The following is a 57,671-nucleotide window of genomic DNA, read 5'->3' as shown; positions in this document are numbered from 1 at the left end:
GATTGGTAAACGCATCCGCATGAATAGAAATGAACAGATCGGCACGCTGCTTGCGCGCTTTCGCCACCCGTACGCGCAGCGGAATGAACACATCTTCATTACGCGTCATATAGGCTTTCATATTGGATTCATTGTCGATCAGCTTGCGCAAGCGGCGAGCGATTTGCAGCACGATGTCTTTCTCGCGCGTTTTATTCTTGCCAATCGCACCGGGATCTTCACCACCGTGGCCGGGGTCGAGCATAATAATCAGCGGACGATCCCGCCCGGCTTTCCCGGCTTTCGGCGCTTCTGCCGGCAGCGTACGTTCCAGATCGCCTTTGTTGTAATCCTCTAACAGCGCTAGCAGCGGATCTTCTTCGTTGTCGTAACGACCTGCCGCAGGATACAAATCCAGCACCAGTCGATGCTTGAATTCAGCCACTGGCACCAGCGTAAAGACTTTGGTCGTCGCCTGCTGCTTGAGCTCCAGCACCAAGCGCACCGTGGTTTTATCAAACTGGCCGATGCGCGCTTCTTTAATCAGCGGATCGTTATCTGACTTAAACTGGCTCGCTACCTCCTTCAATACGCGGTTCAGATGAACATTTTCGATATCCACCACGATGCGTTCAGGATTACTCAGGCTAAACTGTTTATATTTCAGCGGGTGATTGGATTCCAGCGTGACGCGGGTATAGGCGGAGGACGGCCAGACGCGCACGGCAACGACCTGCGTTGTCGCTGCTATTCCTACACCACTTACGCTTAGCAACCAGGTTGCTGCCGCGCTTTGTAATAGACGCCGTCGAGTCAGATGATGATTCGAATGAGACATGCCGCTCCGATCTGATTGCTGTGCGCTATCCTGCATTGTTGTGTTGCGAATGCACTGGATAGGCCATTAAAAAATGAATAAAGGTAAAAATTGTCAAAAACTTTAACGAATCTGTTCCATGCTGTCATGCAAAAATCCTATTCATGCCCGTCATACTTCAAGCCGCATGTGCGTTGGCTTCCCTTGCTCACCCCAGTCACTTACTTATGTAAGCTCCTGGGGACTCGCGCAGTTGCCGCCTTCCTGCAACTCGAATTATTTAGGGCATGGTAGCAAGATGAAACAGAATCCTGACTTTTCTGGTTAATACTTCCTCTTGCCTTTTACGTCATAAAGAATAAAAATACAGAAATTACGAATAAAAATGCAAAGAGGGCTCGCAGTGAAGGAACGGAGTACAGAACTGGTTCAGGGCTTCCGCCATTCAGTTCCCTATATCAATGCCCACCGTGGCAAAACGTTTGTCATCATGTTAGGTGGCGAAGCCATTGAACATGCCAACTTCTCTAGCATCGTAAATGATATCGGGCTGCTACACAGTCTGGGGATCAAGCTGGTGGTCGTTTATGGCGCTCGTCCCCAGATCGATGCCAACCTGACAACGCATCACTACGAGCCTCTCTACCATAAAAACACTCGTATCACCGACAGCACCACGCTGGAACTGGTCAAGCAGGCGGCAGGCATGCTGCAGTTGGACATCACCGCCCGGCTGTCGATGAGCCTGAACAACACGCCGCTGCAAGGCGCCCACATTAATGTCGTCAGCGGTAACTTTATTATCGCGCAGCCGCTTGGCGTGGACGACGGTGTGGACTACTGCCACAGCGGCCGTATTCGCCGCATTGATGAAGAAGCCGTTCACCGCCAGCTGAATAGCGGTGCCATTGTGCTGCTCGGCCCGGTTGCGGTTTCAGTCACCGGTGAAAGTTTCAATTTAACCTCGGAAGAGGTCGCGACCCAGCTCGCTATTAAGCTGAAAGCAGAAAAAATGATTGGTTTCTGCTCCTCACAGGGCGTGACCAATGAAGAAGGCAACATCATTTCCGAGCTGTTCCCTGACGATGCGCAGCAGCGTATTGATGCGCTGGAACAGGCTGGCGATTACCATTCGGGTACGGTCCGATTCCTGCGTGGCGCGGTCAAGGCCTGCCGTAGCGGCGTACGCCGTAGCCACCTGATCAGCTATCAGGACGACGGCGCGCTGCTGCAAGAGCTGTTCTCACGTGACGGTATCGGTACGCAGATCGTGATGGAGAGCGCCGAGCAGGTTCGCCGTGCGACCATCAATGATATTGGCGGTATTCTGGAGTTGATTCGCCCGCTGGAAGCAACAAGGCATTCTGGTAAGACGCTCGCGTGAGCAGTTGGAAATGGAGATCGACAAATTCACCGTCGTGGTACGTGATAACCTGACTATCGCCTGCGCCGCGCTTTATCCATTCCCGGAAGAAAGCATCGGCGAAATGGCCTGCGTCGCGGTTCACCCGGATTACCGCAGCTCATCACGCGGCGATATGCTGTTACTGCGCGTTGCCGCTCAGGCGCGTCAGCAGGGTCTGCAAAAGCTGTTCGTGCTGACGACACACAGCATCCACTGGTTCCAGGAGCGCGGCTTTTTACCTGCCGAAGTGGAAATGCTGCCGAAGAAAAAGCAGGCGCTGTATAACTACCAGCGTCGCTCGAAGATTCTGGTGCTGGATCTCTGAGTTATTCCACTCGATAACGTTTCTCGTGGCCGATCGTAAAATCGGCCACGCTGTTTTCATTCGCTCACGATGTTTTCATCCGCTTATGGCTGCTTGCCAAACTCACAGCTTAACGTTGTCCACTTCCTTGCCTGTTCACTCAGCGTAAATCCTAACCCCAGACGATCGGATACCCACATCCGCCCATCGCGCAGCTCTAGCTGCTCGTTGAAGAGCGGATTCAGCCACTCGAAGTGTTCCAGCCAGGGTTCAATCGGATAGGCTGCCGCCAGATGCAAGTGCACTTCCATCGCAAAATGCGGAGCCAGCTTACGACCGTGCTTCGCGGCCAAGTCCATGATTTTCAGGAAAGGTGAAATCCCACCCACGCGCGGTGCATCCGGCTGGACAAAGTCACTGGCATTACCGAGGATCAGCTGCTCATGCTCGCGGAAGCTGGTGAGCATCTCGCCAGTCGCAATCGGCGTATCCAGCGCCGCCGTCAGCGCCGCATGACCTTCCACATCGTAGGCATCCAGCGGTTCTTCAATCCAGATCAGGTTAAAAGCTTCCATCTTTCTGCCCATCCGAATCGCCGTTTCACGATCCCACTGCTGATTGGCATCCACCATCAGCGGGAAATCCTCTCCCAGCGCTTCACGCACCGCCGTGAGACGACGAATATCCTCTGCCGTATTCGGCTGGCCGACTTTCAGTTTGATCCCGCCAATGCCGCTTTCACGGGAGATCACGACATTTTTTAATACCTGATCCAATGGCGTATGCAGGAAGCCGCCGGAGGTGTTGTAACACTGTACAGAATCACGGTGTGAACCCAGCAGCTTCGACAGAGGCAGACCTGCACGTTTGGCTTTCATATCCCACAGCGCGATGTCGAGCGGAGAAATCGCCTGCACCGCCATCCCACTTCGGCCAACCGATGCGCCAGCCCACAGCAGCTTGGTGTAGATCTTATCGATATCGTTCGGATCTTCGCCCAGCAGATTATCGGCAATCTCTTTCGCGTGGGCATAAATGCCCTGTCCGCCCGCTCGCTTGGAGTAGCTGAACCCTACCCCTTCAAACCCATCACGACTGCGGATTTCCGCAAAAATAATGGCGACTTCGGTCAGCGGTTTCTGCCTTCCGGTCAGTACTTTCGCATCGCTAACCGGCGTTGCCAGCGGCAAAAACGCCAGAGAGAGTTTTACCCATTCGATTCGATCGCCCGACTCGGCAGCCGTTCTGACGTTCGTGACTTTTGCATAGCTAACTGCGGCTGAATTTGCACTGATGGTCATGTCTCACCTCGTAAAATGATTGCGCTAACATTCATAAACAGAAGGAAGATAGCGACAAATGAAGAAAAAACATGCCATGCAGATCACATAACAATCATTTGCACGATAAAACCGTTCATCGAGAGACAAAATTAATGATTGCGCAATCACCACAAAAAGTAAGAGGATACAGCGGAAATGCAGCCTAGCCTGCTCTGGAGCCAGCCTGAAAAAGCGATACAATTCGGCAGGTTGTCAGAAACACAGGCAACTGGTAAACCGATGTGCCATCAACGATAATCCAGCGACATGTGAATGTGCGCGCAGCCTCAGAAGGGAACCCGTGATTGAAACGCGATAAGAACGCCAACAGCATGCCGCCACGCGCTCCCACGCTTGAAGATGTGGCGCGCGCCGCAGGCATTTCGCCCATGACCGTCAGCCGCGCGTTGAACAATCCGAAGATTGTTCGTGCAGAAACCGTGAACAAGGTGATGGAAGCGGTCCGCGCCACGGGTTATATCCCTAACATGTTAGCGGGTGGGCTCGCCTCCCGGCGCAGCAAGCTGATTGCCGTCGTCGTGCCGCAAATCAATAACAACATGTTCGTTGATACCGTTCAGGCGATCAGCGATGAGCTGGCCGCACGCGGTTACCACATGCTGCTATGCGTCGCTGGCTATACTAATGAATCCGAGGCGGAGATTGTCGCTACCCTGCTTTCTCGTCGCCCGGACGGTATCGTCCTCACCGGAATTCACCACACGCCCGAACTCAAACGTCTTCTGCTCAACGCCACGATCCCCGTGGTCGAAATCTGGGATCTCACCCCGACGCCGCTCGATATGCTGGTCGGTTTTTCCCATGAAAACATCGGGAATGCCATCGGGCACTATTTGCTGAGTAAAGGACATTCGCGCTTTGGCCTTGTCTGGACCGAAGACGCGCGTGCCGGATTGCGTAAGAAAGGCATTTACGACGTCATACAAAAACAACCGGGAAGCTACGTACGTGAAGCCATCGCCCCGTGGCCTGCTACGCTGGCGTTAGGGCGGCAGGGGCTGAGTGAACTTCTGGCTGATGGCGAGGCGTTTGATGCAATTATTTGCAGTTCCGATACGCTGGCGCAGGGCGTGATGATCGAAGCCGCCGCCAGAGGATTAAGCGTACCAAAGCAACTGGCAGTCATGGGATTTGGCGATCTCGATTTCGCTGCACACAGTACACCGACGATTACAACGGTCAGGGTCGATCGCTGGAAGATCGGCACCGATGCAGCAGCAATGCTGGCAGAAAAGATTGAGGGGAAAAGCGTCCCTTCCCCTATCCTTGATATCGGTTTTTCACTGATTGAACGCGAGTCTGCCTGACGTTCTATTCATCACATTTGTATTACCCTTACCGACTCGGCCCACCGTGGGCCTTGCCAGTCTGCAACGTAAATGATTTAAGGTATGTCGCCATTCATCAGTGCGCTAATTCTCTCTTCCAGGCCGCTATAGCGCTGCGTTGGCGTTTTCACCGCTCGGCAGAGAATGCGGACATCGGTATAGAGTGACAAACGCTGGCGCGCACGCGTGATGGCGGTATATACCAGCTCCCGCGTCAGCACCGGTAAATAGTGGTTCGGCAACACCAGCGCCGTATGATCGAACTCCGATCCCTGTGATTTATGTACCGTCATCGCATAGGCCGTTTCATGCGGCGGCAGGCGGCTTGGCGTAACGTCTTTGGTTTCGCCATTCGGCAACGGGAAAAATACGCGCAGTTCCCCGTTGTCTCCCATCATGGCGATACCGATATCCCCATTGAACAGACCCAATGCGGCATCGTTACGTTCAATCATGACCGGTCGGCCAGGATACCAGCGGTTGAGCGGATTACGGCTGCGCTGAATCAGCCCAGCCTGATGCAAAGCCTGCTCGATGCGCTGATTCAGCCCTGCTACGCCAAATGGCCCTTCGCGCAATGCACACAGCTGGCGATAGCGTTGGAAGGCAAACAGCACAGCATCCGGCGTGGATCCCGCCGCAACAAGCTGTAGATAATCACGATACCCTTCGACACACTGTGCCAGCATGGCCTGATACTCTTCAGCCTCGGTTAACGGGCTACAGGTGATGTCAGTAAACTCGCCATTTAACACCGCACGCACACGCGCATCATCACCGCCGTTCACCGCCAGCGCCAGTTGGCCAATCCCGGAATGCGGATCGAAACGGTAGCTCCGGCGTAACAGACAAATACTGTCACTGACCGTCGATTGCCCTTCAGGGCCGCTTTCATCCAGCTTACAGCCAGTCAGCCGCCGTAGTTGCTGCGCCCGCGCACGGCTATAGCCAGCCTCGGCAAAACGGCAGATATCACCCAACACCGCACCCGCCTCGACGGACGCCAGCTGATCGCGGTCACCCAGAAAGATAATTCTGGCGTGTGGCGGAAGCGCGGCGATCACATTTGCCATCATCGGCAGATCGACCATCGACGCCTCATCCACAATCAGCACATCCAAATGCAGCGGGTTGTCCTGATGGTGACGCAAGCGCTGGCTGTCTGTCACCGCGCCCAAAAGCCGGTGCAGCGTTGTCGCTTCCTGAGGAAACGCATCCCGCAGCTGAGGATCCACCGCAAGACGGTGCAGGGCTTGCCCCAACGACTCCGTGAGCCGCGCAGCCGCTTTCCCGGTCGGTGCAGCCAGTTGAATACGTAACGTTCCTCCCGTATTCAGCTCAATCAGCGCCGCCAGCAATTTGGCCACCGTCGTGGTTTTCCCCGTCCCCGGCCCGCCGGAAATAACCGCAATGCGGCGCGTCAAGGCGACAGCCGCGGCCACCTTCTGCCAGTTAATCTCTTCGCCAGCGTCCGGAAACAGCCGATCCAGAACCGCTCGGATCGCGGGTTCATCAACGGAGATCGTATCGCGCTCGCTGGCAATAAACCGCGCCACGCGGCCTTCACTCTGCCAGCTACGCTGTAAATACAGCTTTTCTCCTTGCAGCACCAGTGGCGTCGGCTGGCTGCCATCGCTGACGGCATCGGACGCCAGTAAGCGCTGCCGCCATGCGGCAACCGTATTGAGCCCTGCCTCCGTGAGCAGCTGTTGCGCCAGTTCAGGCTCGCGGCCATCAAACAGCGTCTGCGCCTGCAAATTCTCCAGCGGTAAACACACGTGCCCTGCCCCCGAATGTGCACTCAGGCAGGCGGCGGCCAACAGCAAATCGGGCTTTGTCTCATCTGCCAGCATTCTGGCGAACTGAACATCCAGCGGGCGCAGCAACCGCCGCGCCAGTGCCGTTTCAAGTAACGCAATCATGAGGGAATTCCTGTATCAGCATCGTCAGGCGTCTTTCCCTTAAATAGCGCATCAAGCCCGAAAACAAATTCAGCAGAGGGACGACAAGCAAAGATGCCATTGCCGGGGTGAGACGCTTCAACGCCGCGTAAAAACAGATAAAACACCCCGCCAAAGTGGCGTTCATAGTCATAATCCGCAATGCGATGACGCAGATAGCGATGTAAAGCCAGCGTGTAGAGCTGGTATTGCAAGTCATAGCGATGTTCGGCCATCGACTGCATCATGGCAGTTTGGGTGTACGCACTGGCATCAGGGCCGAGCCAATTGGACTTATAGTCCAGCAGGTAATAGCGCCCTTCCCAGCGGAACACCAGATCGATAAACCCTTTCAGCATGCCTTTCACCTGCTGAAAAGAGAGCGCAGGGCAGCGTGCAGAGAGCGGATCGTGATGCTTTGCCAGCCGATCGAGCTGCGCCGCCTGTATTGGCGCGTCAATCGGGATATAGAACTGTAATTCAGCCTGCTTATCGGCGTTATCCAGCGCCGATAGCGCGATCCCTTGCTCATTAAGCGGCGTATGCAAAAGCGTATCCATCCACGCCTTTAACACGGGTTGCCAGTGTGCTTCAAATCCCTGTAGCTGTAACTGCTCGGCTAGCCAGTCATCCTCAACGGGCTGAGTGAAATCCAGCGTTTCAAACAGGCTATGCAAAAACGTTCCCGGACTCGCGCCGCGTGGGAACGTATGCGGCGTCAGCTGGGTTTCATCCGCTTCCTGACGCTCGCCTATCGCTTCAATATCCAGACGCGGCACCAGATCCTGCGCACTGGCAGAACCATGCTGCTGAAGCCCCGAATAGCTGGTTACTCGCCAGCCGTCGCGAAGCTGCCGTTCGATGTGGCGAGCCCGCAGCTCTGCCAGTTCCGGTCTATCCGGCTGCCAGCGCTGTTCTTCCGTCGCCTGTAGCGGTGTCAATGCGACACCCTCTCCCACCATGCCTTCCAGCTCGCTGACTAACGTGGCAGCCTCGGCTTCTTTACCGCGCTGGAGTAAATAGCCCAGCGCGCTCTGGTGCATATCGCTGCTGCCGTCTTTCTTACGCGACCGCTGAACGGGGGCGACACCCACGCTACAATGGTAGATAGAACGGGTTAGCGCGACATACAGCAAACGTAAATCTTCCGCCAGCCGCTCTTCTTCCGCCAGCGTCTGGCTTTCTTCATTATTTTGCAGATCCAACACGGCCTGATAGCTTTCGCGATCGTGATAAATCCCCTGATCCTGCACGCGGAAGTTACTGATGAAAGGTAGCCACACCAGCGGGTATTCAAGCCCTTTCGATTTGTGGATCGTCACGATCTGCACCAAATGACGATCGCTTTCCAGACGTAGCTGCTGGTTCTCTGCCTGCGGATTAGGTTGGACAATCTGCTGGGATAGCCAGCGCACCAGCGCATGTTCGCTATCAAGGGTTGCCGAGGCATCCTGCAATAACTCACCGATATGCAGAATATCGGTAATACGGCGTTCGCCCTCCGCACTCGCCAGCAGGTTCTCCGCCAGTTGATGTTGACTCATCAATGCACGCAGCATCGGCAGTACGCCGCGCTGACGCCACAAAGCACGGTAGCCCGCAAATTCATCCACCAGCGCATCCCACGCAGCTTCGCTTTGCCCTAATGCATCAACCTGTTCAGCATCCAGCCCCATCAGGGCCGTCGCCATCGCGCTGCGTAACGTGCGCTCCTGTTCCGGTGCCAGCACCGCCTGCAACAGCCACAACATATCGCTGGCTTCCGGCGTGCTGAATACGCTGTCGCGATTGGACAGGTACACCGAAGGAATGGACAAGCGGCTCAGCGCGTCACGAATCAGCGAGGCTTCACGCCGGCTACGCACCAGCACGCTCATGTCAGATGCCCTGACCAAACGGCGGGAATCGTCGGTGACCAGCCAGGCTTCATTGCGTTGGCTCGCAGCCAGCCAGTCACGAATCTGCGCCGCACACTGACGCGCCATCTGCTGCTGATAATCCCCTACGCCAATCGGTTCTGAACCCGTTAGCCAGAATTGCAGCGCAGGCTGAGGCTGCCCTGCAACCTCAAACACCAAACCGCGCTTGGACTCAGCAGGCTTAACCGGCAGGAAAGGAATGTTTTGAAAAATAAAAGGAGAATCAAGGCGTTCAAACAGACGATTAACGCCACGCACCATCTGGTGCGACGAGCGCCAGTTCGTGCCCAGCGTATAATGCGCAGCTACTTCTCCGCGCGCGTGCATATAGGTAAAAATATCCGCGCCGCGAAACGCATAAATAGCCTGTTTAGGATCACCGATCAACAGCAGCCCACACTGCGGCTGCCCGACGTACAGCGTTCTGAAAATACGGTACTGTTGAGGATCGGTATCCTGAAATTCATCGATCATCGCCACCGGATAGCGTTCGCGAATGGCGCTGGCAAGCTGTTCCCCGCCAGGCTGTTGCAACGCAACATCCAAACGGCTCAACAGATCGTCAAACCCCAGTTCTGCTCGCTGCCGTTTTTCCTCACTCACCGACTCCCGGATCGCCGACAGCGCGCGAACAATGACTAAATCACGCAGCGACAGTGGCGCTTCAAGCAGCCGTTCGGTCTCTTCAAAGAGAGCATGGACAGGCGGCTCACCTTTCTTCGTTTTCTCAATCAGCGTTTGCTGGGCAAATCTCACCAGATCTTTCGGCAGTTGATAATCCAGCGTCGGCTGCTCTGCCCACAGCGTGACTTTCTGTAGCCAGTTGGGAAGATGCTTACTGCTGTAGCTGCGTTTATCGACGCCAGAAGCACTAATCAGTGCCTCAAGTTCCGCTGCTGACGCCAGCCAGCGCTGTTTGTACGCGTCGATCGTCGCCACAATCTTCTCATGTCGACTCAGCAGCGTTTCATCTTCTTCTGGCGGCAAGCGAAACGCTGGCGCTTCACCGTGCAGATAAGGCGCCAGATCGGCCAACAGGTTTTCCGGCCCTTTCCACTCCAGACCGACAATACGTGCGACCTCGACTGGCAGCGGATAGCAATAACGACGCCAGAAATCAGCGCAGGCCTGACGGCGCAGCGGCTGTTCATCTTCTATCAGAACCTGTTCGAAAAGCACGCCGGATTCAAACGCATTGGTACTGAGCATACGCTGGCAGAAGCCGTGGATCGTGTAGATCGCCGCCTCGTCCATTTGTCGTTCAGCCGCCAGCAATACGTCGGCCGCATCGCGGTGGTCCGAAATCTCCGCTAGCAGCTGCGCTAGCGAAGTATCTTTAGGCTTTTCTGCCTCTTCACCCTGCGCGCTTCTACGCAGGCAGGCGATGCGTAAAGCGTGAATTCGGGCACGAATACGCTCCCGCAATTCTTCGGTCGCGGCCTCTGTAAAGGTCACAACCAGAATTTCTTCGACCAATAGCGGACGTGGATACGCGGCTTGCTTGCCCAGCCCCAATAGCAGGCGCAGGTAAAGCGCAGCCAGCGTATAGGTTTTCCCCGTTCCGGCCGACGCCTCAATCAGCCGCTCCCCGAGGAGCGGCAACGTCATGACGTCTAATGATTGCGGCGCGGCATTTTTCATTCTGCTGAAACCTTACCGACAGTTTCTGATGCTACTGGCGCAGGGATCATCACAGGCGCTTTCTCACGCGGTAACGTTTTCTGCAATGAAGACGCATCCGCGTAGGTATGCCAGCCTTTCGGTGCAGCATAGTCGGCTTTACCATGATGACTGCCGGAAACCTGCGACAAAATCGCCAGCCCTTCAGGCTTCAGCGCCTGCTGGAAGAAGTCTGCCAGCTGCGTCACCGTCAGCGGTTTGATTTGTTCGAGCAGTTTCTCGCGTGAATCAAAAGCGAAGTTTTCCCGATCCAAATCACGACGCAGTCGGCTGGCCTCTTCGCCTAAGGTTTGCGGACGCTGGCTCAGCTCATTCATCACGCCCTGCTTATACTGCTCAAACTCTTCTTTACTCATTTCACGCAGTCGTTTTTGCGCTTTCAGGTAAAAATCTTCATAGCGCTGATACAGATAAGCAGGCTGTTTGCTGTTGCTTTGCAGCAGGAAGGCAATGCCCATCTGTCGACCGACCGTCGTTGGGAAGGCAAACACCGCGTAACCCAGCTGCTCTTCCGTTCTCAGTTGGCTATAGAACCAAGGCTGAACGATCTGCCCCAGCACAGAGCTATACGCCATGCTTTCCGTTTCAGAATACCCCGTCGGTACATACACCGCTGCTAACGCAGAATCCGTGCTGCTGCCTGGGCGTTGCAGATTAGCAAGCTGCGGCTTACTGACTTTGACATCATCGCTGCGCGACAGATTTTCGCCACCAGCCTTCAGATGCGCTTTCAGCGTGTTCGCCAGCTCGGTGACTTTCTCTGGTGCCAGATTGCCGACGACCAGCATTTCCGGCGTGGCTTTTTGCAGCAGGTCTTTGCGGTAGTTAACCACATCCTGTAAACGGATATCCTTCAGCAGGTTACGACGTTCTGCGCGCTCAAAGTAAGGCAGTTGCGATATCGCCTGAACGGGCTGTAACGCCTGTTCAAAGGCTTTTGATTTCTCTACCGCATCCAACTGCTGTATGTACCAGGATTTCGCCTGCTCCAGCTGTGCTTCCGTTGAGGTAAAGGAGGCGTAGCCATCCGCCAACGTCAGCAGCAATCGTGGCAAGTGCTGGGTATAGCCATTGGCGCTAATCACCAGACCATCATTGCTGCGGGTGGAGAAACTGATGCCGCCGATCGAAGCCTGATAGCTGAGTTCATCCAGCGCCAGACCTGCCAGATAATCATTTAACGCAAACAGCACCTGATTACGGGCGGTACTGCGCGCTTCCTGATTACGCAGGAACAGCGTGATTTCCGCTTTCGGCTCATCAGCGAAGTAGTGGCTTGGCATATACAGCACGCGCAGCCCCGGCTGATTCAGCAGGAGTGTCGGTTTAGTCATCGCCTTATCGGCTTTGATCAGGGAGAAATCATCCGGGATATAGGGGTTGATCGTCGGCAACGACAGTGACATTTTCTGCCCCAGCGTTTTCCATTTTGCGAATGTTGCTGACGGGATTTTATTCATCTCGTACGGCGCATCGACAAAATAGGCCACTTTATTATGCGGCTCATTCGGGCTGATGACCCAGACGCGCGCGTTCTGCGGCGTCATCTCGTCCAGTCGTGCGGCGATAGCCTTCGGATCGTAGCGATCGGCAACATACTGCGCATCCAGCGTATGTTCGACCGGCACGCGCAGCATGGTATCCACCAACCATTCGATGTAGTCCATATCACGGCTGATGGACGGATAGCGGAAATCCAAATCCAGAACATGCGCGATCTCATCAAAATAGCGCTGCTGAATCCCTTCTGTGCGGATTTGTTGCAGGTAACGGAATATCGCAGCGATCACTTCATCACGCTGTGCCAAACCTTTATCGGTCAGCGAGGCTGAAATAGCGAACATGCCGCCATTACGGTCGATGATCGGCGAAGAACCCGCCCCGATAGACTCAACCAGCCCTTCCTTTTGCAACCAGTCAGAGAGCGTATTCTGGCTGCGGTTGCCGATCAGATAGCTAATATAGGTATCCGTCTTGCTGCGAAATTCCTGGCTAATATCGCTGACGCGAAACTCAATGCGCAGCTGTTTTCTCGGCTGAGCAGGAACATAGTGAATCATTACGCCGCGCTGCTTTTCCGTCGCCACAGGAACGGTCACCGCAGGAACGCTGGCGTTGTGATTAGGAATGCGCCCGAATGTATCAACCGCCAGTTTCGCCAGTTCAGGCAGAGGTTGATTACTGTAAATCACCCCTTTCATCAGGTTGGCGGAGTAGTATTTCTGATAGAACTTCACCAGCTCATCATGCAGTTTGCTGCCGGGTTTATCGCTCAGGGTTTCAAGATTCCCCCCCGAAAAACGCGCGCTTGGGTGCGCTGGGTTCAGCGTTTCCGCCCCCACCTGCGCCATGCGATGACCGTCGCGCGAACGCGCCATGGTTAATTCCGCATTGACCGCGTTACGCTCACGATCGGCATTCACCGGATCGAGCAGCGGTTCAGCAATCGCATCCGCCATCCGATCGACGGCTGGCCGCAGCGCATCATTTTCTACTTCCAGATAAAACGCCGTGCGGTAAGACGCCGTGCTGGCATTGTGGCTACCGCCATGCTTTTTCAAAAACTCGGACAGCGCCTCTGGCTCTGGGTAACGTTTCGATCCCATCAGCACCATGTGTTCGAGGTAATGCGCTAATCCCAGTTGATTATTGGGATCGTCCAGCGAGCCAATAGGCAGCGCCAGTGATGCCAACGATTTCGGTGCCTGCGGATCGGAAACCAGCAGAACGGTCATTCCATTATCCAGTTTGATCGCCTGATATTGCCGCGGATCTTTTTCGCTTTTTCGAATCGTCTGAGCCAGCGGCTGCCAGCCCGTCTCAGCCCAACTCGCCGGAAGCCAGAATGTGAATAAAAGAAACCACCCGGTAATCCAGACCCACTGTTTACGCATGCAATTCTCCAACCTCATATCCATCACTTTTCACGTTGCAGTGCGTTATCTTCTCGCACCTCGAAATCGACTCGGGCATTACCCAAAACAAACTCATCACGCCAGATTAGAGCGGAACGGTGGCAGTAGCCAGATTTGCGCCGCTTCAATCACCTCATTCATTCGCTTTTCATCCAACTCACGGATAATGCGTTGCAGGTAATAATCCTCACCTTCTCCCCGCATTCCCATGTTGCCCTGCCAGGCTTGCAGTAAACGGGCGCGCGCTTTGTTCTGCGCTTCCTCATCCAACCGCAGGCTGTCGCTTTCGCGATCATAACATTCAGCCAGCCAGGCACTTCCCGCTTTATTGAGCAATAACAGCGGCTTGTTCATTCCCTGACGATAGCCATTCAGCATGACAGACAGATGTTCTCTGGCCTGCGCTTCCGACAAGGCAGCAAAGCGCCACGCCGTATCTTCCCGCCCATACAGCCGACTTTCACCCTGCCCGCCCGTTGCACAGTAGGCCAGATGTTCCAACCACAGCGTAATGCCATCCTTCATGGAAAGCGTGCCGGGACGCCAACGCAGCAAACCATCCGGCTGCACCTGATTCAGCCAGCCGCTGATACGCACACCGTCGAGGAGAATATCCACCTCCCGACTCACCGACAGCAACGGCGTTAATTCATCACGCACGCGCGCAGCCAACTGCGCCATCTCCTGCTGCTGTTCCTGCCAGTAAATTTCGCCGAACGCGCCATAGGGCAACTCACCCGCGGCTCTGGCACGACGATACAGTTTTTCGGTATCGCCTTCATTAATCAAGGTATTAAGCAACTCACTATTCAATTGATAGCGGTTAAGGCTATCAACCACAAAGGGCTCTTCATCCAACAGCTCATCGCTGTGCAGCATAAAACTCACGCCAAGCCGCAGCTGAAAAAAGGCTCGCACAGGATGACGATAAAAACGCTTCAAATCGTCCAGACTGACATCCCTATCACTCGCTCTTTCGGACAACGCTTCACGATCGAAATCAGGCTGAGCTTCCCCTTTCTGGTTCGCCGCCGCCAGCCACTCGGCCGCAAAGCTCAACGGCTGCGGTGCAGACAGGAAGTTATTCGCATCAAAAGGCATACGGCTATGTTCGCGGCAAAGGTGCTTCACCACGCGCTCCGCGCTGCTATCGATATCCAGCGCTTCATCACCCGGCAGGACGTAACTTTGTGCGATATATTCCGTCAGTTCGCTGACCAATACGGAAGGATAGCGGCGCGTATTATCCTGAATCGAGCGCCCGATATAGCTGATATAGAGTTTGTGCTGCGCCGACAGAAGCGCTTCAAGAAACAGGTAGCGGTCATCATCACGTCGGCTACGGTCACCACGCTTGATTTTCCGCCCCATCAGATCGAACCCGAGCGGTGGCAGCGTTCGAGGATAAACGCCGTCATTCATGCCCAGCAAACACACGACCTTGAACGGGATGGAACGCATCGGCATCAGCGTGCAAAAGTTAATTGAGCCAGCCAGAAAACGCTGGCTGAGCCGTTCCTGATCGAGACGCCGCGACAGTTCATCACGTAACCGGGAGATTGGCACCTGTTGCGGATAATGCGCCATCGTGCCCATACCAATCACGTGCTGCCACTGTTTTTCAACTAACGCCAACGCCGCTTCGGTCTCGCTGTCAGCATCAAAGAAGGTTTCGATCAGCTCTCGACACAGCGGTAGCCAGTCGACAAGCACACGCGGCTGAGACAGGCGCTGACGCCAGTGGTGAATCTGCATCAGCAGTTCGGCCAGTTGACCAGCCAGCTCCGCAATCAGCCCGCTGGATTCATCATAAGGCAGCACGCCTTGCCAGTCGCCAATCTGACTGTCCATCGCATAGCCCAGCAACATTCTCGTCAGGCCGAAGCGCCACGTATGCTGCCCCGTTGGCGGCAGCATCAGATCGCGTACGTTGTCGTCATCCAGTCCCCAGCGCACGCCTGATTCCACAACCCACAGGCGCAGACGCCGTAACCCTTCTTCCTGAATACCAAAACGCGCAGCCAGCGCGGGCACTTCAAGCAATGCCAGAACCTGTTCCGCCGTAAAACGGCTTGTTGGTAAATCCAGCAGGCTGATTACCGCCTGCAAGGCGGGATGCGCATGTCGCGCACGCTGATCGGAGATGGCAAAAGGCAGGTAGCGGTTATCTGGCGCGTTGCCAAACACCGCCTGAATAAACGGCGTATAGCTGTCGATATCCGCCATCATCACAATAACATCGCGCGGCATCAGCTCAGGATCGTCGGCCATCATGGCCAGCAGCCGATCGTGAAGCACTTCAACTTCACGCTGCGGGCTGTGGCAAGCGTGAAAATCGATCGAACGATCGTCGAGAGCCAGCAGGCGTTTTTGCATGCTGGTGTTCTGCGTGTCGTGACTGACGGCCACTACCGCGTGGTCTTCCAGCTCAAGAATATCGCGCTGCAAGGTTTGCAGCAGGTTTTCGCCATCCGACTCAACAAAAGCATCGATCTCCTGCACGCTATCTAAATCAGCCAGCAGATAAAGGTTATCGCGTCCCAGTTTTCCCCACGATGCCAGAAGCGGATTATTAATCGACTGTTTACCGTCATCGTTGAATAACGCTTCTGCCTGTGAAGGATCGCGAAAGAGCGAACGAGTTTCATCAGTCTGCTCGCCATCAAAGCGATGTAAGCGGCGGTTGCGGGCTTTTAGCTTCGCCAGAAATTTATAATCCTGAATGTCACTCCAGTAATGGCGGCAGGGATTGGTAAATAGCAGATGCACGTCAATATGACGCGCCAGCGCGTTCAGCGCCTGTAAATAGATGGGGGGTAACGCCGAAATACCGCAGATAAAAACGCGTGGCGGCAGGCCTTTCGGGCACGTTTTTGCCTGTTCTAACGCAGTAATAAAGCGTTGATACAGAATCGCATGGTGCCATTCGGGCTGCGCCAGTTCGCGAGTGTAGTCTACCAACGCACGCCACAGCGCCGACTGCCACAGCTGGTTCCCGCCGAGATCGTCAACCTGTTTCCCTTCTTGCCATGCCTTGATCCATTCCGGGCGATAAATCAGGTATTGATCGAAAAGATCCGCCACGCGTCCGGCAAGCTGATGCAGCTTGCGCTGGTTATCATCATCCTGCAAATAGTGGTTAAGGGCTGCAAAATCAGGCTGTTCCAACAAATCGGGCAGCAAATGCATGAGCTTCCACGTCATTGCATCCTTGCTGAAGGCGCTTTCTTTTGGAATATCCGGCAGCACATGGCGACACATATTCCACAAAAAAACACCGGGCAGCGGGAATTGAATATTGGCAGCAATCCCGAAGTGTCCAGCAAGCTCAATTTGCAGCCACTGCGCCATCCCTGGGCTTTGAACTAAAATCACTTCCTGCTGGAAAGGATCCGCAAGCGGCTGACGTTTTATCAGCTCAACCATCAGTCTTTTCAAGATATCTAACTGATTGGAGTGATAGATTCTAAACATTCTGGCTCCTGCTACCGCTGCTTACGATTTATCATTCATAGTTTACCCAAGCATTCCTATCCAACAGGCGATGACAGGCAAAACCAACGGTTTAGTGTAGCCTGATAGCGACGTGGCGTCATGACTCTTGCCGTTACCTGACGGCATTCTCCATTCTGTCGCTGCTCTGACACACTAAACTGCCAGTTTTGACTCGCAAGAGACGCGGTATTATCACTATCAGACGGATTATACCGTACACCCGCTTCATAGGCCTCCAACTGCTGCATCGCCAATCGCCAGGCCTGACGCTGCTGCAACTGGTGTTGAAATGACTGCTGCAAGATCTGGTGATATTGCAGTAACCCCATCAGCGACACAGCGAACAGCAGCGCCGCCACCAGCGTCTCTGGCAGACTAAAACCGGATTGATGGCTCACAATCCCCCTGTTCAGCGCGCTATTCCGTTGCATCACAGCGTGTCACCTCCTTATCAGGACAGAAATCTAGCCAGCCGTTACCCAATGGTTGAATAGCAATCTGACCCGACGACAGTGCCGAAAAGGACACCCGTTGGTACAACGTCAACGGTCGCGGCGAAGCGGGAAGAGTCCCTTCGCCACGCAGTAATCCTTGTTCTCCATCCGAGGCCGCACGCAGACACACTACGAGCTGTTCTGCCGATAACTGCTGACACTGCCAGCTTTCCGTTAATATTGCCCAACGCTGCCCTCTTCCCCAGTTCAGAGAGGACAATGCCTGATTGAACGCGCGCAGATAATGTCGTTCATCGTTCCCCACCTGAATGGCAGCATCAAGCTGACGCTGCAAACCAGACATCAACAGCAGGCCGATAATGGCGATGAGCAGCACCATAGCCAGCGTTCCACTTCCCTCCTGATGCCCTTTTCTCATTGGTTACGACCAAGAATAAGGCGAGTGGTATGCTGCCGAACGGCAGGCCGCTTGGCCCAATAACCCGCGAGCTGTAATTCATACAACGCCGCATTATTTTGTGCAGATAGGCGCTGTAGCCGGAACACCGTGAGCACCACCTCTTGCGGATCAAACAGCTTCTCCCACCTGTCGCCCTGACAGTTATGTGCCCCGCTCTGAATTTCCAACGACCGGCCACGCAGGCGATAGCCAAAAGACTCGGCATCCTGCTGTTCCCCGCCATCCCAAACCCCATTCCGGTTCAGATCGTAAGAAACATTCAGACAGCTGTTTTCCACCTCACCCGGATACTTCCCTATGCTAATTGCCTTTCCCTGACAGGTTCCCGCACAAAAACCGGCACGACGGATATCTTTCTCAACCCCCATCGCTACCTGACTGAACAATTGTTCCAGCCGGAAAAGTTGTGCGCTGTCCTGGCTTTGACTGCGCAGCAGAGGATACAACTGCGCCGCAGACAGCATAATTAGGCTACCTAAACTCAGTGCCAGCAGGATTTCCGGCAGAGTGAAACCGCATTGTTTACTCTCCAGCGTTGATTGCTTCAACACGATCTGTCTCAGCGCTATCGGTTTCAGCATAGGGGAATCGCTAGGACAGCCTGCGCCTCGCTGCACAGACGCATGCGTCCTCTCACTGAGATGATGAGGCGTAGCTGACCCGCAGAATTCGACAACGAGATGTGTCCGGCCTGTGCCGCGTTACGCAAGCCAAAGAACGTAAAAACGTTGCTTGTGAACTTTGCCAGCACAACATCCTGCGTGCGGCGAACGAACTGTCCCGGATGGTTCTCACGGCACGTCTCCTCTGCCTGTTTTTCATTCTGCCCCGTCACCATGCACCATAGTTCTCCCTGCGGTATCAGCTTCGCCGTGCGGGTTTCGTTATGCCAGTAGGCATTCGCCTGAACCCGACTCAAAAAATCCAGCAGTTGCTGTGCACTCTGCTCCAGACGAATTGCCTGTTGATACTGAATCCAGCCATGCAAACCGCCACCCGCCATCAGCGCCACAATCGTCAGCACCACGAGTAATTCAAGCAAGGTAAACCCTCGCCGTTGTCGATTCCCTGTTTTCATGGCGTCAGGATAGTGAGTCTTATCTGCAAAAACAGCGCGTTAACAGCGTTATACGCGGCGGCTCGCAATGTTTTACTGCAACGATGTAACAACAGAAAAAGCGTGCGGGGAGGCAGGGAAAACGAGGGAACAGCAGGAGAAAGCACGCGGTGAAGGAGGTAATGTCACACCCCGAGTAAGTCGGTGACAAGGAGGAATCGAACTCAGGATAAGGAGATCGAAATGAAATCAACAACAGTGAGAGAAAATGGGACCTCGGCTTTGGAAGTGGCAAATCGTTACTTTAGTACGGTTAACCTTGGTATGTCAGTTTCCCCAATGAATCAGGATGATGTTGACTGGTGCATTGCTCTTGCCAGAGAAAGCGATTTCGATATTGACTGGCGTTTGGCAAAAACGAGTCTTTACGCTGATAGTGAATTCGGGTTTATCTTTAAGCTCGATGCTGACATACCAACAACAAAACCCGACGGGGCTTGTGTTTGTTCGTTCAACACAATAAACCATATATTAAGCATTGAGTTACTTCAAAATTTCTCAAAAAGGGGTTCTATTCTGGATGGGAAAATGTTGACCTATTGTTTAGTAATCATACTATTTTTTCTTATCAAGGTGGAAGGTGAAGGCGTTTATATTCAAAGCCCAGTCAATGAAAAAGTTGCTGATTATTATATCAAAAGTCATCAATTTTTAGATATAAGCGGAGATAAATCTATCCTCTTTCGCTCGGCAGATGATTTACTCAACTGGTTCATATCGTATTCAAAGCGGGGATAGCACATTGAGGAAGAGTAAATAATGCGCGACAATGTGGCTAATAAATCGTCATTTTGCGAGGTAGTTATGAATAAAGAGCCGACAGATTACCGTGCGACTGTGTCATCTCGAAAGATGAAATCTCCTGCTGGCCGCAAAATGCGAATCACTAGTGAGGAAGAATTATTTACTCTCATGTTTATCGCGGCAGATGGGATTAAAAACTCCCCTGCACCATCGGTTCAGGAAGCGGTGGGTCCGTTGCGCGAAGAGAAATAACAAAAAGGGCCGCATGACGCGTCCCTCGAAAACATGGGAGAGGCTTTAGATCGCAACCGGTGCTTTGATGGCGGGATGTGGATCGTATCCCTCGATTTCAAAGTCCTCGAAGCGGTAGTCGAACAGCGTATCCGGACGGCGCTTAATCACCAGTTTAGGCAGCGCGCGCGGTTCACGGCTCAACTGTAAATTCGTCTGTTCCAGATGGTTGTTGTACAGATGCGTGTCGCCGCCAGTCCAGACGAAATCACCGACATCCAGATCGCACTGCTGCGCCACCATATGCACCAGCAGTGCATAGCTGGCGATGTTGAACGGCAGGCCGAGGAAGATATCGCACGAGCGCTGATAAAGCTGGCAAGAGAGTTTGCCATCCGCCACGTAGAACTGGAAAAATGCATGGCACGGTGCCAGCGCCATTTTGTCCAGCTCACCCACGTTCCATGCAGACACGATAATACGACGAGAATCTGGATCCTGTCTCAACTGGGTCAGAACATTCTTCAACTGGTCGATCTCACGACCATCTGCAGCGCCCCACGAACGCCACTGTTTACCGTAAACTGGCCCCAAATCGCCGTTCTCATCCGCCCATTCGTCCCAAATACTGACTTTATTTTCATGCAGATAAGCAACATTGGTATCGCCGTTCAGGAACCAGAGCAGTTCATGGATAATCGAACGCAGGTGGCATTTTTTGGTGGTAACCAGCGGAAACCCGTCCTGCAAGTTGAAACGCATCTGATGGCCGAAAATAGAACGCGTGCCCGTGCCGGTACGGTCGGCTTTCGGCGTGCCCTCTTCAAGCACTTTTTTCATCAGATCCAGATACTGTTTCATACTACCTCACCACAAATATTAAAGAAGGACGGCGGATTATTGCTGTGCAGGCTGACGGCGATAGGCCCAGACCATCATCAGAATACCAGCGATCACCATCGGCAGAGACAGGATTTGCCCCATGCTGAACAGGCCGCCGAACAGCCCCAGCTGCGCATCCGGCTGGCGGAAGAATTCAGTAATGATTCGGAACATGCCATAACCGATCAGGAAAAGCCCTGAAACGCTGCCCATCGGCCGAGATTTACGAATAAAGATATTCAGAATGATAAACAGCGCCACACCTTCCAGCATCATTTGATACAGCTGAGAAGGATGACGCGGCAGCATGCCATACTGATTGAAAATCGCCTGCCACTGCGGGTTGCTGACGGCCAGCGCCATATCTTCACCGCGCGAGCCAGGAAACAGCATAGCCCACGGGGTATCCGTCGTCACGCGTCCCCAGAGTTCGCCATTGATGAAGTTGCCCAGTCGGCCAGCGCCAAGTCCGAAAGGAATCAGAGGAGCAATAAAATCAGCAACCTGGAAGAAATGGCGTTTGGTGCGATGAGCGAACCACAGCATGACGCAAATGACGCCCATTAAGCCGCCGTGGAACGACATGCCGCCATCCCAGACTTTGAAAAGATAGAGCGGGTTTTCAAGAAATGACGGGAAGGCATAAAACAGGACATAGCCCAGACGCCCACCGACGAAGACCCCAAGGAACCCCATATACAGCAGGTTTTCGACTTCATCTTTGGTCCAGCCGCTACCCGGTTTATTCGCCCGACGCACCGCCAACCACATGGCAAATACAAAACCCACCAGATACATCAGCCCATACCAGTGCAGCGCCAGCGGGCCGATTGAGAAAATCACGGGATCAAACTGAGGAAACGCCAGATAGCTTGTCGTCATCATTCACCACATATTTTATTGTGTTATCCCTACTTTTGGGATCGTCATTGATAGGCAAAAGGCAGGAGAATGAATCCGTTCCTGCGAACCGCGGTGGCGAATCATAGCATACGCGCCCACGCTCGTTGATCGCGGAGGGGAAAAGTTCTGTAAAACATTGAGTCGTTGTTAAACATTTACTCGCAATTAAATCTTAATGTTCTGTCGATATCGCACCGCGACGGATTAGCGTCCGCCGCGAATCAAGCCGCCCAATCCGCGCTCTTCCATGAAGCTCGCCGCCCACTGTCGGACTTCTGTCGCGCTCTGCGCACCGAGCAATTGCTTCACCAACACCTGCGATTCAGCCAGCGTAATTTGGCGCAGCAGATATTTAATTCGCGCAACGCTACGTCCGTTCATACTGAGCGAGCGATATCCCAGCCCGGTTAGCAGCAGTGCGCCGAGCGCTTCGCCCGCCATTTCTCCGCACACGGAAAGCGGGATGTTATAACGCTCGCACTCGACGGCGATCATATTCAACGCCTGCAACATGGAAGGATGCAGACTGTCATAAAGCGATGCCACGTGAGCGTTGTTACGATCTACCGCCAGCAGATACTGCGTCAGATCGTTGGTACCAACCGAAACAAAATCGATGCGGGAAGCCAGATGAGGGAGCAGGAACAACATCGACGGAACTTCAATCATGATTCCAATTCGCGGCTTGGGCTGTGGGAAGCCGAGTAATTCTTCGACTTCTCCCGCGGCCTGATCGATCAGGCGACGTGCTTCACTGATTTCATCCAGACTGCTGATCATTGGCAGCAGGATATTGAGATTGCCACTATGCGCGTTAGCACGCAGCATCGCGCGCACCTGAATCAGAAAGATTTCAGGCTGATCGAGCGTAATACGAATGCCGCGCCAGCCGAGACAAGGGTTCTCTTCGCTGATAGGCAGATAAGGCAGCGGCTTATCCGCGCCGATATCCAGCGTGCGCAGCATCACGGGGCGCGTAGGATAAAGCTGCAACATGCTTTGATATTGCGCCATCTGCTCATCTTCAGACGGAAATCCGCTTTGCAGCATAAACGGGATTTCCGTGCGGTACAGCCCCACGCCATCAACCTGATTGATAAAGCGTTTTTCGTGTTCAGCGCTGAGACCTGCATTTAGCATGACCTGAATACGTTCACCGCTTTTCAGTACGGCAGGCTGTTCCATTTCGCCTTCGGCCAGACGGGTCAGCTCATTTTCTTCCGTCAACAGACGCTGGTATTCCTGTACCAGCACGGGTTCAGGATCGACCAGCAGCTCGCCGCGATAACCGTCGATTATCAGCAGACGCTGATGCAGCAGATCGGGCTGGATATCCGCGCCCACCAGCGTCGGAATGCCCATGGCACGGACGAGAATCGCCGCATGCGAATTCGCGGCACCGTCATAGACAACAACGCCCGCCAGACGCTCCGGCGGCAGTTCAGCCAGCAGCGTAGCCGTCAACTCGTCCGCCACGAGGATAAAGCGCTCAGGCCACTGCCCCATGATTTGCGCGTTATCGTCGAGGTGGAACAGCAGACGTTGCCCCAACGCACGCAGATCGCCCGCCCGTTCGCGTAAATAAGTATCCTGCAAATTGGTGAACTGCGCGGCAAAGCGCTCGATCACCAGTTTCACGGCCCATTCGGCGGCATTGCCCGCATCCACTTCCTGAAAGAGTTCACGCTTGAGCCGCGCATCGTTCAGCAAGTGCGAATACAAATCGAAAATCGCCGCGCTCTCTTTCTGCGCGCTGGCGCTAAACCGCTTGCTGAAGCGGCGGAATTCCGCCGTGGCCTCTTCCAATGCCTGCGTTAAACGGGAGCGCTCACGCTCGCTGTCCAGACTCGATGCGGGGAAAACCTGTTCCAAAGAAGGCTGAGTACAATCCTGCCAGCCGGGGGCAATTGCCACACCGGGTGCAGCCACCAGCGCCTTAACGCGCGTCTGACGGTATTGACCGAAGAGCGTTTTTATCTGTGAAAGGGAAAGAATAGCGGCCATCTGCGTGGCCAGCGTCACCATGAACGATTCTTCGTTTTTATCAAACTGACGATGTTCACGCTGCTGCACCACCAGTACGCCCAGCAGGTGGCGACGGTAGATAATGGGAACGCCAAGAAAAGAGCGGAAATGTTGCTCTTTCACGGCGGGGATATATTTGAAACTGGGGTGTGTGCGAGCGTCGGCCAGATTGATGGGCTCAGCACGTTGCCCGACCAGCCCAACAATACCTTGCCCAAACGCCAGCGTAACCGTGCGCCCGCGCGGCTTTTTCAACCCGCGCGTTGCCATCAGGTAATAACATTGACGATCGTGATCGGCCAGATAAATGGAACAGACTTCCGTGTCCATAGCCTGACAGGTCTCATTGACCAGAATGTCCAGCGCATCACTAAGGCGGGCCGTTGCCGCAACGTTTTCGACAATTTCTCGCAAGCGCGTGAGCATAATGTGCCTGAATTACCCTCTTTTTCGCCGAGGACCGGATGGCGTAACCACCCGAGCCGCAACACTCTCCTGAAGCAGTATCACCGGATTGATAAATTCCTTCATCACGCGACGATACACATCTCGCTTAAAAGAGACGACCTGACGTACCGGATACCAGTAACTCACCCAGCGCCAGCCATCAAATTCCGGCGTGCCGCTGCTCTGCATATTGATATCCGACTCATTACACATCAACTGTAGCAAAAACCATTTCTGCTTTTGGCCGATACAGACCGGTTTTGTATCCCAACGCACCAAACGCTTTGGTAATTTATAGCGTAACCAGTTACGGGTAGATGCCAATACGCGCACATCCTTTTTTCTTAACCCGACTTCTTCAAACAGTTCGCGGTACATCGCCTGCTCAGCACTTTCACCGGGGTTAATCCCCCCCTGCGGAAACTGCCAGGAGTGCTGACCATAGCGCCGGGCCCACATCACCTGCCCCTGCCGATTACAAATTACAATACCAACGTTTGGGCGGTAGCCATCATCATCGATCACCGACTACCTCGATAAACATCAATGCAAAGATGACCTGATTGTTTCACACTCCCGTCAGGTGGTAAACCACTGCTTAGAAAGCATGTGATACGAATAAAAGTAAGATAACCCACAGATAAGATCAAAGTTATAAACATGTGAAGACCGGAATCGGCAATTTATTCACTTTTTCTGTGGACATCTTTGTGCAGAACCCATGAAGAAGTAAGTAAAACTCATTTTTCATGAAGAAAAAATATTAATGCGAATTAAAAAATAATTCTTTTTATTCATTAAATTACAAACCATTTCACGTAAAAAAGCAGCCCCTGATTTTTTGTTCAAATGGCATACAACGCAAGATTGGCGAAAGATCGCACTATGCCGATTTTATCCACAGGGAATGTCTCAAAGTCAGGCAATAAATAGGCAAAAACAGCAAAAAGGTCGGGAGTCAAGGCTGTAAATCGAACCAGTAATTCATGTTTATGTGGGTTATCCAAGAAATCTGTGGATAACCTAGTGTAAGATCCTGTTTATTGTCGGTGGCTATACGTGCACAGTTTGCAAAACGGTGTTAAGTGATCGCCATCACACTAAAAAAAAGCACTACGAATCATGCTATTATTGTTTTTCTCCACAGTCTTGCAGGCTGTGCACTGGTGTTCTCTATCTATTGTGTTTTTTTTGAGCGAAAAAATATCGGGCTATACGCTATGAATTCACCCACGGTTCACATGACTGCGCCGCCAAGTGAGCACACGTTGCTGGAACGCGCGCAATCCCTCGCGGGTTATAATCTCGCGGAATTAGCGGACATCGCCCGCCTGCCTATTCCCGCTAACCTGAAACGCGATAAAGGCTGGATTGGTATCTTGCTGGAGCGTTTTCTGGGTGCAAGCGCAGGCAGCAAGCCTGAGCAGGATTTCCCCGACATCGGTGTTGAACTCAAAACCATTCCTATTGATGAACAGGGCAAACCGCTGGAAACCACGTTCGTCTGCGTCGCACCGCTAACAGGCAACAGCGGCGTGACGTGGGAAAGCAGCCACGTACGACACAAGCTCGCGCGGGTACTGTGGATTCCGGTCGAAGGCTCGCGACACATTCCGCTAGGGGAACGCCGTATTGGCACACCGCTGATCTGGAGCCCCAATGAAGAAGAAGAGGAACAGCTGCGCTGCGATTGGGAAGAGTTGATGGACCTGATCGTGCTTGGTCGGGTAGAAAGCATCACCGCACGGCATGGCGAAGTGCTACAACTACGCCCCAAAGCGGCAAATAGCCGGGCATTAACCGAGGCGATTGGCGAATTTGGTCAACCGATTCTGACCTTACCGCGCGGCTTCTACCTGAAAAAAACCTTTACCGCGCCGCTACTAGCCCGCCACTTTATGCAGCTCAGCAGTTGAATTTCGTTAGCGCGATGTTCTATTAGCACGATGCTTCATCAGCGCCCCGCTTCATCGTACACTAGCCTTATACGCCGCACTCTATTACGCAGCAATCGTGCGACAAGGGAATCGTTCTGGGAAAAGCCTGACGCCGACCCAGAGTAAAAAACCAGAGCAAAAGGGACGCCAGCACACGGGCAGCAATGCGAAGTATGACGAGTATATTTTCACAACATCACACTTTCGCTTGCCTACGCCCTGAGCTGGCAGAGTATAATATCGTTTACGTTTCGTTTAAGGTGTATTGATATAATGTTTGATTGGATTGTTGATCCGAACGCATGGTTAGCATTGGGAACGCTGACTATTCTGGAAATCGTTCTTGGGATCGATAACATTATTTTCCTGTCTCTGGTTGTCGCCAAACTGCCTAAAGCCCAGCAAAACAAAGCTCGCCGCATCGGGCTGATGGGTGCGATGTTAATGCGTTTGGGACTGCTCGCTTCTATTGCCTGGGTCATGCGTCTGACCGACCCGCTGTTTACCGTCGCTGGCAATGAAATCTCCACACGTGACCTGATCCTGTTCTTCGGGGGACTCTTCCTGATCTGGAAGTCGAGTATGGAAATTCACGAAACCGTCGAAGGCGGTTCAGAAGACCATACTTCCAAGGTGTACTCTTTCTTTGGCGCGATTGTGCAGATCATGATGCTGGATATCATCTTCAGCCTGGATTCGGTAATCACTGCCGTCGGCCTGTCTGACCATCTGTTTATTATGATGGCAGCGGTCATTATTGCCGTTCTCGTGATGATGTTCTCTGCGCGCCCTATCGGCGAGTTTGTCGAACGCCATCCGTCCGTCAAAATGCTGGCCTTGTCGTTCCTGATCCTGGTCGGGTTCACCCTGATTCTGGAAAGCTTCGACGTTCACGTACCGAAAGGCTACATCTACTTCGCCATGTTCTTCTCAATGTCCGTCGAGGCATTGAACCTGTTGCGCAGTAAAAAAGAAAAAGCAGCACACTGATCGCCGCATCGCGAGCGCTCACGATAAAGACGTCATAATCAGGCGGCGACCTGCCGCCTGATTACACAATATTAATTCCCTCCCAACACATTTTTTCCATTATTCCTACGTTAACCTCCGCAACCATTTGCTAGACTCATCTGAAGTTTTGGCATTCATGAACGGGTTAATATGATGAAAGTACGGATGAAAATGGCAATCACACTGGCGTTATTATTCACTCTGGCAGGCTGTTCCAGTGACTATGTGATGGCGACAAAAGAGGGGCAAATGCTCCTGACGCAGGGAAAACCCGTGCTGGATAAAGATACCGGGCTGCTCAGCTATATCGATGAGCAAGGTAATCAGAAACAAATCAACAGCGATCAAATCTCCCAGATCGTGCAGCGCTAACGGCAACGTTAGCCCGATATTTTCCCCCATCGAACGACGCTCTTCGGCAAAATCCTGCTGAAGGGCAACAGAAGAGACTTCCCCACTCGCCACGGCTTCGTTTATAGTCGAATTCAGGTGTGTTTTCCCAAACTCATTGGAATCGCAGCAAATCATGCGGAAATGACGGGAAAAGCGCCTGCTATTTTCAGACATAAGGAAGCTGGCAATGCAATATCACCGTATTCCCCATAGTTCTTTAGAAGTGAGCATGCTGGGTCTTGGTACGATGACCTTTGGCGAACAGAACAGCGAAGCAGACGCTCATGCCCAGTTAGATCATGCCATTGCCGCAGGTGTTAACCTGATTGACACAGCAGAAATGTACGCCGTTCCTCCGCGCCCGGAAACACAGGGGCTAACCGAGAGCTATATCGGTTCCTGGCTGAAGTCCCGTGGCGGACGTGAAAAATTGATTGTGGCCAGTAAAGTCTCCGGCCCCGTGCGCGGAAACGATCACAGCATTAGGCCACAGCAGGCGCTGGACAGAAAAAACATCCGTGCCGCGCTGGATGCCAGCCTGCAACGCCTGAACACCGACTATATCGATCTCTATCAGCTGCATTGGCCTCAGCGCCAGACCAACTGCTTTGGCAAGCTGAACTATCAGTATACCGATGACAAACCGCAATACACTGAAGACAAATCGGTCGTCACGCTGCTGGAAACGCTGGAAGCGCTGAATGAGCAGGTGCGTGCCGGTAAGATCCGCTACGTCGGCGTCTCCAACGAAACCCCGTGGGGCGTGATGCGCTATCTGCATCTGGCGGAAAAGCACGACCTGCCGCGTATCGTGTCAATTCAGAATCCCTACAGCCTGCTGAACCGCAGTTTTGAAGTCGGCTTAGCGGAAATCAGCCAGCATGAAGGCGTGGAACTTCTCGCCTATTCGTCACTGGCATTCGGTACGCTGACGGGTAAATATCTGAACGGCGCGAAACCGGCCAATGCGCGTAACACGTTGTTTAGCCGCTTCACCCGCTATACCGGCCCACAGGCTCAGGCAGCGGTTGCCGAGTATGTGGCGCTGGCGCAAAAGCACGGTCTGGATCCGGCGCAAATGGCATTGGCGTTTGTGCGTCAGCAGCCGTTCGTCGCCAGTACGCTGCTGGGCGCAACGACACTGGAACAGCTGCAAATCAACCTCGACAGCCAGAACCTGACGCTGGACGGCGAGATCCTTGACGAGCTGGAAGCCATCCACCGCCGCTTCACGTTCCCGGCACCGTAAACGACAAAATCGGGGCCACAGGGTTCATCGGCATTTTGCCGTGTTCCGGCGTAAAAAATTATGCTGAGGAGATAGCTGGCTTCGGATGAGCCGCAGGACGCGGCGAAAGCTTGCGCCACGTCGGACAAAAACGTCAGAGACGTTTTGAACAGCACTTGTGCTGGCCCGAAGGGCGAGCCCCATTTATGGGGTGAGTAAACGTGTCGCAAGCGGTCCGTTAAGCCGGATATCGACGAAGGTACCGCGCCAGCGGCATAATTCCCGCCGAAAGCCTGGGGTCACGGGGCGAGCGGCGTTTGAGCCGTCCCGTGTCGGGCGCGTGCTACGAGGTAGCATGAAAATAACGGTATTGTGGCGCACGAAACTGTCTCTCAGTCTGCATAAAAATATGACTAACAAGCACTCAATTATGGTCGTCGCTACTTTTGGGCTGAAACAGCGGAATATCCTTGCCGGTGATATAACGCTTACGCAACCAAGACGATATCCCATCCATGACCATCACTATCGCGACTAAAATCAGCGTAATGAACATCACTACATCCCAGTTCCATAAGCGCATGTTCTCCGCATAGACCAGACCGATGCCTCCCGCGCCGACAAACCCTAATACGGCGGCAGAGCGGGTATTCGATTCAATCTGGTAGAGGCTGAGCGCAAGAATGATGGGGAACGACTGTGTGAAGATGCCAAAGCGGTGTTTTTGTAGCGCAGTGGCACCTAATGCGCTCAGGCCTCGTCCGGGTGAACGTTCGACGGCTTCGTGGCCTTCGGCGTAGAGCTTGCCGAGCAGGCCAATATCCTGCATCACGATAGCCAACAGCCCCGCCAGCGGCCCCAGCCCGACGGCTCGTACGAATATCAGCCCCCAAATGGCCATATCAATGCCGCGTATCATGTCCAGCAGGCACCGCACCAGCAGCGCAATTGGCCGTAGTCCGCGGCGCTGCATGATGTTACGCGCCGCAAAGAAGGAGAGGAGCAGCGCGATACAGGTCGCGGTTACCGTCCCCGCAAACACGATCGACAGCGTGATGGCAATTTGCGACAGGTAGTAACCAAAGGGCCAATTGAGAAAGTCATGCCAGACAAACATGCGTAAAAAATAGCGTCCCAGCTGCACCGAGCCATTGAGCCACTGCTGCCAGCTGATGCCAAAGGTCTGGAAAAAGAACAGGTAATACAGCATGACCGCCAGCGCCAGCAGTGCGATTCGGCGTAGATAGCGCGACTGTATGCGAAACAGGTCAGGATGCTGCTTTTTCAATTGATCGACATCAGGCGACGTCACGGTTCTCATATTACTTTCCTTCTACTACGCGGCGGCGTAAATAGCCGGATAAACCATCCAGCAGCGAGACCACAACGAGAATCAGCAATAGGGTCATACTGACCTGATCGTAGCGATCGAGCTTAATGTTGGTCATCAGTTCCTGACCGATGCCGCCCGCGCCGACCAGACCAAGAATGGTGGAGGAACGAAAATTAATCTCCATGCGCATAAAGCTGTAGGAGAGAAAAATCGGTTTTACCTGTGGCCAGAAGGCGAAACGCATAATCTGGAGCTTGCTGGCACCACAGCTTGCCAGACCGCGAACCGGCCGATCGGAAGCGCTTTCCAGAGACTCATAAAACAGTTTGGTTAAGCTGCCGACAGTGTGCAGCGCTAACGCAATAAAGCCGGGCATGGCACCAATGCCAAAAGCCATGACAAACATGACCGCCCAACCCAGCTCTGGCATGGTGCGTAAAAACGCCACCAGCGCGCGAATAGTCACGCGCAGCAGCATTGAGTTTTGCGTGTTGGCGGCGGCACAGAATGCCAGCATCGTAGCAACCGCCACCGCAACGATCGTGGAAGCCAACGCCATTTGCAGCGTTTCCCAGATCAGCGGCAGCTGTATCGGCAGCCGATATCCCCAATAAGCCAGAGAGCCTTCGGTGTGAGCGTTAGCCAGAAGCTGCTGCCAGTGCAATACAGGTAGCGTATCGCGCAAGTAGCTGAAAAAACTCGGCAGAGAATGCCAGATGATTGCAGGGCTGAATTCAGCGACCTTTCCCGCTCCTAGAAACAGGCAGGCCAGCAGCAAAGACCACAATAGCGCCTCACGCTTCTGTCGCCCTTTAATCTGTTGATAATATTGCTCAAAGTCATTATTCAAAGCAGTGTCCTGTTTACCGGGCGATACGTCCTACCCTGACTTTGATGAGCGGACTGAAATGTTGTCGCCCGTTCGATGTCACGTCCGAACGGGCGTTGAGGGAATAGCGACGCGCCAGCTCTCGATCAGCGGTTGCCTTTCGTCAGTTCGCGTTTCATATCGATGATGTGTTTGTAGTCATTCAGGCTTGCCGGACCGATATGCTGAGTTCCGCCCATCGCCTTGGTAAAGCATTCATGCTGTTCTTTATCCAGCTTCATCACCGCAGTAATGACCTTCTGTTTGAAATCAGCAGGTAGCTTATTGCTGACCAGAATCGGGCCGTTCGGGATGATCGGGGACTGCCAGATAATCCGGATCTGCTGCATCAGATTTGGATGATCCATGCGGATCAAGCGGGTAAAAGCGCCGGCGGTGTAGCCCGTGTTGTAATCGCCCACCATTGATGTCCAGGCGACGGCACCGTCAAATTGACCGTTCAGTACGCCCAGAATGTCCTGCTCATGGCCGCCAGAAAACGTCACGCTGGAAAAGAAATTGTTGTATTTGTTGTCGTTGTTCCCACCAAATTTCTGTTTGAATATTTGGTTGGGCACCAGAAAGCCCGAGGTGGAATCGGGATCGGCAAAGCCAAAAGATTTCCCTTTCAGGTCTTCCAGCTTTTTGTACGGGCTGTCGGCTTTGACCATGACCACAGAGTAATAGCCGCGTGACTGGTCTTTATCGTCAACGGCGATACCGACGATGTCCACCGCGTTAGGATCTTTCAGGTAGACGGAGGCGAAAGACGATGGCGACATACTCAAAACCAGATCGACTTTTCCTCCCAGCAGTCCCTGAATGACGCCGGAGTAATCCGAGGCGTTACGCAACCGGGTCTCAACCCCCAGCTCTTTATCAAGGAACTGTTTGACGCACTGGTTATCACCGATCTGCTGTGTCGCATTTTGCCCGCCCAAAATTCCCAAATTCAGCTCTTTGGGCATCCCCGCCGCCGTCGCGCTGAAGACGGTCAGTGAGCTGGTTAACATCATCGCCAAACCAAAGATCTTTCTCATTGTTATCACCTGTTCTCGTGTCAAAGGCCATCGTGTTAAACGTACATTGTCTTAAATGCATATAGTCTTAAATACACATCGCACTAATGTGCGTTCAGTTCATCGCCATACAGCGTATGAAGCAGCGGCTCATCCAATCGCGTTGGATGCCCGTCAAAAACAATGCGCCCTTGGGCGATCCCGATAACCCGCGTGCAGTAATGCTTCACCAGATCCACCGAGTGCAGGTTAACCATCACGCTAATCCCCTGCTGACTCACTTCCCGCAAGACATCCATGATGCGGCGGGTATTTTTGGGATCGAGCGACGCAACCGGTTCATCGGCTAGCAAAATTCTGGGCTGCTGCATGAGGGCCCGACAGATAGCGACACGCTGCATTTGGCCGCCTGAGAGGTTTTCCGCGCGTTGTAACGCCTGTGGCAGCATGTTTAACCATTGCAACAACTCGATGGCGCGAGCGCGGTCTTCGTCGGAAAACACACGAAAGAGTGACTTGAGCGTGGAGGTTTGGCTAAGGCGACCCAGCAAGACATTGGTAAGGACATCCAGCCTCGGCACCAGACAGAAATCCTGAAAAATCATGCCGCAATGGGCGCGCCATTGGCGTATCTGGCGCGAGCTTAGCTTGATAATATCCTGTGGTTGCTCACCGCTGTAATTGATGATTTCACCGCCAGAGGCTGAAATCGTGCCGTTTAACAGATGCAGTAGCGTCGATTTTCCCGCCCCGGAACGGCCAATGACGGCAACGAATTCTCCCGTGTGCAGATCGAAGTTAACGTCGTCTAGCACCCGGTGTTGTGGAGACCACGCTTTCCCCACGCCGCGAACGGACAGCACCTTTTGCGGCTGAACGGGCTGCAACTGCGTTTTGAATTCGAGGCCAGATTTCAATTGTGCCTGTGCCATCTTGATATCCACTGTGGTGAGGTAGCACCCTCATTAAGAACAGATGGCATGATGATTTAATGAATAACAGGTGATTAAATAATGACCAATTGAAACGATTTGTGAGGTTATCCTTAGCCGCGCCAAAATCCGCTAATAAGCAAATCAATCGATTAGTACACCTTCTGCCCTTTTGCCCACACATGACGAATATGAACATGGCCGTGAAGCGTATGGGCCAGAACCAGATCGGCACGCCCTCCTTCAGCAATCACACCGCGATCGTGTAATCCAATGGCACGGGCGGGATTGCGCGTCAGCAAAGTGATAGCACGCGGCAGGTCATAAGGATTGCTCTCATCCTGTGCCAGACGAAAAGCAGCATCAAGCAGGCTGGCGGGGTAATAATCAGAAGAGAGAATATCCAATAAGCCCTGCTGCGCCAGTTGGCTGGCGGATACGTTGCCCGAATGCGAGCCGCCGCGTACCACGTTGGGTGCGCCCATCAACACCAGCAACCCTCGGTCGTGTGAGTATCTCGCCGCCGCCTCGGTAGTGGGAAATTCAGCAATCGCACAGCCCACCTGAAGGGATTCGTTAACGTGTTCTACTGTGGCATCGTCATGGCTGGCTAATGCGATCCCTTTTTTACGGCAGAGTGCCGCGATCGCCAGCCGATTGGGCTGAGACCAGCAAGCGGCCAACCCCCTCTGTTCTTCTTCAAACGCGTCCATCTGTAGGTTACTGAGATGATATTTTCCCTGAAAATACTCACGGTATTTCTGCAACGATGTGTACTGACGCTGGCCGGGCGAGTGATCCATCAATGACACCAGCAGCAGGTCGGGAGTATTCATTAATTGTTCAAACAGCGGCACCGTGGCGTCATACGGCAGTTCGCAGCGCAGGTGCAGCCAGTGTTCGGCGCGGTTTAGCCCTTTTTCCTGTCCCTGACGGATCGCCTCAACCATTTTATTGAGATTATCGAAGCGATGACCACCGTCCCGCACGTCTCCCACGGCTATCGCATCCAGCACGGTGGTAATACCGTTCGCCACCATCAGCGCATCGTGACTGCTCATGGCCGAGTAGGCTGGCCAATCCACTTTTGGCCGCGGGGTAAAAAATTTATCGAGATTATCGGTATGCAGCTCCACCAGCCCCGGCAGCAGGAATCCCCCTTCACCATCAAAAGCCCCCGGCTGCTGGCTACATGCGTTGCTGACGTGAGTAATGAGGCCGTCTTGCACGTCCAGCGATCCGTAAACCACCTCATTTTCCAATACCAAATGGACATTATTGATAATCATGTTGCTGCACCCCGGGATAAGGTTGCATAGCGTGTAAATGCGTGGCGAGCCGGTTACGCACCGCGCCGTCATGGAAAATGCCGACAATCGCCGCCCCGCCCTCACGGGCTTCTTCAATCAGTTGAACCACTACGTTGCTATTGCCGCTGTCCAACGACGCGGTCGGTTCATCCAGCAGGAGAATCGGATAATCGGCGATAAACCCTCGGGCGATATTTACCCGCTGCTGTTCTCCCCCAGAAAAGGTCGATGGCGGTAGCGACCAGAGTCGTTCTGGTACGTTGAGCCGAGCGAGCAACTGTCTGGCGCGATCCTCACACTCGGCGCGCGCCATACCACGCTCCAGCAGGGGCTGAATGACGACATCCAACGTGGAGACGCGAGGAATCACCCGTAAAAACTGGCTAACCCAGCCAATGGTATCGCGGCGAATGGCAAGAATTTGCCGTGACGGGGTATTCACCAGATCGACCCAGCGATCGTGGTGCTTTACCCAGATATGGCCGCTGTTAGGCTGATAGTTGGCATACAGCGAACGCAGCAGCGTGGATTTACCGCTGCCGGAATGACCATCCAGCACCACGCATTCCCCTGCCTTGACCTCAAAATTAGCGTCATGCAACACGGGCAAAGCAGCACCGTACTGATTGTGTAACACGAAGACTTTATAAAGATGCTCAACGCGAAGCTGTGTGTTCATGGCGTGTTCCGATTGATTACAACCTGATTCACCCGCGCTAGCGCGGGATTTGCGCGGCTTCCATCAGCTCAGGACTGACGAAACCAGCAGTTGCGTATAAGGGTGTCTGGGATCGTCCAGCACGCGGTCAATCAGGCCGCTTTCGACCACCCGCCCTTGTTTCATCACGATCAGGTGGTGGGCTAGCATCCGCGCAACGCCCAAATCATGCGTCACGATCACCACCGCCAGATTCAGTTCACGCACCAGAGTACGTAAGAGATCCAGCAGGCGAGCCTGTACGGAAACATCAAGGCCGCCGGTCGGTTCATCCATGAAGACCAATTTGGGGCGCGTCACCAGACTGCGGGCAATTTGCAGACGCTGCTGCATACCGCCAGAAAAGGTGGTGGGCAGATCGTCAATACGCGCCACCGGGATCTCAACGTCCTGTAACCACTGGCTTGCCTGCTGCCTAATTTCACCGTAGTGGCGCTGCCCGGCGGCCATCAGCCGTTCACCAATATTGCCGCCGGCCGAAACCTGCGGGCGCAGGCCATCAAGCGGATACTGATGCACCACGCCCCATTCGGTGCGCAGCAGACGTCGCCGTTCACTTTCGCTCAGGCGATATAAATCGCGCCCCTGATAGTCAATCGTTCCCTGCTGTGGCGTTAAACGTGCCGAGATAGCCTGTAATAGCGTGGTTTTTCCCGAACCCGACTCGCCGACGATCCCCAGCACTTCTCCCGGAAAAAGCTCAAACGAAACGTCTTCAAAACCCTTTTCCGGCGCATAAAGGTGCGTCAGGTTATTGACCGCCAGCAGCGGCTGTTCACTGCGATTCATGGCTTTGTTTCTCCTGCTGCTGACGGCAATAGTCGGTATCGGAGCAGACAAACAGACGCGATCCTTCATCATCTATCACGATTTCATCAAGGTAGCTGTCATGCGAACCGCACAGCGCACAGGGCTGATCCCAGCGTTGAATACAGAACGGGTGATCGTCAAAATCCAGACTTTTCACGTCACAGTAGGGAGGCAAAGCGTAAATACGTTTTTCTCTGCCTGCGCCAAACAGTTGCAGCGCGGGCATTCTGTGCATTTTGGGGTTATCAAACTTGGGAATGGGCGAAGGGTCCATCACATAGCGGTCATTCACTTTCACCGGATACGCATAGGTTGTCGCAATATGACCATAGCGAGCGATATCCTCATACAGCTTCACCTGCATGATGCCGTACTCTTCCAGCGCATGCATTTTGCGCGTTTCGACCTCACGCGGCTCAATAAAGCGCAGCGGATCGGGGATCGGCACCTGATAGATTAGAATCTGATCTTCTTTCAGCGGCGTTTCGGGAATGCGGTGGCGCGTCTGAATCAGCGTAGCCTCGACGGTGCGCTCGGTGGTCACCGCCCCGCTCACGCGCTGGAAGAAACGTCGGATAGAGACGGCATTGGTCGTGTCGTCCGCGCCCTGATCGATCACTTTCAGCACATCGTTTTCACCAATCAGGCTGGCGGTGAGCTGAATGCCGCCGGTTCCCCAGCCGTAGGGCATCGGCATTTCCCGCCCGCCAAACGGCACCTGATAGCCGGGAATCGCCACCGCCTTCAAAATAGCGCGCCGGATCGTACGTTTGGTTTGCTCATCAAGATAGCCAGGGTTATAGCCGCTTAACTCATGCATTTTTACCCTCCTGATACTCCTGACGCAGGCGTTTCAATAGCTCCAGCTCCGCCTGAAAATCGACGTAATGAGGTAATTTGAGGTGAGAGACAAACCCCGCCGCCTCGACGTTATCCGCGTGCGACAGCACAAACTCCTCGTCCTGCGCCGGACTAGTCACCCGCTCGTGATGCTCTGCGGTTTGCAGGGCGCGATCGACCAGAGCCATCGACATGGCTTTACGCTCCGCTCGCCCAAACACCAACCCGTAGCCTCGGGTAAAGTGCGGCGCTTCCTCATCCCTGTCGGTAAACCCGTTGACCATTTCACATTCGGTCAGCAGGATTTCGCCGATTTCCAGCGGAAAGCCCAGCTCCTCCGGCACAATCTCTACCGTGACAAAGCCGGTGCGGATCTCACCGGCAAAGGGATGGGTGCGGCCATAACCGCGCTGCGTCGAGTAGCTTAACGCCAGCAGAAAGCCTTCATCCCCCCGCACCAGCTGTTGCAGACGTGCCGAACGCGGGGCGGGATAACTCGGGGGATCGCGGGTGATATCACACGGCTCGCTGCCGTCATCCTCTTCCCTGACGGCAAAGCCCTCGCGAGTCATCAGATCAAATATCAGTGGGCACGTTGCTTCCAGTGGTATATCCGCCACGGATGGCGCGGGTGTATCACCGTTGGCAAGCAGCGTGAAATCCAGCAAGCGGTGAGTGTAATCGTAGGTAGGGCCGAGAACCTGACCGCCCGGCACATCTTTGTAGACCGCCGAAATGCGTCGCTCAATCCGCATGTTTGCCGTTATTAGTGGCAAACTGTCAGCCAGGCGCGGCAGTGTCGTGCGATACGCCCGCAGTAGAAAAATAGCTTCCACTATATCGCCACTGGCCTGCTTGATCGCCAGCGCCGCCAGTTCACGATCGTAGATTCCACCTTCGGTCATCACGCGATCGACCGCCAGCCCGAGCTGTTGTTCAACCTGCTGGCAGCCAATTTCCGGGATATCACGATCCCCACGGCGCAGATCTTCCTGTAAGCGATGGGCATTCTCGATCGCTTTCTCTCCCCCTTTCACGGCGACATACATCAGCAAACCTCCACGTGGGTGGTGCGCGGTAATGCCATCAGGGCATCGGCACAGGTGAACATCAGATCGATACCTTGCGGAAAGGGATCGGGACGGTGACAGAGATAGCGCACGATGTCCGGCGACAATTGCGGATCGACGACGCGTGAGGTTTCCAACCCCGGCCCGCTCAGGCGCAGCGGCGTGCCGCCGGTCAGGGAACTAACCTCGATGATGACCGTGGTGCTCTTTTCCGGCGACATGACGTCACCGGCAGAAAACCGCGACAGCGCGATAGCCGTGGCCGATGAAACGTGAAGCAAGGCGAAGGCCGCCGATTCATCGTGGGTCAATATCGCACCGGTATGAAAACGCAGATTGCTGCGGAGGGTGTCATCATCCAATGCATCATCCAGCCAGAGCGGCGTGTCGCGATCGACCAGCGTCAGCATCACCGCCGTCAAAGCGGGAGAAAGCCGCCCCCAGCCTTGCTGTAACGGTAAGGTCACCGTTACGCCCGGCTCGCTTACGGCTTTGAGGATGCGCCGAAAAGTACACTGCGCGTCAGCCACCGGCTGCGCAAAGCTCGCCTGTATAGACATCAGTTATCTCCGCGGACCAACGTGAAGAAATCGACCTTGCTACTGGCAATTTCACGCGCGCGCTGTTCACACAGCTCGGCACGCTGCGCCGCCAGAGGGGTAATGAGATGCTCCTGTAACCGATCGTGGTTGTCCGGCTGTTGCAACAGAGCATCAATCACGGCACAGCGCTCGGCATGGGCTTTATCGCGACCAGCCACATAGCTGTACCCGCACGTACCGTCCGCCAGACGCACCACGGCACGAGTGATAGTCATATCCCCCAGCACAAAGCGCTTGCCCGTTCCCCCCATTCTCGCCTGTAGGCGAGTCAGGCCAATTTCAGCCGCGCGCAGCAAAGCGTACTGCGGGTGTAAATTAAGCGCGTGCCAGCGTTTTTCAAGCTCGGCAACCGGGCTGAATGCCAGCACCGAGAGCCAGCGTTGACGGCGTGTTAGCGTATCCATCTAGTGCTCCAGCGTCAGTTCGATCATATCGCCGCGCGTCAGGCTGACGGAGTACTCGGCGATCTCACCGTTTGCGGTTTTATTCAGCGTGCGCAAGCACAGCAGCGGTGCCTGCGCGTCGATTTCCAGCAGCCGGCTCTCTTTAGCCTGAGCCAAACGCGTACTGATGCGCGTTTGCGTACGGACCAGCACCTGATTCAGTCGCTCGATAATAAAATCGTGCAGCGAGCCGCTATTGAACTGCTGTAGGTGCGACCACCAGGAAAGATTGGGCAGGAAATGGTTAATGACGCAGACCGGTATGCCGTTCACCCGGCGCAGCGTGCGCAAATGAATGACGTTATCGCCTTCACCACAGCCCAGCGTGGTAGCAATCTCCTGACTGGCTGGACTTAACATCGCAAAGAGTCGTTCGCTGGAGGGACTGCTGCCTTGATCCAACAGGTTCTGGCTAAAGTGAGCCTGCGCATGCAGCGGGTAATCATAAGGTCGCATAAGCACCAAGATCCCCACGCCGTGACGGCGTTGAACCAGCCCCTTTTTCACCAAATCATCCACGGCGCGGCGTAACGTATGGCGATTAACAGCGTAGTGCGTCGCCAGCTGCTTTTCAGAGGGAAGATAGTCGCCACATTTGTAGCGTTCGCGTAGCTCTTCTTCTAGCCGGGCGGCAATCGCCTGATAGAGCGTGGTCGGATGTCTGGACAACTGCGTCATAAAAAATCTCCCAGAAACAGGGAACATCAATACGAATCGGAAGGAGAACGCTGAGATGTATAAATATCGTACGATTATGAGGAGGGAATATGTCTGTCTCGTTAATCAGGCATGGCACAAAAATGAACTTTTTTCGATAGGCTGCTAACAATGTATGGCTATCGGCAACGCATTATCTCACCGGGCGACAGCCCTGCATCAAACGCCCCACACAAGGCTTTACCCGCGCGTGGGGGATGATTTTCAAGTATCAGAATGTGAGTCCAAACTGCAGTTTGGCGCTGTTTTCGCGCATTTTATCGCTTACTAAGCCCTGATAGCCCAACAACAGCGTCGCATTCTGCTTAATCGCCAACGTGACGCCCGCCCGTACTAGCAGCGCATCGCGATCGTCAGTGGCAGAGTGGACGGTATAAGCATCGCCGCCTTGCACAAAACTCAGCCGCGTTTGATTACGATCCGGCGTCAGGCGTCGCTGATAGCCAGCATCGGCATAGAGCCGGACAGGCGAGAGTGAAGACCAGCGCGCCTCGCCGCGTAAGCCCAGCGTTGAGTATCCCGCCCCGCTGTCCTGACGTTCCCAGCGCAGCGCGGCGGCGCTACCGTGCTCCTGTCCGCCCGCGAGATCGAGCCAGGCATACGAGAAGTTGCCATAAGGCTCGACGCTTAGGCTGTCATTGAACGCAAACCGATGACTTCCTTCCGCAAACCCCTGAAAAAGGTGCGCATGATAATCTGCCTGAGCGCGGCTCGTGAGTCCGGGCACCTGAATGTCTCGCTCGCTGCCCATATCCAGATAGCTGTAGACCAGACCGGATCGCCACGCGATGCCGCTATAGTTCGTTCCCCAATAGCTGCCAACGTGATAAGCCGTCACATCGTTACTGGCGGCACGCGCATCGGTTTTGATCTTGCTTTTCTCTGCACCGACGACGACACCCAGCGTGCTGCTTTCGCCGACTGGGCTACCGTTACCGATTAAGAAACCATAGCCGCTGTGGTTAACGCGTGAGGATTCAGCGGTCTCATCGAACTGGCCATTGTTCGCCCACGTACTCAGCCAAAGCGACTGTGCATTTTCATCGTGCAGTGCGCTGTTGATCTCGTCCCGCACGTACCGGCTACGCTGGAGCAATGCGGCACGCGAGGCGGCGTAGATCTCACCGTCGAGGTTATCAAACGCCGCCCGTGCGGTCGCTTCACTGCGGCTGTTCGCGATAGCAGAGAAAACTGGCCCACTATTCTGGCTCTCGATCGTCTGTGCAACGGCACGTTGATTAAGGCTGGTAGCAACGTCATTAAAGGCGCGATTATTGCGCACCACGTCCAGATAAGCCTGCTTGTTGCCATAGCTCAGCGTATCTTGCAGGAAAGGCTGGGTTGAGTTGGATGTTAATCCATCAAAGCTGCCGCTCAGGGTGCCACCGACATTCAACAGGGTAAACCGATCGCCCAATGACTGCGAAGGCGCATCCAGAACCACGGTGCCCGCCAGCGTCGCATCCTGTGTAACATTCAGGCCATCGGCATTGCCCTGCTCATCAATCTCATAGTGATAGATACTGCCGGATTGAAACACCACATTGCCCACCGTTAATGTACCAACGGATGCACCGGGTGAAAGCGTGGAGCCGTTCTCAAGCGTGACGGTGCCGGCGATTTTGCCATGCCCGCCCAGCGTCGCCGCAGATTGCACCCAGACATCCCCCGCCAGACTACCGCTCCCCTGCGCAACTTTGCCCACTATGATGCTGCCGCCTTCGACAATGGTCGGCCCGAGATAGGTGTTATTACCCGTCAGATAAAGCGCTCCTGCGCCCTGCTTGCGTAAACCGACATCTAACTGATACAGGGAACTGCTGCTGGTCGTATTTTTCACCTGTGCGATGTCATTGCTCCAGGTGCTGGAATATCCTTGCGTATCAACCCCGTAGATCGCGTAGTTACCGTTAAACGTTCCACTACTGAGATCGCTATTGCTCAGCCTCTGGGCATTCAATGCGCCTGGCCCCTGCACCGCTTTATACGCATTCACCATCCCCTGACCAAATAGCGATTGGTAATCATCCGTCGTGAGCACATTGATATTTTGCGCGCTGGCGCGGGCACGAATCGCGCTGCGCACCTGTTCATCCGTAAGATTATCGAAGAACGCATCCTCTCTGACCCGTGCCAGAAAGACGGTCATTTCTTCATCGCTAAACGTGACAGCATTACCCGTCGAATAAACATTGAGTTCACTACTGAGATGGTTTTGATGGTCATCGTAATTCTTGTGGATGAGCAACACCGCACGCGGGGTATTACTACCGGTGAGCGGCATGGCCGTGGACAAAAGAATATCGGCTAGCTGCTTACCGTTCAGATACGGAAACGCCTCAGACGCCAGCGCGGCAACGCCCGAAACGTAAGGTGCCGAAAATGACGTGCCGCTGAATGTGTCAGTGGTGTTCGCATCTCTGGTAGAAACAATATTCACGCCCGGCGCAAGCAGCGTATAAGCCGACGCCCCAAATCCCAGGTTACTGAATGATGCAATAAACGCCGCACTGGAAGGGCGCTGAGAAGGATCGTAAGCCACAACACTGAGCCAGTTATTGGCAATCGTATTGTCAATTCCGTAGGCATCTAATAGCGTTGGCAACCCAGCATTAATCGACGGCGTCAGGTGCCCTTCGTTCCCGGCAGAAAACACCGTTAACTGACCCTGCTTTGCCATCTCCGTACCAATCACCATATTGTTATTGATGATACCGTCCAGCAATTCAATCTGACGATCGGCGCTGAACGTCTGCACCGTGTCGTTAAATATTTGGTATCCCCAGCTATTATTGACGATCTTGATATCTGGACGATCGAGTACGTTAAGCTGGGCATTCACCAATGTATTCGATGAAAAAGTGGTTCCTAGCGGCAGCAGGTTCGCCTGATAGGCGATGCCGTGAATGCCGCTATCGTTTTTCGCCGCACCAATGACGCCCGCCACCGCGTAGCCATGAAACGCGCCATCCCACGGGGATGAGATCCACCCCGCGCCCGAATCCACCCGTCCGGCAAATTCATTACCGCTCAGTTCGCCGGTCGCATCAATGACCGCAACGCCAACGCCCTTCCCCGAGAAACCGAGACTGTAGGCCTCTGCGGCGTTGATTGAATCCAGTGCAGCACCGTTCCGCTCATACTCCGCCGTCCGAAAATTATCTGCTCCCCATAACGTTACAGGACAAAACAGCAGTAACCCCATCGCAAGCACACGGTATAAATGGTTGTTAAAAGGATTATTTTTGAAAGGATGGATTTTCCACATCGAGAGCATTAACGACACCCTGTTCGAACACAAATGTGATTGTCACTCTATGTTACTAGTACAAATAATCATAACGCATGAAGGTAACAATCAATGAATTTCATGAGGCATTCGGTTACAGGTAAAGAGGTCAGACCGAAAAGGAAAATACGGGGAAGGGAGAGAGAGGAAAAGGACGATCAAAAAACGGGCCTCAGCCCGTTTTCTTAAGCGACGTCAGTTTACTTCAGCGTCTGCAACAGACTCTTGCGCTGGTTTTCCAGCGATGTGACGCGGCTACAGACGTCATTGCCGAAGCGCTGGAACTCCAGTTCCTGATTGTTCCACTCGGCCTGAATCGCTTTCTGCAAACCGCCGAGGTTGCCCATCATCGCCTGTAGCGGGTTTCCGCCGCTGGACATCTGTTTTACGCCCATTTCGTTCAGGCTGTCCTGCAAGACGCCGCCCATGCTTTGCTGCACGAGCTGCTTGCCATCTTGCTCAACTTGCTTAATCGCCTGATGGTGAAACGTCAGGCCATCGGTGCGGTGTTCGATAATTCGGTTCATCTGCTGCTTAAGCTGTTTATCCAACGTCGTCAGACGATTGCGCACATTGCTGTCGCTGCCAAGCTCCTGCACGATGACGTTATCCAGCGCGACTCGCGCTTTTTCAAGATGCTGCTGCGCGCCCTGGTCGATCCACGGCAGCTGCTGGCGTAAATCCGCCTGATAGGCTTTGGCTTTCTGGCGCTGCTCGGCATTCAGAGTCAGCGGTGTACCGTTACGGACGATATCGCCCTGCGGGGAGAGTTGTAAGTTGCCGCTTGCACCCACGACCTGTACGTGTTGCGGACTGATAATGATGTCGTCCTGCGGGTTCACGTTGCACTGGTAGGCCGCCTGCGCTTGCCAGGACAGCAACATCAATAAACCCAAGGTTATTTTACGCGACATATTTTCTCCTGAAGAAAACAACGGCAGTAGCGGGAGAGCGGCAATCCACCCTTTGATGAGGCGGATAACGCCTGAGCCAGAATCAGCTCAGGCATGCCTTGATAAGACCAAGGATTACAGCAGGTGTTCTGGCAGATCCCACCAGATATCGAACAGGTTGCTGACTTTCACGTCAGTCAGTTTCTGCTCTTCCAACCAGCGGCTAACCAGTTGGCGATGCTCTTCGGTGCAGTGACCAATTTTTTGCAGACAGATCAGGCCTTCCCAGAGCAAATAACCGCTGCCTTCAAATGCCAGTCCTTGTGGTTCAATGACGTCGTCAACGAACTTATCCATCAGCTGATCGATATCTTCTACGCTAGTGCCTTCTGGAAAGCGGAAGCTGACAGAAAAACCTAATTCCTGAAACTCATCGATATGAAGCTTTTTACGTAAACGACGGCTACGAGCTTGTGCCATTTTATTTTATCCTCTCAAACATCAGATCCCACACGCCATGCCCCAAACGCTGGCCGCGCGCTTCAAATTTCGTCAACGGACGGGAGTCCGGCCGCTCAACGTACTCATTATTATTGGAAAGATTACGGTACTCGGTGACAGAGGTCATCACTTCGAGCATATGTTGCGCATAAGGTTCCCAGTCTGTTGCCATATGGAACACGCCGCCGACCTTCAGCTTACTCTGTACCAGTTGGACAAAAGGCACCTGGACGATACGGCGTTTATTATGGCGGGCTTTATGCCACGGGTCTGGGAAGAAGAGTTGAACCATGGACAGTGAGCCATCCGGGATCATATTCATCAGCACTTCGATCGCATCGTGACACATCACGCGCAGATTGCTGATTCCTGCTTCCTGTGCGGCAGCAAGACAGGCTCCCACGCCCGGCAGGTGAACTTCGATACCGAGGAAATTCTGCTCAGGATGCTGTGCCGCCATCGTCACCAGCGAGGCGCCCATCCCAAACCCAATTTCCAGCACCACCGGCGCGTCACGACCAAATAGCGCGTTAAAATCGACCAGCTCGGTCTGATATTCCACGCCCATCACCGGCCAGTAGTTATCCAGCGCCAGCTGTTGCCCGTTAGTCAAGCGCCCCTGACGGCGGACAAAACTGCGGATACGACGCATCGGGCGCCCATTTTCATCAAATTCCGGTGAAATGACGTTGTTAATCATAAAGAGTGCTTACTTGCTGTCCGATTTCGTTAATGAAACGCGCATTATGCAAGGATACCGTGGTTTAGCAAGCCCACTGCCTCGGAAAGTTCCGGTTTACAGCACATTCACTCTGTGCTGGAATCGCTGTCAAACTTTTTATCTGTCGGATAGTGACCCCATTTTATGATGCAAGCGCAACAGTTCGCCCATCAGGTGCTGGACTGGTATCAACGCTATGGCCGCAAAACCCTGCCGTGGCAGCTTGAGAAAACTCCCTATAAAGTATGGCTATCCGAAGTGATGTTGCAACAAACGCAGGTCACCACGGTTATTCCCTATTTCCAACGCTTTATGGAACGCTTTCCGAACGTAAATGCTCTGGCGGCAGCGCCGCTGGACGAAGTGCTCCACTTGTGGACCGGGCTGGGCTACTACGCCCGTGCGCGCAACCTGCACAAAGCGGCACAGACCATCGTGTCACGCCACGGCGGCGAGTTCCCCACCACCTTTGATGAAGTCGCGGCATTGCCGGGCGTCGGACGTTCCACCGCAGGCGCGGTGCTGTCGCTCGCGCTCGGTCAGCATTACCCCATTCTCGACGGTAACGTGAAGCGCGTGCTGGCACGCTGCTATGCCGTTGACGGCTGGCCGGGCAAGAAAGAGGTCGAAAAGAAACTGTGGGCGCGGAGTGAAGACGTCACACCAGCCGAGGGCGTCAGCCAGTTTAATCAGGCGATGATGGATCTCGGTGCGATGGTTTGTACCCGCAGCCGCCCCAAGTGCGAGCTGTGTCCGCTGAACACCGGCTGCATTGCCTACGCCAACCACAGTTGGGCGCAATATCCCGGCAAGAAACCGAAGCAGACGCTGCCGGAGAAAACCGGCTGGTTCCTGCTGATGCAACAGGGTTCTCAGGTCTGGCTGCAACAGCGTCCTGCCGTCGGCCTGTGGGGCGGACTATTTTGCTTCCCACAGTTCAGCGAACGTCGGGAATTGGAACTCTGGATGCACCAACGTGGTCTGAATCCTGATGGATTGCAACAGCTTGTCGCGTTCCGCCATACCTTTAGCCATTTTCATCTGGATATCGTTCCGCTCTGGCTGGACGTATCGCAGACCGATCGCTCACAAAACAGGTCCTGCATGGATGACGATGCAGGTCTCTGGTATAACTTAGCGCAGCCGCCGTCTGTCGGACTGGCCACCCCAGTAGAACGCCTGCTGAGGGAGTTGGCCCACCCGCAGTCAACACATTTAAAAGCCTGCGAAATTGATGAGGAAGAAGCATGAGCAGAACGATTTTTTGTACTTTTTTACAACGCGACGCCGAAGGGCAGGATTTCCAGCTCTATCCCGGCGATCTGGGCAAGCGCATCTATAACGAAATTTCCAAAGAAGCCTGGGCGCAGTGGCAAACCAAGCAAACCATGCTGATCAACGAGAAAAAACTCAGCATGATGAATGTTGACGACCGTAAGCTGCTGGAACAGGAAATGATCAAATTCCTGTTTGAAGGGAAGGACGTACACATCGAAGGCTATACGCCTCCGAGCCACTGAGATGGCGGGCTTTCGGGCCCGCTTACGTCCCCATTCCGACACGGCTTGTTATATGAAGAAAATGTTAGCTCTGCTGGTGATTGCACCACTGCTGGTTTCCTGTTCAGGAAACAAAGGGAATGCCAACGACGAAGAGTTTCTCAAGGATACTAACGCCTTCGATATTTTGATGGGCCAGTTCGCCAACAACATCGAAAATATCTGGGGGATGAATGAAGTACTGATCGCGGGCCCGAAAGACTACGTCAAATACACCGATCAATATAAGACGCGTAGCCACATCAACTTTGATGCCGGTTCAATCACGATCGAAACCATTTCGGCAACCGACTCCGTTGCCAGCCTGCGCCAGGCGATTATCACCACCCTGCTGATGGGCGATGACGCCAGTAACACCGATCTGTATTCCGACGCTAACGATATTCAAATCAGCCGCGAACCGCTGCTGTACGGACAGGTGCTGGATAACACCGGACAGCCAATCCGCTGGGAAGGCCGTGCCGCCAGCTTTGCGGATTACCTGCTCCAGAACCGTCTGCAAAAACGCACCTCCGGCATGCACGTTATCTGGTCGGTCACGATGCAGCTTGTCCCTAACCATCTGGATAAACGTGCGCACAAATACCTGCCGCTGGTACGTAAAGCCTCCGAGCGTTACGGCATTGAAGAGTCGCTGATTCTGGCGATTATGCAGACAGAATCGAGCTTCAACCCCTACGCCGTCAGCCGTTCCGATGCGCTGGGTCTGATGCAGGTGGTGCAGCACAGCGCAGGACGCGACGTCTTCAAAATGAAAGGGAAATGGGGACAACCAAGCCGCAGCTATCTGTTCGATCCAGAACAAAACATCGACGCGGGTACCGCCTATCTGTCGATTCTGAAGAACAGCTATCTGGCCGGCATTGAGAACCCGACGTCGAAACGCTATGCCGTCATCACCGCGTATAACGGTGGCGCAGGCAGCGTGTTGCGCGTCTTCTCCAGCGATCGCGATCGCGCCGTGGGCATTATCAACAACATGTCACCGAGCGATGTTTACCAAACGCTGACGACGAAACACCCGTCTGGCGAATCACGTCGCTATCTGTACAAAGTGAACACGGCACAGAAAAATTACCGCCGCTAATTCACACGCATCACAGAACGCCGCGCTACCGGGTTTATTCCGGTAGCGCGGTTTCATCAGATCAGATAGCTACAATAACGTTGTTGATAAACACGATGACCGCGATTCCTTTACCGTTTATTACTGCACTTCTGCTGGTTATTTTGTTTTTTCGCATCCAGTTTCTGGCTATTCACAACCATTCCCATAACAAGAACACCAAAAAACGCAGTGCAACAGCAGAAGCGGTACTCATCGGCGTAAGCTGTCTTGCCCTGATGCTGGTGGCGTTACGCTGGGGCAGCCATGTTGCCTTACCCGCGTTTATTCAACCCGCGATTGCCGCATCGATTCCACCGCTGTTATGGCTGTGTCTTTTCCCTCACAGCGACAAAGAATCTGAAGACGTAACCCGCAGACGCCGACGATCTCTCTGGCAGCTGTTACCGCCTTTACTCATCCTTGGCGCAAGCGCCATCCAGAACCGAACAACCGTTCCGCTCATCGATCTGATGCTGGTGAGTATTTACTTCGGTTATGGGGCGTCGCTGATTTACAGCGTTCGCCGTCTGCAAACCTCATTACCCAGATGGAAAAGCGCGCCGTTTATCGCCGGGCTGTATCTGCTTATCTCCGGCGCTATCGACACCGTCATTGCTCTGGATATCGCGTTCTACAGCGGCAATAGCGCGGCGACCATCATCACCGCATTCCACATCGTCATGCTGGCGATATTGACCCTGCTGATCGTCACACACCGCACGTCCCCGCAGGCAGGGCTTGCCGCTCCGTCTGACCAGAAGCCTGAAGCCGTACCCGCCACCGAAGACGAACACCAGCTCGCGAAAACGTTAGATGATTTTATCTGCACTCACGCGCTGTACACCGATCCGGGCATGACGCTTCAGCGTCTGAGCAGGCGCATGGGCATACCGCTCAGACGCCTGTCCGAAACCATCAACCGCGTTCACGGTCGTAATTTCTCGCAGGTGATGAACGAATATCGCATAGAGGAGGCTAAGCGCTTCCTCAGCCAAACGGATGACCGAATCACGGATATCATGCTGGCCAGCGGGTTTCAGACTAAATCAAACTTCAACCGCGAATTTTTGCGGCTAACGGGGATGAGTCCGAGCGTATGGCGTAGTCAGTACCCACTTCAGGAACAGACTACGGTTTCCGCCACGCCGCCTGAAGAAAATCGCTGACATCCTTCCCTATTTCCTGATGGATCTGCTCACGCGAACGTTCACCGCCGTCGAGACAAATCATGCCGTCGCCTGGGCTCTCGGCGTTGATGATTTCAACAGCACCCGGCTTACAAAGCTGCATAAAACTAAAATGCGTTGCGTCAGCAATTTCTTTATACGCTGAATGCGCTGGTGATAGCTTCTGCGCCAGATCGTAGGATTCCAGCTTGGCGGGTAGCTCGTCATTGGGATACCCCGCCGCCATAATCAATACGGGAATGTTTATCGCCGCCAGACTCTCTGCGGTAAACCCTCGCGCCAGCCCCATATCCAGCGATACCACCGCGCTGATGCGTGGATCGGCGAGTGATTTATCAAGCTGCACGCGCGATGCGGCGCTTTTTGCGACCTGCATCTTTTCATAGGCTTTGCAGGACGCCAGCCCACCGTGCGTCAGACAATCCCTCTCAAATTGCTCCGTACTAAAGCGCCCACCAGCAAGCTCAAGTACCGTCCATCCTCCCAGCGAGTGCCCCACAGCGGCAATGCGCTTCGCATCAACCTGCCCCGCCTTCTCTGGCGTAGCGAGTAATGCCGTAATGACGCGGCTGATATCATGAGGCCGTTGCCACAGTACCTGAGCGTTCTCAGGGCGCATGTCTTTCGTCGTGGTTCCGGGATGATTGGGCGCGGCGACAATGTAGCCTTGTTTAACTAATGCCTGCGCCAGCCAGAGTTGATTAAACCAACTTCCACCATAGCCGTGTGACACCACAATCAAAGGGTGTTCACCAGACTCCGGCTCGGCATTTTTACTCACAACAATGCCGGGAAAAGCCATATTTTCACCAATGGTCGTCGTCTGTGAGGGTGATGACGCTGGATAAAATACGGCGACGTCCAGCGGCCTGTTAGTGGCCTCATCCGCTAGCGTTAGTTGTTGAAACCCAATGCCCGCGTTTGCCATCACGCCAAAGCTGAGTAGTAAGTTCGTGAGTAGTCCTATCGTAATACGCCATGTCATACCTATTTCTCCGAAGTTTCCGTGCTGTGAAAAATAGCATTTATAACAATGGCTTTCTGACCGATGCGACCTAAAACGCTATTTAGTACTTCTGTTTAATACACAAAAAACTACGGCCAGCATGTGCTGGCCGCATTCCCTGATATTGGCGCAAAATTTACCCGCCTTTCTTCCTTCTTTCCCGCTTTAGGAAGTCTGTTGGGTATAGAGCCAAAAAAGTCTGTTAACGCTTAATTTTTTTGAATTGCTGTGTAGTAGCCGTTAATGCGGTTTCTGTCGGCAGTCGCTCCATAGAACTGGCACCGTAAAAACCATCGCACTGCGGGCAGTGATCCATAATGAACTGTGCGTCCTGCGGTGTTGAAATCGGTCCGCCGTGGCACAACACAATCACATCCTTACGGATGGATTTCGCTTCATCCGCCCAGTGATTAATCAACGGGACGCAATCTGCCAGATTAAGCGCGGTTTCCGCGCCAATATTGCCGCCGGTGGTTAACCCCATGTGCGGCACAATAATATCTGCCCCCGCTTTCGTCATCGCAACGGCATCTGCCGCACTGAACACGTAAGGCGTGGTCAGCATGTCTTTTTCATGCGCCAGACGAATCATGTCCACTTCCAGCGCGTACCCCATGCCGGTTTCTTCCAGATTGGCGCGGAAATTACCGTCAATCAGCCCAACGGTTGGGAAGTTCTGCACGCCAGAGAAACCCAGCGCTTTCAGGTCATCCAGAAACTTATCAAACTGACAGAAAGGATCGGTTCCGTTCACACCCGCCAGCACCGGCGTGTGCTTCACAACTGGCAGCACCTCTTTCGCCATATCCACGACGATCTCATTCGCGTTGCCGTAAGCCAACAGACCAGCCAGCGAACCTCTCCCCGCCATGCGATAGCGCCCGGAGTTGTAGATCACGATCAGATCGATGCCGCCCGCTTCTTCACATTTCGCGGAAAGGCCGGTGCCTGCGCCACCGCCGATAATCGGTTCGCGGCGCGCGATCATGTCGCGGAATTTTGCCAGCAGTTCCTGACGATTCATGCCTGACTTCATACTTTTTCCCTTCTTATTTCACTAATTCCCGAAACGCATCGACAGCTGCATGGGCAAATAAAGGATCGTTAATATGGAAAGGCAGACGAATAATCTGTCGTCTTGCCGTTTGCTGCACGACGCTCTCCAGCGTGCTGATAAACGCGTCACGTGCTTCCGGGTGCCAGAATGCCTGATCCGGTGCATCCAGCGCGGAGAAGCCGCCTTCCGGAATCAGGAAGCGCACCATCGCCTTCACAGCGGTTCAGCTTCTCCCCAATCCAGCGCGCCATCGCGATATTTTCGTCTATCGTGGTCCGCATCAGGGTGACCTGCGCGTTGTGGTTGTAGAACAGACGATGCGCATATTTCTCCGGCACGCTGGCGGGAGAACCAAAATTCACCATGTCCAGCGCACCGCAGGACGCCACGTAAGGCACCTGCGTCTTGGCTATCGCATCAAACCGTTCCGGCCCGCAGGCCAGCACGCCATCAAACAGTAAATCGCACACCTCTGTCGTGGTGAGATCGAGCACGCCAGTGAGCAAATGGCTGTCCACCAGCTTTTCCATCGCTTTCCCACCGCTGCCCGTCGCGTGAAAGACCAGACAGTCAAACTCCGCTTCCAGCAATGCACTGGCTTCCTGAATGCACGGCGTCGTGACACCAAACATGGTCAGGCCAATCGCGGGCTTATCATCATGATGTTCCTGAATATGAAACTTCACGGCGCCGGCGATCTGGTGCGCGGCGTTGCCGAGAACCTGACGAGAAATACGGTTCAGGCCCGCCACATCGGTAACGGAATACATCATGCTGATATCGCTGGCTCCGATGTAACCGGAGATATCGCCGGAGGCCATCGTCGACACCATCAGCTTCGGCATCCCAATCGGTAATGCCTGCATCGCGGGCGTAATCAGCGCGGTTCCGCCGGAGCCGCCGAGACCCAACACCCCGGCAATATCATTGCGGGACAGCATGAAGTGCTCAAACGCAACGGCCATCGCGCCAATCGCCTGCCCTCTGTCATGGCAAAACACCGCCGATGCGCCCTGCGGATGGTAAGAGGCCACCGTTGCGGCGCTGATATCTGTCGCTTCTGACGCTCGTGTATCTGCTGACGGCGGTGTCGTTGACAGATCGACCGTGACCGTTTTTAAGCCCGTAGCGGCAATCAGATCGCGGACGTAAATCTGTTCTTTTCCTTTAGTATCAGCGGTACTTGCAATATAAACGCTGCCAAATTCACTTCCCACTTGGTATCCCTCCCACCGTTAGTGAAACAATTAACAGATTGATATAAATAGCAATTACAATAAGACAAAAACAGAAAAGATTAATTTGTCGCCATATTGAGACTTGAGTATCAGAAAGACAAACCATTAAATACCCAAATGAGACAAAAGTCTCAAAATGTTATGTATGGCATTACATTAACAGTAAGAAAGCTTGACGTGGCACAAGAATCACTCAATTTGCTATAGTTCAGGCGACAACGCCGTGCTGCCCGATAGCGTCCGGCCCGAAAATTCAATGAGGTCTATGTGATTGAACGGGATGAAAAACTGACATCAACACGGGCGAAAACCCGTCGTTTACTAATTGATACTGCCATGAATATGTTCGACCAAGGCATATTCCCTTCCATTACGGATGTTGCCGCTGCGGCTCAGCTTTCACGCGCGACAGCCTACCGCTATTTTCCGACGCAAAGTGCGTTAGTCTCCGCCGTTGTCGGCGAAAGCCTTGGCCCGATTCTGGCGTGGCACCCGACACAGCCGGATGCCAGCGAACGCGTTGCTGAACTGCTGCACTTTGCTTACCCGAGAATGCTGGAGCATGAAGGTGCGCTGCGTGCAGCGTTACATCTGTCACTGCAACAATGGGCCGACCGCCGTTCTAATCGCCTGCATACGGATACGCTGACGCGCGGCAATCGTAAACGCCTGCTCAAAATTGCCACCGAACCGCTGGAAGGAAAAATCACGCCGGAAGCACAACAGCGGGTAATTTATGCCTTATCGCTTATTTATGGTTCGGAGGTTTTCCTGGTGCTGAAAGATATCTGGCATCTGGAAGAAGACGGCATTCAGGATGTCACGCAGTGGGTCGCCAAAGCCATTTTACGGCAGGCGGAAGAAGATGCCGCACAGGCAGCTTCACAGAAAACCTAACGAACACATTTATGCTGCGTCCCGCCCTGTCACCGGATACGCAGTAACGGAAGAATATTCTTTACCAAGGGAACACATGATGCTGAAAGGTAAACGCGCGATTGTCACCGGCGGAGGTCGCGATTTTGGACAAGCGGTATCCGTCTGGCTGGCTCGCGAAGGCGTGAAAGTCGATCTTTGCGCCCGTAAACTGGCCGATGCACAGGCCAGCGTCGACATCATTCATCAGGAAGGCGGCACGGCGCGTGCGTATCAGTGCGATATTGCCAATCCTGATTCGGTCAGCAATTTTTCCGCACAGCTGCTGGAAGACAGCACACCCGTCGATATTCTGGTACTCAGCGCCGCCCAATGGCTGGAAGGCGCATTGGGGGAAGAAGACACCGATACGGATATCGTCAGCACCATCAACTCTGGCCTGACTGGGTCTATCCTGCTCACGAAAGCGCTATTGCCGAGTTTACGCCGTTCACAGGGTGCCGATATTCTGGCGATGGTTTCCGTCTGCGGCGTACCACAGTTCCACGACTCTATCGCCCACCCCGCGTTCTTCGCCGCCAAGCACGGCATGAGCGGTTTTAGCCAGAATCTGGCGCACCATGTCGCGCAGGAAAACATTCGCGTGACAGGATTTTACCCGCCAGACTTTGAGGTCACTGGCTTGGATGACTATCCGGCTAGCGGGGAAAAAATGGGCGAGCATTTGCTGAACGCCCGCTCGATATGGGAAACCATGCGTTTCGTGCTCGTCCAGCCGCGTAGCTGCCATATCAACGCCATCCATTTTCAGGGACCGACGCGCGCAGATATCGGCGCGTAATTCGTCACCTTTTGCGCTTCATCCCGCTCCGGTATTTATCACATAACCGGAGCGGTGAAGTGTGTTCCCCACCTGACGCACCGCGATCCTCCACACCATCACGCTCTGACACACTTTCCTTCTATCCATTTTTTGCCACAGAACACAGGAAAAGGTAGCATCGCTGCCGTTGTTTTCCGCCATGCGGCTCAGCGCACTATAAAAAAACGCCGGGAGCGTTTTTCAACGTTGCGTAGCAACGGCCCGAAGGGTGGTGTACAGGGATGTACGACATAAAAAAACGCCTCAAGAAAAAATATAACCAGTTGAATTCTAAATAATAATAGCGAACGCGTCACCACAAGATGCGTGACAGACAGGAAAGCACGGACACCAATGACAGAACATTCCTCCCCTCATGGCGAGCGTCATGCCGCCGAACAGCGTCTCCACGAAAAGGGTTATCACCAAAGTCTCGGCAATCGCCATGTGCAGATGATCGCCATTGGCGGTTCCATTGGCACCGGGCTGTTTCTTGGCGCGGGAGCCCGTCTGCAAATGGCGGGGCCAGCGCTGGCGCTGGTCTATCTGGTTTGCGGCATCTTCTCTTTTTTCATCCTGCGCGCGCTGGGCGAACTGATCGTGCATCGCCCCACCAGCGGTAGCTTCGTGTCGTACTCGCGTGAGTTTCTGGGTGAAAAGGCCTCCTACGTGGCAGGCTGGATGTATTTCCTCAACTGGGCGATGACCGGGATTGTCGATATCACCGCCGTCGCACTCTACATGCACTACTGGGGCACGTTTGCCGATGTCCCGCAGTGGCTGTTCGCGCTGGGTGCGCTGTCCATCGTCACGCTGATGAACCTGATCGGTGTGAAGTGGTTTGCCGAAATGGAGTTCTGGTTTGCGCTGATTAAGGTCGCGGCCATCGCTATCTTTCTGGTGGTCGGCACGGTCTATCTCGGCACGGGCAGCCCGCTAGATGGCAACACGCCCGGCCTGCACCTGATTACCGATAACGGCGGCCTGTTCCCGCACGGCATTCTGCCCGCACTGGTGCTGGTTCAGGGGGTGATATTTGCCTTTGCCGGTATCGAGATCATCGGTACCACGGCAGGCGAATGTAAAAACCCAGAGCAGGTGCTGCCGAAAGCGGTCAACAGCGTCATCTGGCGTATCGGCCTGTTCTACGTTGGTTCTGTCGCGCTGTTGGTCTGCCTGCTGCCGTGGAACGCCTATCAGGCAGGACAAAGCCCGTTCGTGACCTTCTTCAGCAAGCTGGGCGTTCCCTATATCGGGACGATCATGAATATCGTGGTGCTGTCCGCCGCGCTGTCGAGCCTGAACTCTGGCTTGTACTCGACGGGCCGCATTCTGCGCTCGCTGTCGTTGGGTGGTTCGGCTCCCGCTTTCCTGTCGAAAATGAGCAACCAGTCCGTGCCGTATACCGGTATTTTGGTCACGGTCGGCATCCACATTATCGGCGTGGTGCTGAACTACGTGGTGCCGTCGCAGGTGTTCGAGATCGTCCTGAATATCGCCTCGCTCGGCATTATCTGCTCCTGGGCGTTCATCATTCTGTGCCAGATGCAGCTGCGCAAAGCAATTCGTCAGGGGAAAGCCAAGCCGGTGGCGTTCAAAATGCCCGGTGCGCCCGTGACATCGTGGCTGACGCTGGCTTTTCTGGTGAGTGTGTTGGGATTGATGGCGTTTGATTACCCGAACGGCACCTGGACGGTTGCAACCATTCCGGTACTGGCGATCATGCTGATTATCGGCTGGCGCGGGCTGAAAAAACAGCGAGAAGCCGTGAAGCTCGCCAACCAGCAGGAATCCAGCCTGCGTTAAGACAGAAAAAACTCAGGCTCGTTTCCAAGCCTGAGTTTCATGGTCTGAAGAGAAAGGTAATTACTGTTCTACCACGTAACCGTACAGGCGCTTGCTGCCATCTTCTTCCGCGACGCTATAGACGCCCTGCAATTCTGGTGAGAAGCCCGGCAGCAGGTTAATGCCTGCTTCCAGTGCCAGAAAATAGCGCTGTACCGCCCCGCCCCAGGTTTCCCCCGGCACAACGCACAATACGCCCGGCGGATACGGCAATGCGCCTTCTGCCGCGATACGCCCTTCTGCTTCGTCGATAGGAATCAGCTCGATATTCCCGCGCACAAATTCCCTGTTGGCATCCTGTGGCAGCATCACCACGGACGGAAACTCGGTTTTGCGGAACATCGCTTTTTGCAGATCTTTCACGTTGTGCTGAGCGTAAAAATCATGCATTTCCTGACACAGCCGACGCAGCCGGTAGCCGCGATAACGCTCTTTGTATTTCTGATACAGGCTAGGCAGTACTTCACTCAGCGGCGCATCGCGAGCGATCAGCGTTTCGAAATGCACCAGCGCATTCACCAGCTCCTGCATTTTTGCAGCGTCTTCCGCCGGCGTTAGCAGGAACAGGATCGAGTTCATGTCGCATTTTTCAGGGATGATGCCGTGCTCGCGCAGGTAGTTGGCAAGGATCGTCGCGGGAATACCAAATTCGGTATAATCACCGCTAGTCGCATCAATACCCGGCGTCGTTAGCAGTAACTTGCAAGGATCGATAAAATACTGATCCTCGGCGTACCCTTCGAACGCATGCCATTTCTCGCCCGGCTCAAAATTGAAGAAGCGCACGTCCTGCGCGATCGTCTCCGTATCGTGATCCTGCCACAGCGCGCCGCCCACCGTCACGGGTACGAACGGTTTGATAAGCGAACAACGCGTCAGCAGCTGCTTACGCGCCTCAATGCCCAGCTTCACGCAGTCCATCCACATACGACGCCCGCTTGCCCCTTCATGCATTTTGGCATTGACGTCCAGCGCAGCGAACAGCGGATAAAACGGGCTCGTCGAAGCGTGCAGCATAAAGGCGTTATTCAGCTGCTTATGGTTGCAGAAACGACGCTGGCCTTTGATGTGCGTATCTTTCTTGTGGATCTGCGAGGTCTGGGAGAAGCCAGCCTGCTGCTTATGTACCGACTGCGTCACGAAAATCCCCGGATCGTTCTCATTCAGATCCAGCAACAGCGGCGAGCACTGCTCCATCATCGGGATAAACTGCTCGTAGCCGACCCAGGCGGAGTCAAACAGAATGTAGTCGCACAGATGCCCGATGCTATCGACCACCTGACGCGCGTTATAAATCGTGCCGTCATAGGTGCCGAGTTGGATGACGGCCAAACGGAACGGGCGCGCCTCGTTGGCGCGTTCTGGCGCGACTTCCGCAATCAGCTTGCGCAGATAGGCTTCATCAAAACAGTGCGCATCTACGCCGCCGATAAAGCCGAACGGATTGCGCACGGTTTCCAGATAAACTGGCGTCGCACCCGCCTGAATCAGCGCACCGTGATGGTTGGATTTATGGTTGTTGCGGTCAAACAGCACCAGATCGCCACGCGCCAGCAGCGCGTTCGTCACCACTTTGTTCGCCGAGGAGGTGCCGTTTAACACGAAATAGGTTTTATCGGCGTTAAACACGCGTGCAGCGTGCTTCTGCGCCTTCTTCGCTGCCCCTTCATGGATCAGCAAATCACCCAGTTTGACGTCCGCGTTACAGATGTCCGAACGAAAAACGTTCTCACCGTAAAACTCAAAAAACTGACGCCCCGCCGGGTGTTTGCGGAAGAACTGACCGCCCTGATGCCCCGGGCAGGCAAACGTCGTGTTTTTCATGTTGACGTACTTGGTCAGCGTATCGAAAAACGGCGGCAGTATCGCATCCTGATAAGCCTTCGCCGCACGTTCCAACACGTTCGCG

47 protein-coding genes and 2 pseudogenes (2 of these 49 only partly in view) are annotated in these 57,671 nt (G+C 54.0%); 15 read left to right on the top strand and 34 right to left on the bottom strand.

What is annotated here, in order from left to right; genetic code table 11:
* On the bottom strand, nucleotides 1-817 hold the 5' portion of the coding sequence (gene amiC / locus HP572_RS02280) for an N-acetylmuramoyl-L-alanine amidase AmiC (protein WP_240584684.1). Its footprint begins 428 nt before the window's first position; the window shows 817 of its 1,245 coding nt (coding positions 1-817); the start codon lies at nucleotides 815-817; the stop codon falls past the left edge of the window.
* A 364-nt stretch (nucleotides 818-1,181) separates the two neighbouring features.
* Here amiC and argA point away from each other — a divergent pair.
* Nucleotides 1,182-2,526 (top strand): annotated as a pseudogene (argA, locus tag HP572_RS02275) (amino-acid N-acetyltransferase).
* A gap of 83 nt (nucleotides 2,527-2,609) precedes the next feature.
* On the opposite strand, the gene HP572_RS02270 reads toward argA, so the two are convergent.
* Nucleotides 2,610-3,806, bottom strand: a complete 1,197-nt coding sequence (locus tag HP572_RS02270; RefSeq protein WP_039283981.1) for an L-talarate/galactarate dehydratase — start codon at nucleotides 3,804-3,806, stop codon at nucleotides 2,610-2,612.
* 326 nt (nucleotides 3,807-4,132) lie between these two features.
* Here HP572_RS02270 and HP572_RS02265 point away from each other — a divergent pair, with 326 nt between their 5' ends.
* Nucleotides 4,133-5,155 carry a LacI family DNA-binding transcriptional regulator gene (locus HP572_RS02265; RefSeq protein ID WP_240584683.1) on the top strand — a complete coding sequence of 341 codons (1,023 nt, stop codon included), beginning with the start codon at nucleotides 4,133-4,135 and terminating at the stop codon, nucleotides 5,153-5,155.
* 77 nt (nucleotides 5,156-5,232) lie between these two features.
* On the opposite strand, the gene recD is transcribed toward HP572_RS02265, so the two are convergent.
* From recD to HP572_RS02225, 8 genes are all read right to left on the bottom strand, one after another.
* Nucleotides 5,233-7,098 (bottom strand): exodeoxyribonuclease V subunit alpha, encoded by a 1,866-nt coding sequence (gene recD, locus HP572_RS02260; RefSeq protein ID WP_240584682.1) that lies wholly within the window; start codon nucleotides 7,096-7,098, stop codon nucleotides 5,233-5,235.
* Nucleotides 7,095-10,676 (bottom strand): exodeoxyribonuclease V subunit beta, encoded by a 3,582-nt coding sequence (gene recB, locus HP572_RS02255; protein ID WP_240584681.1) that lies wholly within the window; start codon nucleotides 10,674-10,676, stop codon nucleotides 7,095-7,097. Before recB ends, recD begins: the two co-directional genes overlap by 4 nt.
* On the bottom strand, nucleotides 10,673-13,609 hold the full coding sequence (ptrA, locus tag HP572_RS02250; RefSeq protein WP_240584680.1) for a pitrilysin: 2,937 nt from the start codon (nucleotides 13,607-13,609) through the stop codon (nucleotides 10,673-10,675). The genes recB and ptrA overlap by 4 nt, the downstream gene beginning before the upstream one ends.
* A gap of 96 nt (nucleotides 13,610-13,705) precedes the next feature.
* The gene (recC, locus tag HP572_RS02245) at nucleotides 13,706-17,104 is read right to left on the bottom strand and encodes an exodeoxyribonuclease V subunit gamma (RefSeq protein WP_240584679.1); all 3,399 of its coding nucleotides are present in this window, start codon (nucleotides 17,102-17,104) and stop codon (nucleotides 13,706-13,708) included.
* Between the two features lie 56 nt (nucleotides 17,105-17,160).
* Entirely contained in the window at nucleotides 17,161-17,556 is a 396-nt protein-coding gene (locus tag HP572_RS02240) for a prepilin-type N-terminal cleavage/methylation domain-containing protein (RefSeq protein ID WP_240585675.1), read from the bottom strand.
* Nucleotides 17,543-17,998: a YgdB family protein gene (locus tag HP572_RS02235; protein ID WP_240584678.1), complete on the bottom strand. Its 456-nt coding sequence runs from the start codon at nucleotides 17,996-17,998 to the stop codon at nucleotides 17,543-17,545. The genes HP572_RS02240 and HP572_RS02235 overlap by 14 nt, the downstream gene beginning before the upstream one ends.
* Entirely contained in the window at nucleotides 17,995-18,621 is a 627-nt protein-coding gene (locus HP572_RS02230; protein ID WP_240584677.1) for a prepilin peptidase-dependent protein, read from the bottom strand. The genes HP572_RS02235 and HP572_RS02230 overlap by 4 nt, the downstream gene beginning before the upstream one ends.
* A complete protein-coding gene (locus HP572_RS02225) occupies nucleotides 18,615-19,118 on the bottom strand; it encodes a prepilin peptidase-dependent protein (protein ID WP_240584676.1) in 504 nt (167 codons plus the stop codon). Before HP572_RS02225 ends, HP572_RS02230 begins: the two co-directional genes overlap by 7 nt.
* Nucleotides 19,119-19,340: 222 nt before the next feature.
* Between HP572_RS02225 and HP572_RS02220 the strand changes: the two genes are divergently transcribed.
* Both HP572_RS02220 and HP572_RS02215 read left to right on the top strand, forming a co-directional pair.
* Nucleotides 19,341-19,895 (top strand): hypothetical protein, encoded by a 555-nt coding sequence (locus HP572_RS02220; RefSeq protein ID WP_240584675.1) that lies wholly within the window; start codon nucleotides 19,341-19,343, stop codon nucleotides 19,893-19,895.
* A gap of 21 nt (nucleotides 19,896-19,916) precedes the next feature.
* Nucleotides 19,917-20,153, top strand: a complete 237-nt coding sequence (locus HP572_RS02215) for a hypothetical protein (protein ID WP_240584674.1) — start codon at nucleotides 19,917-19,919, stop codon at nucleotides 20,151-20,153.
* Between the two features lie 45 nt (nucleotides 20,154-20,198).
* Here the strand turns inward: HP572_RS02215 and thyA are convergent, their stop codons facing one another.
* The 4 genes from thyA to rppH all read right to left on the bottom strand — a co-directional run bounded on the left by thyA (nucleotide 20,199) and on the right by rppH (nucleotide 24,914).
* Nucleotides 20,199-20,993, bottom strand: a complete 795-nt coding sequence (gene thyA, locus HP572_RS02210; RefSeq protein WP_039312476.1) for a thymidylate synthase — start codon at nucleotides 20,991-20,993, stop codon at nucleotides 20,199-20,201.
* 36 nt (nucleotides 20,994-21,029) lie between these two features.
* A complete protein-coding gene (gene lgt, locus HP572_RS02205; protein WP_010286783.1) occupies nucleotides 21,030-21,896 on the bottom strand; it encodes a prolipoprotein diacylglyceryl transferase in 867 nt (288 codons plus the stop codon).
* A 225-nt stretch (nucleotides 21,897-22,121) separates the two neighbouring features.
* Complete coding sequence (ptsP, locus tag HP572_RS02200; RefSeq protein WP_240584673.1) at nucleotides 22,122-24,368, bottom strand: phosphoenolpyruvate--protein phosphotransferase; 2,247 nt, start codon at nucleotides 24,366-24,368, stop codon at nucleotides 22,122-22,124.
* A 12-nt stretch (nucleotides 24,369-24,380) separates the two neighbouring features.
* Nucleotides 24,381-24,914: an RNA pyrophosphohydrolase gene (gene rppH / locus HP572_RS02195; RefSeq protein WP_010282870.1), complete on the bottom strand. Its 534-nt coding sequence runs from the start codon at nucleotides 24,912-24,914 to the stop codon at nucleotides 24,381-24,383.
* Between the two features lie 695 nt (nucleotides 24,915-25,609).
* Here rppH and mutH point away from each other — a divergent pair.
* The 4 genes from mutH to HP572_RS02175 all read left to right on the top strand — a co-directional run bounded on the left by mutH (nucleotide 25,610) and on the right by HP572_RS02175 (nucleotide 28,979).
* A complete protein-coding gene (gene mutH / locus HP572_RS02190) occupies nucleotides 25,610-26,305 on the top strand; it encodes a DNA mismatch repair endonuclease MutH (RefSeq protein ID WP_240584672.1) in 696 nt (231 codons plus the stop codon).
* Between the two features lie 294 nt (nucleotides 26,306-26,599).
* Nucleotides 26,600-27,316, top strand: coding sequence for a TerC family protein (locus HP572_RS02185; RefSeq protein WP_010299690.1), 717 nt, complete (start codon nucleotides 26,600-26,602; stop codon nucleotides 27,314-27,316).
* A 174-nt stretch (nucleotides 27,317-27,490) separates the two neighbouring features.
* The gene (locus HP572_RS02180) at nucleotides 27,491-27,709 is read left to right on the top strand and encodes a YgdI/YgdR family lipoprotein (protein ID WP_205546267.1); all 219 of its coding nucleotides are present in this window, start codon (nucleotides 27,491-27,493) and stop codon (nucleotides 27,707-27,709) included.
* 208 nt (nucleotides 27,710-27,917) lie between these two features.
* The gene (locus HP572_RS02175) at nucleotides 27,918-28,979 is read left to right on the top strand and encodes an NADP(H)-dependent aldo-keto reductase (RefSeq protein WP_240584671.1); all 1,062 of its coding nucleotides are present in this window, start codon (nucleotides 27,918-27,920) and stop codon (nucleotides 28,977-28,979) included.
* A 403-nt stretch (nucleotides 28,980-29,382) separates the two neighbouring features.
* On the opposite strand, the gene phnE (HP572_RS02170) is transcribed toward HP572_RS02175, so the two are convergent.
* From phnE (HP572_RS02170) to trmB, 16 genes are all read right to left on the bottom strand, one after another.
* Nucleotides 29,383-30,279: a phosphonate ABC transporter, permease protein PhnE gene (phnE, locus tag HP572_RS02170; RefSeq protein WP_240584670.1), complete on the bottom strand. Its 897-nt coding sequence runs from the start codon at nucleotides 30,277-30,279 to the stop codon at nucleotides 29,383-29,385.
* 1 nt (nucleotide 30,280) lies between these two features.
* Entirely contained in the window at nucleotides 30,281-31,141 is an 861-nt protein-coding gene (gene phnE, locus HP572_RS02165) for a phosphonate ABC transporter, permease protein PhnE (RefSeq protein WP_240584669.1), read from the bottom strand.
* 125 nt (nucleotides 31,142-31,266) lie between these two features.
* Nucleotides 31,267-32,199 carry a phosphonate ABC transporter substrate-binding protein gene (phnD, locus tag HP572_RS02160; protein WP_240584668.1) on the bottom strand — a complete coding sequence of 311 codons (933 nt, stop codon included), beginning with the start codon at nucleotides 32,197-32,199 and terminating at the stop codon, nucleotides 31,267-31,269.
* An 83-nt stretch (nucleotides 32,200-32,282) separates the two neighbouring features.
* Complete coding sequence (phnC, locus tag HP572_RS02155; RefSeq protein WP_205552992.1) at nucleotides 32,283-33,110, bottom strand: phosphonate ABC transporter ATP-binding protein; 828 nt, start codon at nucleotides 33,108-33,110, stop codon at nucleotides 32,283-32,285.
* A gap of 152 nt (nucleotides 33,111-33,262) precedes the next feature.
* Nucleotides 33,263-34,399, bottom strand: coding sequence for an alpha-D-ribose 1-methylphosphonate 5-triphosphate diphosphatase (gene phnM / locus HP572_RS02150; RefSeq protein WP_240584667.1), 1,137 nt, complete (start codon nucleotides 34,397-34,399; stop codon nucleotides 33,263-33,265).
* Nucleotides 34,386-35,099, bottom strand: a complete 714-nt coding sequence (gene phnL, locus HP572_RS02145) for a phosphonate C-P lyase system protein PhnL (RefSeq protein WP_240584666.1) — start codon at nucleotides 35,097-35,099, stop codon at nucleotides 34,386-34,388. The genes phnM and phnL overlap by 14 nt, the downstream gene beginning before the upstream one ends.
* A gap of 63 nt (nucleotides 35,100-35,162) precedes the next feature.
* Nucleotides 35,163-35,927, bottom strand: a complete 765-nt coding sequence (gene phnK / locus HP572_RS02140; RefSeq protein ID WP_127157636.1) for a phosphonate C-P lyase system protein PhnK — start codon at nucleotides 35,925-35,927, stop codon at nucleotides 35,163-35,165.
* Nucleotides 35,914-36,768: an alpha-D-ribose 1-methylphosphonate 5-phosphate C-P-lyase PhnJ gene (locus HP572_RS02135; RefSeq protein WP_240584665.1), complete on the bottom strand. Its 855-nt coding sequence runs from the start codon at nucleotides 36,766-36,768 to the stop codon at nucleotides 35,914-35,916. Before HP572_RS02135 ends, phnK begins: the two co-directional genes overlap by 14 nt.
* Nucleotides 36,761-37,837 (bottom strand): carbon-phosphorus lyase complex subunit PhnI, encoded by a 1,077-nt coding sequence (locus HP572_RS02130; RefSeq protein ID WP_240584664.1) that lies wholly within the window; start codon nucleotides 37,835-37,837, stop codon nucleotides 36,761-36,763. Before HP572_RS02130 ends, HP572_RS02135 begins: the two co-directional genes overlap by 8 nt.
* Nucleotides 37,837-38,418, bottom strand: a complete 582-nt coding sequence (phnH, locus tag HP572_RS02125; protein WP_240584663.1) for a phosphonate C-P lyase system protein PhnH — start codon at nucleotides 38,416-38,418, stop codon at nucleotides 37,837-37,839. Before phnH ends, HP572_RS02130 begins: the two co-directional genes overlap by 1 nt.
* A complete protein-coding gene (gene phnG, locus HP572_RS02120; RefSeq protein ID WP_240584662.1) occupies nucleotides 38,418-38,864 on the bottom strand; it encodes a phosphonate C-P lyase system protein PhnG in 447 nt (148 codons plus the stop codon). The genes phnH and phnG overlap by 1 nt, the downstream gene beginning before the upstream one ends.
* The gene (phnF, locus tag HP572_RS02115; protein WP_240584661.1) at nucleotides 38,865-39,581 is read right to left on the bottom strand and encodes a phosphonate metabolism transcriptional regulator PhnF; all 717 of its coding nucleotides are present in this window, start codon (nucleotides 39,579-39,581) and stop codon (nucleotides 38,865-38,867) included. It abuts the gene before it with no gap.
* 250 nt (nucleotides 39,582-39,831) lie between these two features.
* Nucleotides 39,832-42,897 carry an autotransporter domain-containing protein gene (locus tag HP572_RS02110; protein WP_240584660.1) on the bottom strand — a complete coding sequence of 1,022 codons (3,066 nt, stop codon included), beginning with the start codon at nucleotides 42,895-42,897 and terminating at the stop codon, nucleotides 39,832-39,834.
* Nucleotides 42,898-43,109: 212 nt separating this feature from the next.
* The gene (locus HP572_RS02105) at nucleotides 43,110-43,823 is read right to left on the bottom strand and encodes a DUF2884 domain-containing protein (protein ID WP_010282855.1); all 714 of its coding nucleotides are present in this window, start codon (nucleotides 43,821-43,823) and stop codon (nucleotides 43,110-43,112) included.
* Nucleotides 43,824-43,937: 114 nt separating this feature from the next.
* Nucleotides 43,938-44,282 carry a YggL family protein gene (locus tag HP572_RS02100; protein ID WP_014914389.1) on the bottom strand — a complete coding sequence of 115 codons (345 nt, stop codon included), beginning with the start codon at nucleotides 44,280-44,282 and terminating at the stop codon, nucleotides 43,938-43,940.
* A gap of 1 nt (nucleotide 44,283) precedes the next feature.
* Nucleotides 44,284-45,003 (bottom strand): tRNA (guanosine(46)-N7)-methyltransferase TrmB, encoded by a 720-nt coding sequence (gene trmB, locus HP572_RS02095; protein WP_205553006.1) that lies wholly within the window; start codon nucleotides 45,001-45,003, stop codon nucleotides 44,284-44,286.
* 165 nt (nucleotides 45,004-45,168) lie between these two features.
* Between trmB and mutY the strand changes: the two genes are divergently transcribed.
* The 4 genes from mutY to HP572_RS02075 all read left to right on the top strand — a co-directional run bounded on the left by mutY (nucleotide 45,169) and on the right by HP572_RS02075 (nucleotide 48,857).
* Nucleotides 45,169-46,275 carry an A/G-specific adenine glycosylase gene (mutY, locus tag HP572_RS02090; protein WP_240584659.1) on the top strand — a complete coding sequence of 369 codons (1,107 nt, stop codon included), beginning with the start codon at nucleotides 45,169-45,171 and terminating at the stop codon, nucleotides 46,273-46,275.
* The gene (locus HP572_RS02085; protein ID WP_005975842.1) at nucleotides 46,272-46,544 is read left to right on the top strand and encodes an oxidative damage protection protein; all 273 of its coding nucleotides are present in this window, start codon (nucleotides 46,272-46,274) and stop codon (nucleotides 46,542-46,544) included. Before mutY ends, HP572_RS02085 begins: the two co-directional genes overlap by 4 nt.
* Before the next feature lie 52 nt (nucleotides 46,545-46,596).
* Complete coding sequence (gene mltC / locus HP572_RS02080) at nucleotides 46,597-47,670, top strand: membrane-bound lytic murein transglycosylase MltC (RefSeq protein ID WP_205553010.1); 1,074 nt, start codon at nucleotides 46,597-46,599, stop codon at nucleotides 47,668-47,670.
* 95 nt (nucleotides 47,671-47,765) lie between these two features.
* On the top strand, nucleotides 47,766-48,857 hold the full coding sequence (locus HP572_RS02075; protein WP_240584658.1) for a helix-turn-helix domain-containing protein: 1,092 nt from the start codon (nucleotides 47,766-47,768) through the stop codon (nucleotides 48,855-48,857).
* Here HP572_RS02075 and HP572_RS02070 read toward each other — a convergent pair.
* The 3 genes and pseudogenes from HP572_RS02070 to HP572_RS02060 all read right to left on the bottom strand — a co-directional run bounded on the left by HP572_RS02070 (nucleotide 48,820) and on the right by HP572_RS02060 (nucleotide 52,158).
* Nucleotides 48,820-49,863, bottom strand: a complete 1,044-nt coding sequence (locus HP572_RS02070; protein ID WP_240584657.1) for an alpha/beta fold hydrolase — start codon at nucleotides 49,861-49,863, stop codon at nucleotides 48,820-48,822. The genes HP572_RS02075 and HP572_RS02070 overlap by 38 nt on opposite strands.
* A gap of 223 nt (nucleotides 49,864-50,086) precedes the next feature.
* The gene (locus HP572_RS02065; RefSeq protein WP_193397962.1) at nucleotides 50,087-50,920 is read right to left on the bottom strand and encodes a phosphoenolpyruvate hydrolase family protein; all 834 of its coding nucleotides are present in this window, start codon (nucleotides 50,918-50,920) and stop codon (nucleotides 50,087-50,089) included.
* 13 nt (nucleotides 50,921-50,933) lie between these two features.
* Nucleotides 50,934-52,158, bottom strand: a pseudogene (locus tag HP572_RS02060) (Tm-1-like ATP-binding domain-containing protein).
* A gap of 288 nt (nucleotides 52,159-52,446) precedes the next feature.
* Between HP572_RS02060 and HP572_RS02055 the strand changes: the two are divergent.
* The 3 genes from HP572_RS02055 to ansP all read left to right on the top strand — a co-directional run bounded on the left by HP572_RS02055 (nucleotide 52,447) and on the right by ansP (nucleotide 55,723).
* Entirely contained in the window at nucleotides 52,447-53,076 is a 630-nt protein-coding gene (locus tag HP572_RS02055; protein ID WP_233966420.1) for a TetR/AcrR family transcriptional regulator, read from the top strand.
* 79 nt (nucleotides 53,077-53,155) lie between these two features.
* Entirely contained in the window at nucleotides 53,156-53,896 is a 741-nt protein-coding gene (locus tag HP572_RS02050) for an SDR family oxidoreductase (RefSeq protein ID WP_240585674.1), read from the top strand.
* A 375-nt stretch (nucleotides 53,897-54,271) separates the two neighbouring features.
* Nucleotides 54,272-55,723, top strand: a complete 1,452-nt coding sequence (gene ansP / locus HP572_RS02045; protein WP_240584656.1) for an L-asparagine permease — start codon at nucleotides 54,272-54,274, stop codon at nucleotides 55,721-55,723.
* A 60-nt stretch (nucleotides 55,724-55,783) separates the two neighbouring features.
* On the opposite strand, the gene HP572_RS02040 is transcribed toward ansP, so the two are convergent.
* Nucleotides 55,784-57,671: the 3' portion of an ornithine decarboxylase gene (locus HP572_RS02040; RefSeq protein WP_240584655.1), read on the bottom strand. 266 nt of this gene lie beyond the right edge of the window; the window shows 1,888 of its 2,154 coding nt (coding positions 267-2,154); its start codon lies off the right edge, out of view — the gene reads right to left on this strand; it ends in the stop codon at nucleotides 55,784-55,786.

It is taken from the genome of Pectobacterium sp. PL64 (assembly GCF_022477975.1).
Lineage (GTDB): Bacteria > Pseudomonadota > Gammaproteobacteria > Enterobacterales > Enterobacteriaceae > Pectobacterium > Pectobacterium jejuense.
The sequence above is the reverse complement of the archived record's forward strand: the minus strand, read 5'-3'. Positions and strand labels throughout refer to the sequence as shown.

Coding starts and splice junctions, on each gene's coding strand:
- HP572_RS02270 (WP_039283981.1), bottom strand. CDS start 3,806: ATGACCATCAGTGCAAATTCAGCCGCAGTTAGCTATGCAAAAGTCACG.
- recD (WP_240584682.1), bottom strand. CDS start 7,098: ATGATTGCGTTACTTGAAACGGCACTGGCGCGGCGGTTGCTGCGCCCG.
- recB (WP_240584681.1), bottom strand. CDS start 10,676: ATGAAAAATGCCGCGCCGCAATCATTAGACGTCATGACGTTGCCGCTC.
- ptrA (WP_240584680.1), bottom strand. CDS start 13,609: ATGCGTAAACAGTGGGTCTGGATTACCGGGTGGTTTCTTTTATTCACA.
- recC (WP_240584679.1), bottom strand. CDS start 17,104: ATGTTTAGAATCTATCACTCCAATCAGTTAGATATCTTGAAAAGACTG.
- HP572_RS02240 (WP_240585675.1), bottom strand. CDS start 17,556: ATGCAACGGAATAGCGCGCTGAACAGGGGGATTGTGAGCCATCAATCC.
- HP572_RS02235 (WP_240584678.1), bottom strand. CDS start 17,998: ATGAGAAAAGGGCATCAGGAGGGAAGTGGAACGCTGGCTATGGTGCTG.
- HP572_RS02230 (WP_240584677.1), bottom strand. CDS start 18,621: ATGCTGAAACCGATAGCGCTGAGACAGATCGTGTTGAAGCAATCAACG.
- HP572_RS02225 (WP_240584676.1), bottom strand. CDS start 19,118: ATGAAAACAGGGAATCGACAACGGCGAGGGTTTACCTTGCTTGAATTA.
- HP572_RS02220 (WP_240584675.1), top strand. CDS start 19,341: ATGAAATCAACAACAGTGAGAGAAAATGGGACCTCGGCTTTGGAAGTG.
- HP572_RS02215 (WP_240584674.1), top strand. CDS start 19,917: ATGCGCGACAATGTGGCTAATAAATCGTCATTTTGCGAGGTAGTTATG.
- thyA (WP_039312476.1), bottom strand. CDS start 20,993: ATGAAACAGTATCTGGATCTGATGAAAAAAGTGCTTGAAGAGGGCACG.
- lgt (WP_010286783.1), bottom strand. CDS start 21,896: ATGACGACAAGCTATCTGGCGTTTCCTCAGTTTGATCCCGTGATTTTC.
- ptsP (WP_240584673.1), bottom strand. CDS start 24,368: ATGCTCACGCGCTTGCGAGAAATTGTCGAAAACGTTGCGGCAACGGCC.
- mutH (WP_240584672.1), top strand. CDS start 25,610: ATGAATTCACCCACGGTTCACATGACTGCGCCGCCAAGTGAGCACACG.
- HP572_RS02185 (WP_010299690.1), top strand. CDS start 26,600: ATGTTTGATTGGATTGTTGATCCGAACGCATGGTTAGCATTGGGAACG.
- HP572_RS02180 (WP_205546267.1), top strand. CDS start 27,491: ATGAAAGTACGGATGAAAATGGCAATCACACTGGCGTTATTATTCACT.
- HP572_RS02175 (WP_240584671.1), top strand. CDS start 27,918: ATGCAATATCACCGTATTCCCCATAGTTCTTTAGAAGTGAGCATGCTG.
- phnE (WP_240584670.1), bottom strand. CDS start 30,279: ATGAGAACCGTGACGTCGCCTGATGTCGATCAATTGAAAAAGCAGCAT.
- phnD (WP_240584668.1), bottom strand. CDS start 32,199: ATGAGAAAGATCTTTGGTTTGGCGATGATGTTAACCAGCTCACTGACC.
- phnC (WP_205552992.1), bottom strand. CDS start 33,110: ATGGCACAGGCACAATTGAAATCTGGCCTCGAATTCAAAACGCAGTTG.
- phnM (WP_240584667.1), bottom strand. CDS start 34,399: ATGATTATCAATAATGTCCATTTGGTATTGGAAAATGAGGTGGTTTAC.
- phnL (WP_240584666.1), bottom strand. CDS start 35,099: ATGAACACACAGCTTCGCGTTGAGCATCTTTATAAAGTCTTCGTGTTA.
- phnK (WP_127157636.1), bottom strand. CDS start 35,927: ATGAATCGCAGTGAACAGCCGCTGCTGGCGGTCAATAACCTGACGCAC.
- HP572_RS02135 (WP_240584665.1), bottom strand. CDS start 36,768: ATGCATGAGTTAAGCGGCTATAACCCTGGCTATCTTGATGAGCAAACC.
- HP572_RS02130 (WP_240584664.1), bottom strand. CDS start 37,837: ATGTATGTCGCCGTGAAAGGGGGAGAGAAAGCGATCGAGAATGCCCAT.
- phnH (WP_240584663.1), bottom strand. CDS start 38,418: ATGTCTATACAGGCGAGCTTTGCGCAGCCGGTGGCTGACGCGCAGTGT.
- phnG (WP_240584662.1), bottom strand. CDS start 38,864: ATGGATACGCTAACACGCCGTCAACGCTGGCTCTCGGTGCTGGCATTC.
- phnF (WP_240584661.1), bottom strand. CDS start 39,581: ATGACGCAGTTGTCCAGACATCCGACCACGCTCTATCAGGCGATTGCC.
- HP572_RS02110 (WP_240584660.1), bottom strand. CDS start 42,897: ATGCTCTCGATGTGGAAAATCCATCCTTTCAAAAATAATCCTTTTAAC.
- HP572_RS02105 (WP_010282855.1), bottom strand. CDS start 43,823: ATGTCGCGTAAAATAACCTTGGGTTTATTGATGTTGCTGTCCTGGCAA.
- HP572_RS02100 (WP_014914389.1), bottom strand. CDS start 44,282: ATGGCACAAGCTCGTAGCCGTCGTTTACGTAAAAAGCTTCATATCGAT.
- trmB (WP_205553006.1), bottom strand. CDS start 45,003: ATGATTAACAACGTCATTTCACCGGAATTTGATGAAAATGGGCGCCCG.
- mutY (WP_240584659.1), top strand. CDS start 45,169: ATGATGCAAGCGCAACAGTTCGCCCATCAGGTGCTGGACTGGTATCAA.
- HP572_RS02085 (WP_005975842.1), top strand. CDS start 46,272: ATGAGCAGAACGATTTTTTGTACTTTTTTACAACGCGACGCCGAAGGG.
- mltC (WP_205553010.1), top strand. CDS start 46,597: ATGAAGAAAATGTTAGCTCTGCTGGTGATTGCACCACTGCTGGTTTCC.
- HP572_RS02075 (WP_240584658.1), top strand. CDS start 47,766: ATGACCGCGATTCCTTTACCGTTTATTACTGCACTTCTGCTGGTTATT.
- HP572_RS02070 (WP_240584657.1), bottom strand. CDS start 49,863: ATGACATGGCGTATTACGATAGGACTACTCACGAACTTACTACTCAGC.
- HP572_RS02065 (WP_193397962.1), bottom strand. CDS start 50,920: ATGAAGTCAGGCATGAATCGTCAGGAACTGCTGGCAAAATTCCGCGAC.
- HP572_RS02050 (WP_240585674.1), top strand. CDS start 53,156: ATGCTGAAAGGTAAACGCGCGATTGTCACCGGCGGAGGTCGCGATTTT.
- ansP (WP_240584656.1), top strand. CDS start 54,272: ATGACAGAACATTCCTCCCCTCATGGCGAGCGTCATGCCGCCGAACAG.